Source organism: Burkholderia sp. APQ4-4ca (genome assembly GCF_057837105.1).
Genome location: NZ_JBYQCG010000125.1, coordinates 1 through 46,728, shown reverse-complemented (window position 1 = coordinate 46,728; position 46,728 = coordinate 1). Strand labels below are relative to the sequence as shown.

The following is a 46,728-nucleotide window of genomic DNA, read 5'->3' as shown; positions in this document are numbered from 1 at the left end:
TTCCTGTTCGCGCACGACGTCGCCGAGCAGGCGGCCGAGGAAGCGGATGTCCTCGAACAGCGGGCGATCCTTGTCGTCGCGCGTGCGGGTGCCGGCCTTCGGCGCGACGGCATTGCGGGCGGGGCTCGCGGCTTTCGTCGCGCGTTTTGTCTGACGTATCGGGTCTTTCGGTTTCGTTGCCGTGGATTTCGTTGCCGTTTTCGCACGGCCGTTCGCGGCGGTGGCGACGGTGTCCGTCGAGGCATCGGGGGAGGGCAAGGCAGCATTGCGGCGCGCCGTACGCGCCGATCCGGAAGACTTCACGATGGGTTTCCTTGGGAAAGCTCGAGTCAAAAGGAACTGCGGAAACTGCGGGAACTGCGGTCAAGCAACCAGCTACGTGCGGCACATCCGCACAACGGCGCCGCGACCCGCGCGGAAGCAGGCCGGGCGCAGGCTCCGGGCCCGGGCGGGCCGGGGCGTGCGTGCTACCATTGTTCGATCTTCAATCCCGTCCTTCGATGTTCCAGCAATGAATTCCGAGACCCCCGCGGCCGGGCCGCAGCAGGCACAGCCGCCCGCGACGTTGACGATTGCTTCGCGCGAGAGCCGCCTGGCGATGTGGCAAGCCGAACATGTGCGTGATGCGCTGCGCAAATTATATCCAGCTTGTGACGTGAAAATCCTCGGGATGACGACGCGCGGCGATCAGATTCTCGATCGCACGCTGTCGAAGGTCGGCGGCAAGGGCCTGTTCGTGAAGGAACTGGAGGCCGCGCTGGCCGATGGTCGCGCCGAACTCGCCGTGCATTCGCTGAAGGACGTGCCGATGGCGCTGCCCGACGGCTTCTCGCTCGCCGCGATCATGGAACGCGAAGACCCGCGCGATGCGTTCGTGTCGAACGACTACGCGTCGCTCGACGCGCTGCCGGCCGGCGCGGTCGTCGGCACGTCGAGCCTGCGCCGCGAGGCGATGCTGCGTTCGCGCTATCCGCACCTCGAGGTCCTGCCGCTGCGCGGCAACCTCGACACGCGCCTCGCGAAGCTCGACCGCGGCGACTACGCGGCGATCATCCTCGCGGCCGCCGGCCTGAAACGCCTCGGCCTCGAAACGCGGATCCGCGCGCTGCTCGACGTCGAAGCCAGCCCGCCGGCCGCCGGCCAGGGCGCGCTCGGCATCGAGATCGCCGCGCATCGCGACGACGTCGCCGCGTGGCTCGCGCCGCTGCACGACCCGCGCACCGCGCTGGCCGTCGAGGCGGAGCGGATGGTGTCGCGCGCGCTCGGCGGCAGTTGCGAGGTGCCGCTCGCCGCGCACGCGGTGTGGCGTGCGGGCGAGCTGTACCTGACCGGCCGCGTGTCGACCACCGACGGCAAGCGCGTGCTGACGGCCGAGGCGTGCGGCGCGGTCGTGACCGTCGCCGATGCGCTCGCGCTCGGCCGCGCGGTGTCCGACGAGCTCGAGGCGCAAGGCGCGCTCGACATCGTCCAGGCGCTGCTCGCCGGCTCGCAGGCCGCGGGCAAGGGCGACGCCTGATGACGGGCGGCGCGCGCGCGTTCACCGCTGTCCTGACGCGTCCGGACGGCCAGTCCGACGCGCTCGCGTCGCAACTGGCCGACGCCGGCTGCGACGTGCTCGAATTCCCGCTGATCGATATCGCGCCGGTCGACGATCCGGCGCCGCTCGACGCCGCGTTCGCGGCGCTGGCCGACTACGCGCTGGTGATTTTCGTGTCGCCGAACGCGATCGACCGCGCGCTCGCGCGGTACGGCGCGATCTGGCCGAACGCGCTGCCGGTCGGCGTGGTCGGGCCCGGCAGCGTCGCGGCGCTCGAGCGTCACGGCATCGCGGCGTCCGCGCATCGCGTGATCGCGCCGCAGGCGCCGGCCGACGGCGGCGTGCCCCATTACGATTCGGAAAGCCTGTTCGCGAGCATCGACGCGGCGTTCGGCGGCGCGCAGGCGCTGGCGGGCAAGCGCGTGCTGATCGTGCGCGGCGACGGCGGGCGCGAATGGCTCGCCGAGCGCCTGCGCGAGGCCGGTGCGGACGTCACGCTCGTCGCCGCGTACCGGCGCGTCGTGCCGGAGCCGCGCGTCGGCGCGTGGGAGCGCGTGCACGCGCTGCTCGACGGCCAGCCGCACGCGTGGCTCGTCACGAGTTCGGAAGGCGTGCGCAACCTGCACGAACTCGCGCGGGCTCATCTGAACGATGCCGAGATCGACGCGCTGAAGCATGCGCCGCTCGTCACTCCGCACCCGCGGATCGAGCAGACCGCGCGCGCATTGGGTTTTGATAGGATTACGCTGACCGGCGCGGGCGATGAGCGCATCGTCCGCGCGTTTCGAACGATGGCCGACGAGGCCGTCCAACCGGCGACAGCCGTACCGGTGACTAAACGCATGACAGATACCAACGATTCCAAAAGCGTCGCTTCCCAGCCGGCCGCTGCATCCGCACCGCCGTCCAGCCCCCCTTATCTCGCGTCCGAGCCGCGTGCGCGCCGCGGCGGCAGCGCGGTGCTGTGGTTCGTCGTCGTCGTGCTCGGCTGCGCGGCGGGTGTCGGCGGCTATGCGCTGAACCGCAAGATCGACCGGCTCGACGGCACGTTCGTCGCGCGCCAGAAGGCGCTCGACGCGCAAGCGGCCGAAACGCGGATGAAGACCGAGCAGGCGCTCGCCAGCACGCACCAGGTCGACACGCAGCTCGCGCAGCTCGACGGCAAGCTTGCCGATGCGCAGAGCGCGCAGCAGGCGCTGCAGCAGCAATACCAGGACCTGTCGCGCAACCGCGACGCGTGGATGCTCGAGGAAGTCGACCAGATGCTGTCGAGCGCGAGCCAGCAGCTTCAACTGACCGGCAACACGCAGCTCGCGCTGATCGCGCTGCAGAACGCCGACGCGCGTCTCGCGACGTCGCAGAGCGCGCAGGCCGTCACGGTGCGCAAGGCGCTCGCGCAGGACATCGAGAAGCTGAAGGCCGCGCCGGCGGCCGATCTCACCGGCCTCGCGATCAAGCTCGACGACGCGATCGCCAGGATCGACGCGCTGCCGCTGTCCGGCGAGGCGATCGTGCCGCACGCGGCGCCGAAGGCCGCGCCGGCCGAGCCGGCCTCGTCGGTCGCCGCCGGCGAGCCGCGCTGGAAGGTGTGGTGGCACGCGTTCTCGGCCGGCCTCGGCGAGCAATTGAAGGGCCTCGTGCAGGTGCGCCGGATCGACAACGCGGACGCGATGCTCGCGTCGCCCGACCAGGGCTACTTCGTGCGCGAGAACGTGAAGCTGCGCCTGCTCACCGCGCGGCTGTCGCTGCTGGCGCGCAACGACAGCGCGATGAAGGCCGACCTGCACGCGGCCCAGGCGTCGCTCGGCAAGTATTTCGATCAGGCATCGAAGGATACGCAGACCGTCGAGGATCTGCTCAAGCAGGTTGACGGCGCATCGCTGACGGTCGCGGTGCCGAACCTGAACACGAGCCTGAACGCCGTTCAGCAGTTCAAGAGCCGGGGGTAACGATGACGCTTCGAGGAATCGTCTGGCTCGCGGTCCTGTTCGCGATCGCCGCGGCGCTCGCCACCGTCGGCCGTTTCGACGCGGGGCAGGTGCTGCTCGTCTATCCGCCGTACCGGATCGACGTGTCGCTGAACCTGTTCGTGATCGCCATCGTCGTGCTGTTCATCGTCGTGTACGCGCTGCTGCGCATCGTGCGCAACATCTGGCGCATGCCGCAGCGGGTCGCCGCGTATCGGGCGCGTTCGCGCAACGAGAAGGCGCAGGCGTCGCTGCGCGACGCGATCGCGAACCTGTACGCGGGTCGTTTTTCGCGTGCCGAGAAGGCTGCGCGCGAAGCGATGTCGGTCGACGCGAACCTGGGCGCCGCGAGTCTCGTCGCGGCCACGGCCGCGCACCGGATGCACGAGTACACGCGCCGCGACGACTGGCTGTCGAAGGTCGACGCGCCCGAATGGCAGGATGCCCGGCTGCTCGCCGCGGCCGACATGCGCGCGGATGCACGCGACGCCGACGGCGCGCTCGCCGCGCTGGCCGACATGCAGGCCGGCGGCAAGCGCATTCACGCGCAGCAGGTCGCGCTGCGTGCGCAGCAGCAACTGAAGAACTGGGCCGAGGTGCTGAAGCTCGCGAAAGCGCTCGAAAAGCGCGAGGCGCTGCATCCGGCCGCGGCCGTGCGGCTGCGTCAGCAGGCCGCGGAAAACCTGCTGCGCGAACGCCGGCACGATCCGGATGCGCTGCTCGAGGTGTGGCAGTCGCTGTCGCCGGTCGAGCGCCAGTCGCCGCGCCTGGCCGATCTCGCGGCCGAGTTGCTGGTGCCGCTCGAGCGCCGCAACGAAGCGCGCCGCATCGTCGAGGACGCGCTCGCGCACAACTGGGATGCACGCCTGCTGCGCCGTTACCCGGACACGGCCGGCGCTGATGCGCTGCCGCTGATCCAGAAGGCCGAAGGCTGGAAGAAGGATCATCCGGACGATGCCGACCTGCTGTTCGCACTCGGCCGCCTCTGCCAGCAGCAGCAGTTGTGGGGCAAGGCGCAGTCGTTCCTCGAATCGGCGCTGAAGCTGGCCGACAACGAGGCGCTGAGGGTGCGCGCGCATCGTGCGCTCGCCCGCCTGTTCGAGCAGCTCGGCGAAACCGACAAGGCGGCGAAGCATTACCGCGAAAGCGCGCTCGCGATCACCGTGGTGTGACGCGGCGCTGCGCCGCGCGGCGCCGTATAAAAAGCCCCGAACGCCGATCGGCCTTCGGGGCTTTTTTTCGTCCGTCGCGAGGCAGCGGGGTGCGCGGCGCGCGGCGCGTTACGCGCCGAGCCTGCGCAGCAGGTCGTCCTCGCTTGCGACGAACCACACCGATTGCCCGCGATTGCACTCGCGAACGAGCGCGCGCAGCGCTTCACTATGCGCGAGCCAGCGGTCGATGTCGCCGACGACGCCGAGCCGGACGCCGTAGTTGGTCAGCTTTTGCAGCACGGCGCCGGCCAGCTTGCTGTCGAGCCGGAAGAAGTCGTCGTGCAGCGAGTCGACGGGAACGGCGATCCAGTCGGCTTCATGCTCGTGTGCGAGCGCGACGAGATCGAGCGCGTCGCTTTCCCGCTGCACGAGGTCGGAGAAAGGATCGCGGACCAGCACGCGGCTGCCCGCCACCTGAACGATTCGATGGCGCATGTCGAGTGCTTCCGTCGATGAGAGAAAAGTGCGCAAGGCGTCGCGCTGCCCGCGGATGAAGTGAGGCTGCTCGGGAAGAAACCGCACCTGCGCGTGCGGCACGAGGCGCGTCAGGCGATCCCGCGTGTCGCGGGAATCGAGCATCACGTCGCGGCCGCCGACGATCGCCAGCACGGGCATGGACAACGTGCGGAGCATGGCGTCGTCGAATCGCGGAATCGGCGCGATGCGCGGACGAAAGCCGCGATCGATCGCGCGCATCAGGGCGAGCGCGTCCCGTTCGGACGGCGTCGATGCCGGCGGCAGGCGACCCAGCACGCGCCGCCGCACGCATGCGCGCCCGGCATCGCCGAGCAGCAGCAGCGGCAGCGCCCACCACAGAAACGGCTTCTGCCTGCCGATGCCGGACGGGCAGAGCAGCGCGAGCCGGGTGACGCGCGTCGGCCGGCGCAACGCGAAGTCGAGCGCCGTGCGCGCGCCGAGCGAGATGCCGACGAACGCGGCGCGCGGCACCTGCAGACCGTCGAGCACGTCGTCGAGCCACTGCGCATAGGCGTCGCCCGCGAGCGGCGGCCGCGACGGCGCGCTCGGTCCCGCTTCGCCGATCACGTCGATTGCGTAGAGCCGGAAGTGCGTCGACCACGCGGCTGCGTAATGCTGCCAGCTTGCCGCCGTCGTCTGTGCGCCGTGGATCAGCACGACCGGCGGCGCGTGTTCGGGGCCACAGACGATCACGTGCGTCGCGCCAAGACGCGTTTGCACGGTGACGCGCCGATGTCCGGCCGGCCAGTGCGACAGCGCGGCCGCGTAAGCGGTGCGAATCGCGCGGGCATGGCGGGGTGACTTGAAGATTGCGCTCATGTCCCGCTTTGCTGGAGCAGCATGTCGAGCGACGACATCAGCGCGGCCGTGTCGGCCGGTGTCGCGGCCACGATGATCTTGACCACGCTCGACGCGGGATCGAACGTGACGTCGATTCGCACGGGGTCGACATACGAGGTGCGGCCGGACGCCATCGCGTGCAGCGATCGCGACAGGTACTGGTGCAGCGACTGCGACCCATCCGGAATGTCGACGATGCTGGTGACGCGCACCGCACGCGGCGCGGGGGCGGCCGGCTCCGTCCGGGCGAACGCGGCGAGGTCGACATCGAGGATGCGGTATGCGCGACCGACCCGCGTCGCGCGCAGTTTGCCGTCGCGAATGAACCGCAGGACGGTCTTCGGGTGGACGCGCAGGCGGGCGGCAGTGTCTTCGACGGTGTGGAACATGAGTTGTAGGTAATTCCCTGATTATCTTTATTGTTCCATATATGAAGGAGCATAAGGGAATATTTTGGTGATCCAGGGATTGTCGCCGGATGGGCGGGACATTCGACCGATCGGGGTTGTGCCTGTCCGGAATCGAAAACGCCCCGGCGACCGGCAATGCCGGACGTCGGGGCGTATCGGGGGAAACGAGCCGGAAATCGGCCGGCGTGTTCGAGAAATCCGGGTGCGCCTTTACGCGCCGCGCGTCGTCACTTGTCGACGAGCCGCTTCGGCACCGACAGCGCCAGCAGCCCGCCGAGCACGAGGAACCCGGCCAGCATGTACATGCCCGCATCGTTGGCGCCCGTCGCCTGCTTGAGCCAGCCCATCAGGTACGGGCTCAGGAAGCCCGCGAGGTTGCCGATCGAGTTGATCATCGCGATGCCGGCCGCGGCGGCCGTGCCGCCGAGGAATGCGGTCGGCAGGCTCCAGAACAGCGGCAGCGTCGTCAGGATGCCGATCGTCGCGAGCGTGAGGCCCAGCATCGCGAGCGCGGTCTGGTGCGCCCAGACCACCGACAGCACGAGGCCGAGCGCGCCGATCGCGGCCGGAATCGCGAGGTGCCAGCGGCGTTCGCGGCGCTTGTCCGCGCTGCGCGCGATCAGGATCATCGCGACCACCGCCGCCGCATACGGAATCGCCGACAGCAGGCCGATCATGAACGTGTCGGTCACGCCCGTCGCCTTGATGATCGTCGGCAGCCAGAAGCCGACGCCGTAGAGCCCCATCACGAACGAGAAATAGATCAGCGCCATCAGCCAGACGCGCGGGCTCGACATCACGGCGCCGAGCGGCGGGTCTTCCTTGGTGGCTTCTTCCGCGTCGACGTTGCGGGCGAGCAGCGCCTTTTCTTCGTCGGTCAGCCACGTCGCCTTCGCGATCCGCTCGTCGAGCGCGAAGAACACGAGCACGCCGGCGAGCACCGACGGAATGCCTTCGAGCAGGAACAGCCATTGCCAGCCGTGCCAACCGCTCACGCCGTCGAACGCCTTCAGGATGAAGCCCGAGATCGGCCCGCCGATCACGCCGGACAGCGCGACGGCCGTCATGAAGAACGTCGTCATCCGGCCGCGCCGGTGCGCGGGATACCAGTAGGTGAGGTAGAGGATCACGCCGGGGAAGAAGCCTGCTTCGGCGACGCCGAGCAGGAAGCGCATCACGTAGAACATCGCGGGCGTCGTGACGAACATCGTCAGGATCGAGATCACGCCCCACGTCGCCATGATGCGGGCGATCCACACGCGGGCGCCCACCTTGTGCAGGATGATGTTGCTCGGCACCTCGAACAGGAAATAGCCGAAGAAGAAGATCCCCGCGCCGAGCCCGTACACCGTGTCGCTCAGGTTCAGGTCGCTCGCCATCTGCAGCTTCGCGAACCCGACGTTTACGCGGTCGAGATACGCGACCACGTAGCACAGCAGCAGGAGCGGCAGGAGCCGCCACGACACCTTGCGGTAGGTTGCTTCCTCGAATGCGCCGGACGAGCCCGGCAGCGACTGCGTCGATGTTGCCATGTTGTCTCCTGTCGATCGAGGTTGGCGCTTTGGCGGTTGCCTGGATCCCATGTACCGCTGTCGTTGTAGTTGGCCGGCGCAGACGCAGCGGCGCGTCCGATCCGGTTTCGTGCAAAGCAAGACGGGCGATCGTGCGGCCCGGTACGACTAGATGCAGCGTCCGCCGTCGACTTCGAGGCACACGCCGGTGATGAATTCGGCTTCGTCGGACGCCAGGTACAGCGCGGCGTTCGCGATGTCCTGCGGCGTCGAGAAGCGGCCGAGCGGGATCGTCGCGAGGAAGCGGCGGCGATTGTCCGGCGTGTCCTCGCAGCCCATGAACTCGGTCATCAGCGCGGTTTCGCCGAGCACCGGGTTGATGCAGTTCACGCGGATGCGATCGGCGCCGAGCTCGGCCGCGAGCGACTTGCTCGCGGTGATCATCGCGCCCTTCGTGCTGTTGTACCAGACGAGGCCCGGGCGCGGCCGCACGCCGGCCGTCGACGCGACGTTCACGAACACGCCACCGCCCTGTGCGCGGAAATACGGCACGAAGGTCTGCACGCACCAGAACAGGCTCTTCATGTTGACCGCGTACACGCGGTCGAATTCGGTTTCCGTCACGTCGAGCACGGGCTTGTTGCGGTGCGTGGTGCCCGCGTTGTTCACGACGATCTGCACCGAATGGAAATCGTCGAGCGCGGCCTGCAGCAGCGCGCGCCAGTCGTCCTCCTTCGACACGTCGCCGGCCACCGCGATCGCCTTGCCGCCCGCGAGCGCGATCTCGCTCGCGACGCGCTCGGCCGCCGCGCCGTTCAGATCGTTGACGACGACGTTCGCGCCTTCGCGCGCATACGTCTTCGCGATGCCTTCGCCGAACCCCGAACCGCCGCCCGTGACGATGGCCGTCTTGCCGCTCAACCGCATGGTGTGTCTCCTGTGCTTGTATCGAGTCGTTGCGCGCCGCGCGTTCAGCCGTGCCGGATCGCGATCGTCTTCAGCGCGGTGAAGCCGTACAGCGCCTCGAAGCCTTTCTCGCGGCCATGGCCCGAATGGCCGACGCCGCCGAACGGCAACTCGACGCCGCCGCCCGCGCCATAGTTGTTGATGAACACCTGGCCCGCGCGCAGGCGCCGCGCGAGCCGCATCTGGCGCGCACCGTCGCGTGTCCAGATGCCCGCGACGAGGCCATACGGCGTGCCGTTCGCGAGCGCGACGGCTTCGTCCTCGTCGACGAAGCGCATCGCCGCGAGCACGGGGCCGAACACTTCCTCCTGCGCGAGCCGGTGCGACGCCGGCACGTCGCGCAACAGCGCGGGCGCCTGGTAGAAGCCGGTTTCGGGCGCGTCGGCGACGACCTGCCCGTGGCCGGCCATCGGAATGCCGTCGTGCTGCGCGTCGGACAGGAAATCCCACACGCGCTGCTGCTGCTTCGCGTTGATCAGCGGGCCGCAATCGAGATCGGCGCGGCTCGGGCCGACGCGCAGCCCGTTGAATGCGGTGGCGAGGCGCTCGACGAGCGGCTCGTACACCGCGCGCTCGATCAGCACGCGGCTGCCGGCCGAGCAGGTCTGCCCGCCGTTCTGCACGATCGCGGACACGAGCACGGGCAGCGCCGCGTCGAGATCGGCATCGGCGAACACGATTTGCGGCGACTTGCCGCCGAGTTCGAGCGTGACGGGCACGTGGTTCTCGGCCGCCATCTGCGTGACCAGCTTGCCGGTGGCCGGCGAACCCGTAAACGAGATGTGATCGATGCCCGGATGGCGGGCGAGCGCGGCGCCCGCTTCGTGGCCGTAGCCGGTGACGACGTTGAGCGCGCCGGCCGGCAGCCCGGCTTCGGCGGCGAGCTCGGCGACGCGCAGCACGGAAAGGCATGCGTCCTCGGCCGGCTTGACCACGCATGCGTTGCCGGCGGCCAGCGCCGCGCCGACGCTGCGCCCGAAGATCTGCATCGGGTAGTTCCACGGCACGATATGGCCCGTGACGCCGTGCGGCTCGCGCACCGTCAGCACCGTGTAGCCGGCCTGGTAGGGGAGGGTTTCGCCGTGCAGCTTGTCGGCGGCGCCCGCGTAGAACTCGAAGTAGCGCACGAGCGCGGCTGCGTCGGCGCGCGCCTGCTTCAGCGGCTTGCCGGTGTCGCGTGCCTCGATCGCGGCGAGTTCTTCGATCGAATCGGCCACGCGCGCCGACAGCCGCATCAGCACGCGGCCGCGTTCGGCGGCGCTCGCGGCGCCCCACGGGCCCGCGAACGCGTCGCGGGCCGCGGCGACCGCACGCTCGACGTCGGGCGCGGTGCCGCGTGCGATCGTCGCGAACGGCTGTCCGTCGGACGGATCGACGACCGCGATGGTTTCCAGTTGCGCGGGCAACGTCCATTCGCCCGCGATGAAGTGCTTCGCCTCTTCCATGTCTCCTCCTGTCGACCCAAGTTAGCGCTTTAGCGCTTACTTGGGTCCCATGCAAAGCGGTCGACCCAATTTAGCGCTTCAGCGCTCGCTCGGATCCCATGCAAAGCGGTCGACTCAAGTTAGCGCTTCAGCGCTCGCTCGGATCCCATGCATCGCGGTCGACCCCGGTCAGCACTTTGGCACCGACTCGTGCCCATGCTTTGCGATCGACGTGCCGCGCCGCCGCCGGTTCGACGCCCGGACATCCGGAACGATTATCGCGCCGATCGTCATCCGGACGCCACCGGTCGATTGGCTATAATGGCGCATTCCTTTTGGGGAATGCCCGTGGCCGTGCATCGGCCGCGGCGCCCTGTCCCGAATTCCCATCGACCTACAGAGAGTGCTCATGAGCTTCAATCATGTTCCGGCCGGCAAGGACCTGCCGCAAGATTTCAACGTGATCATCGAGATTCCCGCGCAAAGCGATCCGGTGAAATACGAGGCGGACAAGGAACTGGGCCTCCTCGTCGTCGACCGCTTCATCGGCACGGGCATGCGCTACCCGGTGAACTACGGCTACATCCCGCAGACGCTGTCGGGCGACGGCGATCCGGTCGACGTGCTGGTGATCACGCCGTTCCCGCTGCTGGCCGGCTCGATCGTGCGTTCGCGCGTGCTCGGCATGCTGCAGATGACCGACGAGTCGGGCGTCGACGCGAAGCTGGTCGCGGTGCCGCACGACAAGATCTGCCCGATGACGGCGAACCTGAAGACGATCGACGACGTGCCCGAGTACCTGAAGGACCAGATCAAGCACTTCTTCGAGCAATACAAGGCGCTCGAGAAGGGCAAGTGGGTGAAGGTCGAAGGCTGGGCCGGCATCGAAGCCGCGCACAAGGAAATCACCGACGGCGCCGCGAACTACAAGAAGTAAGCGGCGTGCCGGCCGGCGGCCGGCTCGTACGGAACGCGAACCGCGCGTGTCTCCTCAGGAGGCCGCGCGGTTTTGTTTTGCGCGCGCGGTTTTCCGGCGGGCGGACGCGGAGACGGGCGGGAGCGGGGTGGCCGGTGCTTTCCTCGCGCGTTTCGCGCGGGGCGCGGCAACGGACGGAGCGGCGGCTTCGGCGGCTTGCGTGGCCGCTGGACGGCGGCGGGCCGGTGCGGAAGCGGCGTCTTCGCGTACGTTCGCGGCGGCTGGTTTGCCAGCGGCGGCCGGCGCCTTCGTTTTTGACGACGCGGATGCGGGCGGCAGGCCGGGTTTCTTTACCGGTGTGCCATGCGACGCGGTCGTTTTTGCGGCTGCATCGCCGTCGGGCTTGGCACGTTTGGCGCCCGGCACGGCTTGATTTGCCTTCGTCGACTTCGCGGCTTGTTTGCCCTTCGCCGTTTTCGCCTTCTTCGCGGCCGTTGCAGCCCCGCCGACTTTCCCGGCCTTCACCTTTTTCCCGGCCACCTGTTCCGTTGCAGCCGTCTCCGCCGCATCGCCGACATTTTCCGCCTTCCCTTTCTTCCGCCCGCGCGCCGTCGCCTTCGTCCGGGCCGTGTCTCCGCTCTCGTCGCGTGACGTGACGACCACCGGCAACACCGATTCCAGCGTCCGCAACCCGGCCGCCAGCTCGCGCTTTTTCGCGGGCGTGAGCCGCTTCACCCAGTATTCGGCGCGCGACGCGCTCGACCGGTCGGGCAGCGCAAACGCCGCGAGCACCGCGCGCGGCTTGCGCGAGCGCGTGTAGCGCGCGCCCTTGCCGGATGCGTGTTCGTCGAAGCGCGCGGCGACGTCGGTCGTGATGCCCGTGTAGACGCTGTCGTCGGCGCATTCGATCAGATACAGAAACCAGGACATGGCAGGGCGGCGGGATGCGAAGCCGCCAGTGTCTCAGAAAAAACGGGCGTCAACGCCATCGGTCGACGTGCCCGTCGCGAAAGCGGCTCGGCGCCGCGCCGAGTTCGCGCGTGAAGAAGCGCGTGAACGCGCTCGTCGATCGGAAGCCGACGCGCACGCCGATCTCGCCGATCGGCAACTGCGTGTTGAGCAGCAGGTCGCGCGCCTCGCCGAGCCGCGCCTGCGCGACGAGCGCGTGGAAACCGACCGCTTCGCGATGCAGGCGTCGGCGCAACGTCCAGCGCGACATCGCGAAGCGCGTGCAGACGTGCTGCATCAGCGTATCGGTCGGCACGTCGGCGTCGTCGGACGTGCGCAGCCAGTCGCGCACGCATTGCTCGACCGACGCGCCGAACGTCGAACGAGCGCGTACGCGCTCGCGTGCGGCGTCGGCCGCATGCCGCTGGATGCCGGCAAGCGGCGCGTTGTAGCGCTCGAACGGCGTGTCGAAGTGCGCGGAGCGCAGCACGAGGCGGTTGTGCGCGGCATCGAACGACACCGGCGCCCCGAGCATGTCGCGCAGCGCGGCAACGGGCGCGAACGCGCGGCCGGCGAATTCGGCGTCGTGAATGCGCGCGCGCGGATCGTACAGGCGCGCGAGCGCCGCGAGGATCGCGAGGTTGGCGAACGCGCTGCCCGCGTGTCGGCCGTCGCCTTCGTTCACGTATTCGAGTGCGATCGCGTCGCCGTCCTCATGCGCGAAGACCCAGTCGACGTTGCCGATCAGCTCGCGATAGCGCAGGTAGCCGTGCAGCGCGTCGCGCAGCGTCGCCGCGTTGCACGTGACGCCCGCGAGTTCGGGAAACGGCACGAGCCACGGCTCGACCTGCGGCGGCGGGCGGTGCCACGACAGCGGCCAGTCGTTCGTCAGTTGCATCGCGGCCACGTGCCGGTCGCCCGCGATGCGGCGCGTGTCGTCGGCGAGCTCGGCCGGCCCGATGCCGAGCGTCTCGTAAAGCGGTGCGGGATCGATGCCGTTCAGGCGCGCGTCTTCGCACAGCCAGCGGTAGATCCGGACGGATACCGATTTCTGTTGCAGCTCCATGTCTGTCTCCCTGTCGTCATGCCGTTCGGGTTTGTCCCCGCTGCGAGAGGTCAACGCATGCTCCCGCCGGTCAAGCGTGGTGACCGGTCGATTTTTAGACTTGGACGCTGGAGTGAGGCGACAAGTACAACAGAACGATTCTGGAGGATCAATGAAAACTTCGCTGTTCCCGTGTTCGGCGATTGCGTCCGCGTGCGCGCTCACGGTGCTGCTCGCATCGTGCGGCGGCGACGACATTCACGCCCCGACCGGCCCCGATGCGGCAGCCGACCAGCGCGCGGCCGCGCTCGTCGCGCAACTGACGACCGACGAGAAGCTGCAGCTCATGCATGGCACGGGCATGCCCGCGCTCGGCCTGGGCGGCCCGTTTCCGGCCGGCGCGCTGAACGGCGCGAGCTACATCCCGGGCGTGCCGCGGCTCGGCATTCCGGCGGTCAGCAGCGCCGATTCGGCGGGCGGCGTGAACGTCAAGAATGCGCGCGTGACCGCGCTGCCCGCGCCGGTCGCGCTCGCGGCGACGTGGGACCCGGCGCTTGCGGGCACCTACGGCACGCGCATCGCGCTCGAACTGCGCGCGCTCGGTTTCGCGGAAGGGCTCGGCGGCGGCGTGAACCTCGCGCGCGAGCCGCGCAACGGCCGCACCTTCGAATACATGGGCGAGGACCCGGTGCTCGCGGGCACGCTGAGCGCCGCGCGCACGCAGGCCACGCAGGCGCGGAAGGTGATCGCGACGATCAAGCATTTCGCGTTCAACGATCAGGAAACCAACCGGATGACGGTCGATTCGGTCGTCGACGAGCGAACCATGCGCGAGGCCGAACTGCTCGCGTTCGAGATCGGCGTGAAGGACGGCCAACCGGGCAACGTGATGTGCTCGTACAACAAGCTGAACGGCGTGTATGCGTGCGAGAACCCGTATTTGCTGACGACGGTGCTGAAGAACGAATGGGGTTTCAAGGGCGTCGTGCAGTCCGACTGGGGCGCGACGCATTCGACGGTCGCGGCCGTGCAGGCCGGCCTCGACGAGGAACAGCCCGGCGCGGCCGACGACGGCAACGCGCCGCTCGGCTCGTACTTCAATTCGAAGCTGCGCGCGGCGCTGCAGGCCGGCAGCGTATCGGCCGCACGGCTGAACGACATGGTGCAGCGCAAGCTGCGCACGCTGATTCGCATCGGCGTGATGGACGCGCCGCCGAAGCCGGGCGGCGCGATCGACGAAGCCGCCGGCAACGCCGATGCGCTCGCGATCGCCCGGCAGGCGGCGGTGCTGCTGAAGAACGCGGCCGCGCCGGGCGACGCGCAGCCGGTGCTGCCGCTCGCCGCCGGTACGCTCAAGTCGGTCGTCGTGATCGGCGGACATGCGGACGCGGGCGTGCTGTCGGGCGGCGGCTCGGGTGCGGTGCCCGCGATCGACGGCAACGCGGTGACGTCGTGCCAGCAACCGGCCGACATGCTGTTCGGCGGGTGCGCGACCTGGTACAAGTCCGCGCCGCTCGCGGCGATTCGCGCGAAGGCGCCGAACGCGTCGGTCAGCTATCTCGACGGGACCGACGCGAATGCCGCGGCGAGCGCGGCCGCGCAGGCCGATGTCGCGATCGTGTTCGCCACGCAGTGGCAGACGGAAGGGCTTGACCTCGCGAGCCTGTCGCTGCCCGATGCGAAGGCGGACCCGTACAACCAGCAATACGACCAGAACGCGCTGATCGCCGCGGTCGCCGCGAAGGCGAAGCGCGTGATCATCGTGCTCGAGAACGGCAGCCCGGTGTTGATGCCGTGGCTCGCGAACGTGCATGGCGTGCTGGACGTGTGGTATCCGGGCGCGCAAGGCGGCCAGGCGATCGCCGACCTGCTGTTCGGCGACGCCAACCCGTCGGGCCGGCTGCCGCTCACGTTCCCGAAGCAGGAGGCCGACCTGCCGCAGCCGACGATCGATCCGTCGAACCTGCAGAACGTCTATGCGGAAGGGCTCGCGTACGGCTATCGCTGGTTCGACGCGAAGGCGATCGAGCCGCTGTTCCCGTTCGGCTACGGGCTGTCTTACACGACCTATGCGTTGTCGGCGATGTCCGCGCAGGCGGATGCCGCGGGCAACGTGACGGTCGGCGTGACGGTGACGAATACCGGTGCGCGCGCCGGGACGCACACGGTGCAGATCTACGCGGCGCTGCCCGCGTCGCTCGGCGAGCCGCCGAAGCGGCTCGTCGGCTGGACCCAGGTCGCGCTGCAGCCGGGCGAGGCGCGCACGGTCAGCGTCGCGGTGCCGGCGCAGCGCTTCGCGGTGTGGGATGCGAGCGCGCACGCATGGCGGATCGGCGCGGGCAGCTACGGGCTGTCGGCGGCCGCGTCGTCGCGCGATCCGCAGGCGCTGTCGCAGACGGTGACGCTCGCCGCGCACTGAACCGGCTGAGGCGGACGACAGGCGGCGAGGCCCCAGCGTGGCTTCGCCGCCTGCGCGGCGCGCCGGATGACGCTAGCCGGTGTTGCGCCGGAACGGATCGTGTTCGCGCAGTTCGTCGACGTACGCGTGGATATGTTCGGTCTCGCGTTCGAGAAAGCGCGCGACCGCATCGGAAAACGCCGGATGCGCGAGCCAGTGCGCGGAGTGCGTGACGGTCGGCAGGAAACCGCGCGCGAGCTTGTGCTCGCCCTGCGCGCCGCCTTCGAACGTATCGAGCCCGGCCTCGATGCAGAATTCGAGCAGCTGGTAGTAGGCGGTTTCGAAATGCAGGCAGGGCACGTGCTCGATCGCGCCCCAGTAGCGGCCGTACAGCGTGCCGCCGCCGTGCTCGCCGCGCCGGTACACGGCGAGCGCGCTCGCGATCGGCTTCCCGTCGGCTTCCGCGATCACGAGCAGCAGGTTCTCGGGCATCGTCGTGCCGATCGTGCGGAAGAAGTCGAGGTTCAGGTACGGGCTCGAATAATGTTCGCGGTACGTCTGCCGATAGCAGCGCGAGAAGAAACGCCAGTCGGCGTCGGTGATCTGGTCGCCGGTGAGCCGCCGGAAGGTCACGCCCGCGTCGTGCACCTTGCGCCGCTCCGCACGGATGTTCTTGCGTTTCTTCTGCTCGAGCGTGGCGAGGAAATCGTCGAAGTGACGGTAGCCGTCGTTGAGCCAGTGGAACTGCACGCCTTCGCGCAGCATCATCCCCATCGATTCGAGCAGCCGCGCTTCGTCGCCGGTCGGGAACAGCACGTGCAGCGACGACACGTCGCTCTGCTCGGCGAACGCCAGCAGCGTGGCCGCGAGCCGGCGGCGCGCGTCGTCGTCGGCCGCGAGCAGCCGCGTGCCCTGCACCGGCGTGAACGGCACCGCGCACAGCAGCTTCGGGTAATAGGGCAGGTCGTTGCGCTGGTATGCGTCGGCCCACGCCCAGTCGAACACGTATTCGCCGTACGAATGCTGCTTCGCGTAGACAGGCGCCGCGGCCGCGAGCCGGCCGGTGCGCGCGTCGGTCAGCGTGACGAAGTGCGGCGACCAGCCGGTGTCGTCCACCGCGCAGCGTGCGACGTGCAGCGCGTCGAGGAATTCGTGGCGCAGGAACGGCGTGGGCTGCGCGTCGCCCGCGAGCAGCGCGTTCCATTCGTCGGCCGGCACCTCGGCGGGGGACGACAGGATGCCCGTGCGATAATCGATGCGTTCGTGTTTCAAGCGTGAATCCGTACCGTTGGATGTTGCCGGATGCGGGCCGCCGTGGCCCGCGTCCGGATCGATTTCGTCAGCCGTTCAAGGCGCGCCGCCGGGTTGCGCCGATCCCGCCATGAAGACCCGACTCGCTCTCGCCCAGATCAACGTCACCGTCGGCGATTTCGCCGGCAACGTCGCGCGCATCGTCGCGGCCGCGCGCGCCGCGCACAACGATGGTGCGCAACTGATGGTCGCCCCCGAACTCGCGCTATCCGGCTATCCGCCCGAAGACCTGCTGCTGCGCCCCGCGTTCTACGCGGCGGCGGCGGCCGCGCTCGATGCGCTAGCCGACGCGCTGAAGGCGTTCGACGGGCTCGCGGTGCTGGTCGGCCATCCGTTGCGCGGTGCGGGCAGGGGGGCGGGCAGCGCATCAGCCGTCGATGGTAATGCAAACCGCCCGATCGAGCGCGGCGTGCCGCCCACCGATACCTTCAACGCGGTATCGCTGATCGTCGGCGGCGAGATCGTCGGCACCTACCGCAAGCAGGATCTGCCGAATGCCGAGGTGTTCGACGAGAAGCGCTATTTCGCGACCGACACCGAGCCGCTCGTATTCGAGCTGAACGGCGTGAAATACGGCGTGATCATCTGCGAGGACGCGTGGCACGCGTCGGCCGCGCAGATCGCGAAGGCGGCCGGCGCGCAGGTGCTGCTGATCCCGAACGGTTCGCCGTATCACATGAACAAGGAGGCGGTGCGCATCGACATCCTGCGCGCGCGGATTCGCGAGACCGGCCTGCCGATGGTGTACGTGAACCTCGTCGGCGGCCAGGACGAGCTCGTGTTCGACGGCGGTTCGTTCGTGCTCGACGGCGAGGGTGCGCTCGTCGCGAAGATGCCGCAGTTCGACGAAGGGCACGCGATCGTCGAATTCGACGGCGCGCGGCCGCTGCCCGGCGCGATCGCGCCCGAGCTGTCGACGCACGCGCAGGCGTACCGCGCGCTCGTGACCGGCGTGCGCGACTACATCGGCAAGAACGGCTTTCCCGGCGTGCTGATCGGGCTGTCGGGCGGCGTCGATTCGGCGCTGGTGCTGGCCGTCGCATGCGATGCGCTCGGGCCCGAGCGCGTGCGCGCGGTGATGATGCCGTCGCGCTTCACGGCCGACATCTCGACCACCGATGCGGCGGAGATGGCGCGGCGCGTCGGCGTGCGCTACGACGAGATCGCGATCGCGCCGATGTTCGATGCATTCCGCGCCGCGCTCGCGAGCGAATTCGCGGGCCGCGCGGAAGACGCGACGGAGGAGAACATCCAGGCGCGCATCCGCGGCACGCTGCTGATGGCGCTGTCGAACAAGTTCGGCTCGATCGTGCTGACGACCGGCAACAAGAGCGAGATGGCGGTCGGCTACTGCACGCTGTACGGCGACATGGCCGGCGGGTTCGCGGTGATCAAGGACATCGCGAAGACCCTCGTGTACCAACTCTGCCGCTACCGCAACGAAACGACCGATTACGCGCTGCGCGACGTGATTCCCGAGCGGATCCTGACGCGCGCGCCGTCGGCCGAGCTGCGCGAGAACCAGACCGACCAGGACAGCCTGCCGCCGTACGACGTACTCGACGCGATCATGCGGATGTACATGGAAGAAGACCGGCCGCTCGCCGAGATCGTCGCGGCCGGCTACGCGCAGGCCGACGTCGAGCGCGTGACGCGGCTCATCAAGATCAACGAATACAAGCGCCGGCAGGCGCCGATCGGCATCCGCGTCACGCATCGCGCGTTCGGGCGCGACTGGCGCTACCCGATCACGTCGCGCTTCACCGAACGGCTCGATTGACCGGTGCTGGGCCGGATGCGGCCCGCCGGCTTACAATCGGGAACGCGATTTTTTCATCCAAACGAGCATTGAGGGACACCCATCATGAAACGCATCACCGCCATCATCAAGCCGTTCAAGCTGGACGAAGTCCGCGAAGCGCTCGCCGAAGTGGGTCTCACGGGCCTGACCGTGACGGAAGTGAAGGGCTTCGGCCGCCAGAAGGGCCATACCGAGCTGTATCGCGGCGCCGAATACGTGGTCGACTTCCTGCCGAAGATGAAGATCGAGGTGGTCGTCGCGGAAGCGCAGGTCGATCAGGTGATCGACGCGGTGATCGGTGCGGCGCGCACCGGCAAGATCGGCGACGGCAAGATCTTCGTGTCGGACGTCGAGCGCGTGATCCGCATCCGTACCGGCGAAGAGAACGAAGCGGCCGTCTGAGCGCCGCGTCCGCTCGATTCGGTCAAGCGCGGCCGAATCGACCGATCGGGCAACGGGTCGCACGAATCCGGGCCGCCAAGAAAAAACGGTGCGGATACCCGTTTGGGTACCGCACCGATACGCGCCTCTCGCAGCAGCGTGGAAAGTGTTGTCGATTCGTTCTTTGACGGCGCCTGATCAGAACAGGTGCTGGATACCGGCGTAGACGCCGGTCTGGCTGCCGCCCGGATGCGGGTTGCCGGTCGACACGGCGGTGCCTGCACCGTTCGCGTTCAGGCCGAAGTTCGCCGACGAGCTGTTGCGCACCGTCGCGGCCTGCAGGTCGAACAGCGTGCGCTTCGAGATGTTGTACGAACCGCCGATCGTGTAGATGTTCGCGTTGCCGCCGCCGTGGTTCGCGTTCACGTGATACACGGCCGCGATCAGCGCCGCTGCCGGCGTGGCCTGCCACGTCACACCGCCCCACACCTGTTGCGTACCCGTCACGCCGGCGTTCACTGCCGGGCCGCCGCTGCCGTCGGCGCGCGATGCCTGATAGGCCGCCTGCAACTTGAACTGGCCGAGGAACACGTTCACGCCCGCGAAGTATTCACGCGAGTAGTTGAACACGTCCGAGAAGCGGCCGTTGCTGTCGCGCGTTTCGTCGTAGATGCCGCGCAACTGGAACAGCGAGTTCGTGTAGGTGACCTGACCGCCCATTGCACGGCCCGGTTGGCCGGCCGTCGTGTTGCCGTTGAAGCTGGTCGAGTTCGAGAACGAGAACTGGCCGTAGAAGTCGAGGCCGTAGAGCGACGGCGACTGGTACGACACGTTGTTGCTGGTCTTGTTCCAGTTGCGGCCGCGCACCAGCGAGGCCGTCGACCAGGCCGACTGGCCGAACGGGTCGAAGTCCCACACGCCGTTGGCGATCGCGAGCTCGCGACCCAACAGCAGCGTACCGTAGCGTTCGTTCGAGATACCGACGGTCGCGAAACGATCCCAGATCGAGCCGCTCGTGCCCAGGCCGCCGTTCATCGTGTTGAACGCGCCTTCGAGGTGGAACAGGACCTTGTTGCCGCCGCCGATATCCTCGCTACCCTTCAAGCCCCACAGGCTCGTGCCCCAGTCGCCGCTTTCCGCGCGCACTTGGTGGCCGTTTTGCAGGCCGTTCAGGTATTCGATGCCTGCATCCAGGCGGCCATACAGCGTGACGCTGCTCTGCGCGTGCGCCGTCACCACCCCAGCAGCCATCAGCGCGGCCGCGACCAAAGCTTTCTTCATCATCTCCTCCATACCCTGTCAAAAAGTCAACCCAGACTGCACGAGATGCCCGGAGCGCGAGCGCCGGGCAAAAGCGGGATAACCAGGGAGACCTCGTGCAGGGCTGGTAAGCGCGGCACGCGGGCAAGCAGACGGAAAACCGTTGAGCGGTCCCGCGCAGCCGGGTCGGCCTGCGGGGTCTCCTTGTTGTGTCGTGAAGCTAAACTACATTTCACGAACTTCGTTTTGCTACTTTGGTTACTAATTTAGCAAAAATACAATTTTGTGGCGATGGAAATCGTTGTTTGACTAACCGCTGTCGCCAAATTGCCATGCAACACGGTGCGCAAGCGGGGAGCCAAGGGTGCTCGATTTCCGGAAAACCCTTGTGCCATAAGGGAGACATGGATTCCACGGACGTGGGTCAAGGATTGCCACTATTGACGTTGCAAAGGCGCCGGCGTAAGCGCGAAAGTCGCGAAACAGGTAAGTATTTCGTAATGATTCGGGCGATTGCCGCCATTGCTGGCGGGCGCCGGAAACGCCCGGCCGGCAACGCTCCGCGGCTAGTCCGGCTTCGGCCGTGCGACGAGCAACTGCGCGCGAATCCAGCGATGCGCATCGGTGCGCGCATGCTTCGCATGCGAGTAGACCTTCACCGTGTAGCGCGGGATCTCGAACGGCGCCGGGAAGATGCGGATCGGCGCCGCGTGCCGCAGCGCCTGCGCGGCGCGATTCGGTACGGTCATCAGGAGTGCCGACTCCGCGATCACGAACGGCGCGGCCAGCACGGTCGGCAACTGTACGGCCACGTGCCGCGCGAGGCCGAGCCGGTCGAGCACGTAGTCGACGACGCCGCGCGATTCGTTCCACGGCGTGACGACCACGTGGCGGGCCGCCAGATACTGGTCGAGCGTCAGCCGCCGGCGGATGTCCGGATGCGTGGCGCTCGCGATCACGACGTAGTCGTCGGAGAACCAGTCGAAATCCTCGATGCCCGGCGCGTCGGCCGCCGATTCCTCGTGGTAGCCGAGCGCGAAGTCGATGCGGCCGGCCGCGAGCTCGTCGACGGAAATCTTGCGGTCCGAATGGACGACGCGGATCCGCAGGTGCGGCGCCACGTGCTGGATGCGGGCGAGGAACGCCGGCAGCACCGCGAACGCGGTGTAGTCGGTCGCGGCGAACACGAACGTACGGTCGCTTTGCGTCGGGTCGAAGCGGCGCGCGCGGGCGAGCCCCTTCGACATCGCGTCGAGCGCGTCGCCGGCCCACGTGGCGATGTCGTCGGCGCGCACGGTCGGCTGCATTTCGTTGCCGAGGCGCACGAACAGCGCATCGCCGATCGCGTCGCGCAGCCGGGCGAGCGCATGGCTCAACGCCGACGGACTCAACGCGAGCTCGTGCGCGGCCGCCGCGACCGACCGGTGGCGATATAGCGCATCGAACACGAGCAGCAGGTTCAGGTCGAGACGGCGGAGATCGGGATGCATCATGTTCAGGTCCGGATGAAGAAACTGCACTTCCTGCAGGCGCCACGTGAACGTAGCATGACGGTTTGAGCGGCGCCAGCGCGGGGGCGCGGCGCCGCCTTTCCGTTTCACATCCGGGCCGGAGGAGGGCTCAACCCGTGCAAATCGATATCCGTTCCGCCACCGTCGCCGACGTGCCGCTGATCCTGCGCTTCATCACCGAGCTGGCCGTCTACGAGAAGGCGGAGCACGAAGTCGTCGCGACGCCCGAATCGCTCGAACGCAGCCTGTTCGGCGAAGGCTCGCCGGCGCGTGCGCTGATGTGCGAGGTCGACGGCGAGCCGGCCGGCTTCGCCGTGTATTTCTTCTCGTATTCGACGTGGCTCGCGCGGCAGGGGCTGTATCTGGAGGATCTGTACGTATCGCCGCGTTTTCGCGGCGCCGGCGCGGGGCTGCGGCTGCTGAAGGCGCTCGCGCGGATCGCGGTCGAATCGGGCTGCGGGCGTTTCGAATGGAGCGTGCTCGACTGGAACGAGCCGGCGATCCGCTTCTACGAGAGCGTCGGCGCGGCGCCGCAGAGCGAATGGGTGCGTTACCGGCTGGCGGGCGACGAACTGCGCGCGTTCGCCGACGGCATGCCGGTGAGCGCCGCGTAAACGCAAAACGGGCGCCGCGCGGCGGACCGCGGGGCGCCCGTTCGGGCGGGGTGCGCGCGGGCGTTACTTGAGGCTGCCCGACAGGAACGCGCGCAGGCGCTCGCTCTTCGGGTTCGCGAGCACCTCGGCCGGCACGCCTTCTTCCTCGACGCGCCCCTGGTGCAGGAACATCACGTGATTCGACACGTTGCGCGCGAAGCCCATTTCGTGCGTGACGACGATCATCGTGCGCCCTTCCTCGGCCAGCTTCTGCATGACCTTCAGCACTTCGCCCACCAGTTCCGGGTCGAGCGCCGAGGTCGGCTCGTCGAACAGCATCACGTCAGGATGCATCGCGAGCGCCCGCGCGATCGCCACGCGCTGCTGCTGGCCGCCCGACAGATGCGACGGATACTGCTTCTCGACGCGCGGCGCGAGGCCGACCTTCTCGAGATACTCGCGCGCACGGTCCTCGGCTTCCTTCTTCGGGATGCCGAGCACGTTCACCGGCGCTTCCATCACGTTCTCGATCACGTTCATGTGCGACCAGAGGTTGAAGTGCTGGAACACCATCGACAGCTTGGTGCGCACGCGCTGCAGCTGTTTCGTATCGGCCGCGCGCAATGCGCCCGTCTTGTCGAGCGCGGTGCGCACTTCCTCGCCGTCGACGAAGATGCGGCCCGCGTTCGGCTGCTCGAGGAAATTGATACAGCGCAGCATCGTGCTCTTGCCGGAGCCGGACGAGCCGATCACGCTGATCACGTCGCCCGAGTTCGCCCTCAGCGACACGCCTTTGAGCACCTCGTTATCGCCGTACCGCTTGTGGAGATCGTCGACGAAAAGCTTTTGAGTCTGGGAATTCATCAATATTCCTGCGGAAACTTACTTGCCTTGCGGGCGCAGATACGCGAGCCAGCGGCGCTCGGCCTGGCGGAACAGCCACACGAGCGTGAACGAGATCACGAGGTAGAGCAGGGCGGCGATGCCGAACGCGTGGAACGACATGTAGGTCGCCGAGTTCACGTCGCGCGCGATCTTCAGGATGTCCGGCACGGTCGCGGTGAACGCCACGGTGGTCGCGTGCAGCATCAGGATCACTTCGTTGCTGTACAGCGGCAGCGCGCGGCGCAGCGCCGACGGCAGGATCACGCGGCGATACATCGTGAACGGGGACATCCCGTACGCGCGCGCGGCTTCGATCTCGCCGTACGACGTCGCCTTGATCGCGCCCGCGAAGATTTCGGTGGTGTACGCGCAGGTGTTCAGCGTGAACGCGAGCAGCGTGCAGTGCATTCCATCGCGGAAGAACGCATCGAGCATCGGCGTGCCGCGCACGGCCTGCAGGCTGTACAGGCCCGTGTAGCAGAGCAGCAGCTGCACGTAGAGCGGCGTGCCGCGGAACACGTACGTGTACAGCCACACGGCGCCCGACAGCCACTTCTTCTTCGACACGCGCGCGACGGCGAGCGGCACCGACAGGCAGAAGCCGAGGCCGATCGACACGACCAGCAGCCACAGCGTGATCGCGACACCGGTGATGCGATAGCCGTCGGTGTAGAGATAGTTGCGCCAGTATTCTTGGATGAGTTCGATCATAGGTCAGCCTTGCGGACACCGGTCGAGTAGCGCTTTTCGAGCCACATCAGCACGAAGTTCGAGATCGTCGTGATGGCCAGGTAGACCGCGCCCGCGATCAGCGTGAAGAAGAAGAACCGCAGCGTGCCCTTGCCGGCGTCCTGCGACGCCTTCACGACGTCGGCCAGGCCGATGATCGACACGAGCGCGGTCGACTTCACGAGCACCTGCCAGTTGTTGCCGATGCCCGGCAGCGCGAAGCGCATCATCTGCGGGAACATGATCCGCGTGAACACCTGCCAGTTCGTCATCCCGTATGCGCTGCCGGCTTCGAGCTGGCCGCGCGGCACCGACAGGAACGCCCCGCGGAACGTCTCCGTGAAGTACGCGCCGTAGATGAAGCCGAGCACGAGCACGCCGGCGAGGAACGGGTCGATGTCGATCTGGTCCCAGCCGAGCGCGTCGGTCGCCATGTTCAGCCAGATCTGCAGGCTGTAGAACAGCAGCAGCATCAGCACGAGATCGGGCACGCCGCGGATCAGCGTCGTATAGACGGTGCCGATGCCGCTCGTCACCCGGTTGCGCGACAGCTTCGCGCCGGCGCCGAGCAGCCCCAGCAGGAACGACAGCGCAAGCGAAAGCACCGCCAGTTTGACGGTTTGCCAGGTGCCGGCGAGGATCAGCGGGCCGTAGCCTTGTAGAAACATATGGGGTCCCTGGTGTGGTCCCTGAGGGCGCACGCGGTGCGCCGCGAAAGACGCGTCCGCCTAGCTGCGCGGAACGCCCCGTGCGTATCATGACCGTCCGCCCCGGCAACGGTGCCGGGCCCGCCCGTCGCGCGAGCGGCGGGCAAGGGAGCGGGCGGCGCGTGGTTGACTGCCTGTACTGCCCGGACGCGGGGCCGCCCCGCATCCGCTGCTTCTGCCTAGGCCGCGGTCAGCGGGCCGGCGCCGAATAGACGCTGAACGAGAAATACTTGTGCGACAGTCGGTCGTACGTGCCGTCCTTGTGCATGTCCGCCAGCGCCCGGTTGATCTTGAGCTTCAGGTCGGTATCTTCCTTGCGCAGGCCGATCGCGGTGCCGTCGCCGATCGTCTTCGGATCCTTCACTTCCGGCCCGGCGAACGCGAAGCCCTTGCCGCGCGGCGTGCGCAGGAAGCCGTAGTCGGCCTGCAGCTCGTCCTGCAGCGTCGCGTCGAGGCGGCCCGAGCCGAGATCGGTATAGACCTGGTCCTGGTTCTGGTAAGGAACGATCGTCACGCCCTGCGGTTCCCAATACGCCTTCGCGTAGGTTTCCTGCGTCGAGCCCTGCTCGACGCCGACGCGCTTGCCCTTCAGCGACGCGACCGTCGGCAGCAGCGGCGAGCCGGTCTTCGCGATCATCCGCGCGGGCGCGTCGTACACCTTGTCGGAGAAGTCGATCTGTTGACGACGCTTGTCCGTGACGGTCAGCGACGACACGATGACGTCGTACTTCTTCGCTTTCAGCGCCGGGATGATCCCGTCGAGATCCTGCGGCACCCACACACACTTCACGTTGATCCGCTTGCAGATTTCCTTGGTGAGATCGACGTCGAAACCGACGATCTCGCCGCTCGGCGCGGTCGACTCGAACGGCGGGTAGCTGGCGTCGACGCCGATCCGCACGGTCTTCCACTCCTTCGCGAAGGCGCTGCCCGCCACGAGGGCGAGGGCGGCGCACAGGGCGGCCTTCTTCATTTCCATCCTTCTGTTGCTGACTTTCCGGGGGCGCTCGCGGCCGGTCGAACCGGGCGCCGCGGCGTATTCTAGACGGCCAAAAATCGCCGATCGGCGCTCTGACGTTGGCGGCCGCCCGAACGGCGAACGCCAAAAGGGCGGTATTTTACCCGAACGCGATACCCGGAAAACGGCAATCCGGCACGGTCGACCGATTCCTCGATTCGGCTGTTGCGACAATCGTGGTATTCGCAACGAATATTTCTGCAATTGGTTGCGCGAGTGCAACGATGCGGTGCGCGGGCGGCGGATTGTGGCGCTGTCGGCCTCCCCCTGCAGTGGAGGTAAACCCGAACAGAACATCCGCGCCGCCGAGCGTCCCCCAATGTTCCAGATCCTGCGCGCCGAAGACCGCTGGCGCACGCGTCACGGCTGGCTCGAATCGAGTTACAGTTTTTCGTCCGCCTGCCGCACCGCGCATGCGCCGGTGCGTCGGCCCGTCGGCGCGTTGTGCGTGCTGAGCGAGGATCTGATCGCGCAGACGCGCGGTTTCGGAATGCAGCCGCGCCGCGACGTGGAGATCGTCACTTACGTGCTGGATGGCGTGCTCGCGCACCGCGACAGCCTCGGCTGCGGCGCGATCGTCCGGACTGGCGGCATCCAGCGGATGAGCGCCGGCACGGGGCTCATGCACAGCGAAACCAACGCGTCGCGCGACCGGCCGCTGCATCTGCTGCGGATCGGGCTGCAGCCGGCCGAGCGGGGCGGGCGGCCCGGCTACGAGGAGCGGCGTTTCGCCGACGACGAGAAGCGCGGGCGGCTCAGGCTCGTCGCGGCGCCCGACGGTGGCGACGGCGCACTGTCGATGCGGGCGGACGCTCGCATCTTCGCGGGGCTGATCGACGGCAACGAGACGACGGCGTTCGACGTGCCGGCCGGGCGCAGCGTCTACGTGCACGTGGCGCGCGGCGAGGTCGCGGTCGACGGCCGCGCGCTGGCTGCCGGCGACGGCGCGCGGAGCGGCGGGGTGGCCGCGGTGGCGTTCGCGCGCGGCCGCGCGGCCGAGGTGCTGCTGTTCGACGTCGCCTGAAACGAAAAAGGGGACGCAGGGCAGTGCCTGCGTCCCCTTCGATGCCGCTGCGGAAGCGGCCCGCCAGCTTACTGCGCCGGCGTCGACGCGCCCTTGGCGGCCGCGCGATGCTGCTCCCAGCGCTCCTTCATCTTCTCGTGGCGCTGTTCCATCTTCGCGAACTGCTGCTTGAGCGCGGTGCTGACCATGGTCTTCTGCTGGTCGTTCAGCCCGTTGTAGAACGTGAGCCATGCGGCGGACGTCTGCTCGCGCAGTTGCGCGTTCTGCGCCTCCGCCTGCTGGCGTGCCGAATGCATCGCGCTCAGGTCGAGGATCGGCTGGTTCTGCTGCGCCTTGAACTGCTCGCGCATCTGCTCGTGGCTCTTGCGCATCGCGTCACGATTCTGCTTCATCGTGTTGACGGCCGCTTGCCATTGCTGTTCCTGCGACGCGTTGAGCTTCAACTGGTCGTGCAGTCTCATGACCGCGCCGAACGGGCCGCCTTCGTGCCCGTCGTGCATCCAGTGCATGCCGGGGCCGCCCGGCGGCGGCATGTCGGTGGGTTGCGCGGCATGCGCGGTGCCGAATGCGAGAGCGAGCACGGTGGCGGCCGCGATGGCCACGCGGGAAGTCTTCTTATACATTTCAGAAACTCCTTGTATCCAAAGGGTCCGGCGATGCGGTGCCGGGAAAGCCGGTGCCGCATCCGGTAAGACGCAGGTTAGCGATGCAGGCGCCGGCGGGTGTTACGCGGGGTGGCTGCCCGGTTACCGGGCATTACAGTTCCCTTGCGCGGTAACCCGCAGTAACCCTTTCGCCCCTTTGTTTCGTTCTTCCACTCCTCCCTCGCGCGGTAAACTTCGAGCCATGACTACCCAGATCCTCATCGTCGACGACGACCAAGAACTCCGAGACCTGCTGCGCGACTATCTCGTGCGCCAGGGGATGGAAGTGTCCGTGCTGCATGACGCGGCGACGCTCGAGAAGCGCCTCGAGCGCGAGCGGCCCGACCTGATCGTGCTGGACCTGATGATGCCGGGCGTGGACGGCCTGACCGCGCTGCGCCAGCTGCGCGCGGCCGGCGACGACATCCCCGTGATCATGCTGACCGCGCGGGCGGACGACGTCGACCGCATCGTCGGGCTCGAGCTCGGCGCGGACGACTACCTCGGCAAGCCGTTCAACCCGCGCGAGCTGCTCGCGCGCGTGCAGGCCGTGCTGCGCCGCCGCCGCGCGACGCCGTCGGCGGCCGCGCCCGAGCAGCGCGAGCCGTTCGCGTTCGGCCGCTTCCTGCTCGACTTCCAGGCGCGCACGCTGTCGGTCGACGGCAAGCCGGCCACGCTGTCGAGCAGCGAATTCGCGCTGCTGAAGATCTTCGTGAACCACGCGCTGCGCACGCTCACGCGCGAGCGGCTGCTCGAGCTGCTGCACGGGCCCGAGTACGACGGCACCGACCGCGGCATCGACGTCCAGGTGTGGCGCCTGCGCCGCATCCTCGAAACGGATCCGTCGACGCCGCGCTTCATCCAGACGGTCCGCGGGCGCGGCTACGTGTTCGTGCCCGACGGCGAGGCCCATGCGCAAACCCATTGATTCGCTGTTCGGGCGGCTGGCGCTGCTCGTCGTCGGCGTCCTGCTTCTGTCGCACTTCGCGTGGTTCTTCGCGATACGGCTCGAGCGCAACCAGATGCAGACGCGTTATGCGGTCGAGGAGGCCGCGTTCCTGGTCGACGCGGTGCGCCAGCACGTCGCGCGCACGCCCGACCAGCCGCTGCCGTCGCGCGTGCGGCTCGTGTCGCCGGATAGCGCCGACGTGCCGAAGGGCGGCGATGCGGGGCTGCCGCCGCCGCTGAAGCGGTTCCGCGACGACGTGAGCGACCGCATGCCGCCCGGCACGCAGGTCGAGATCGGGACGCCCGGCCATCCGCCGGTGCTGTGGGTGAAGGAGCCGGCCGACCGCAACTGGATCGTGGTGCCCGTGCAGCCGTTGCGGCCGCCGCGCTCGCTCGACCGGATGCTGTTGTGGCTCGGCACGATCTTCTCGGCCGGCGTGATCGCCGCGCTGTTCGCGGCCTGGCAGTTGCAGCAGCCGCTGCGTTCGCTGGCGCGCGCGGTCGCGCGTTTCGGCCGCGGGCAGCCGGTGCCGCCGCTGCGCGAACGCGGGCCGCGCGAGCTGCGCCAGCTCACGCATGGCTTCAACCAGATGGTCGAGCAGGTGTCGCAGGCCGAGAGCGATCGCGCGGTGATGCTGGCCGGCGTCGCGCACGACCTGCGCACGCCGCTCGCCCGGATGCGCCTGCGGGCGGAAATGATGGACGACGCGCGGCTGCGCGACGGCGTGGTGCGCGACGTCGACTCGATGTCGCACATCGTCGACCAGTTCCTGGTGTTTGCGCATGGCGGGGCCGACCGCAGCGAGCCGGTGCCGGTCGATCAGGCGTGCGAGCGGGTCGCGCGCAGCTATCGCGCGGTCGCGCCGAACGCGCCCGCGGTCCAGACGCGGCTGGAGGCCGGTCCCGGCTTCCGGCTGCCGACGGCGACGCTCGACCGGCTCCTGTCGAACCTGCTGGACAATGCGCATGCGTACGGCGCGCCGCCCGTGCTCGTCGAGACGGCGCGCACGCCGGCCGGCTACGTGTTGTCGGTCGGCGACAGCGGCGGCGGCATCGCGCCGCGCGACCTCGCGGCCGCCACGCGGCCGTTCGTGCGGCTCGATCCCGCGCGCGGCGGGAACGGCCACAGCGGGCTCGGCCTTGCGATCGTCGAGCGGCTCGTGCTCAGGCTGGGCGGCGCGTGCGACATCGGCAATCGTCCCGAAGGCGGCCTGCGCGTGTCGATGACGTTCCCGTTCGACGTCGTGCCGAAAGACGACGAATCCCACGCACAGGCCGTATGAGCGGTGGCGGCGCCGGCCCGGCCGGGCTGGCGCCGCACGGCGTCATTCGCCGAACAGCGTGCCGAGCGTCTCGGCCGCGTTGCTGTCGATCGTGTTGTAGGTCACCGTGGTGGCCTCGAAGATATAGACGGTCGTATACCGGCCGAGGCGCTCCAGGATTTCCTCCTGCAGCGATTCCGGCACGACGTTCATGTTCAGGTACCACGCCGTGGACGACAGCCGGGTCTGGAACGACCCGTACTCCTGCATGAGTTCATAGAACGCGTCGGCATCCTGATCGCGACAGACGATCACCAAGTTTCCTGCCATTCCCTTCCTCCCGCTCGTCGGTCGATCCCCGGGGCCGGTTGACACGGCGCGCGTGTGCCTTGAGGCGACACGGCCGCAACGGACCCCGGGGGCTAGCCCCGATCATACCTGCTTCGCCGTATCCGGCTGCTGATCCGGGACACGGTTTGTGCCCGTGTGCGGGGGGCGGGTTCACGGCCGGGCCGGATCACGGCATAATTCGGGCCTGCGTGCCGGCCGCAGGACTGCGGCCAGGCTGTTCCGTACCGCGCGCCCGCCATCCGTCCACGCGCCGGGCACGATCCATGCGTTGCCTGCGCCGTCCCCGGACGGTTGTACCTGAAATACAGGTTGGTGTAGTGTCGTGCCGTCGCGGCCCGGCTCGACCGGCTGCGGCGACGCATGCACGCACGGCGCGCCGCGTGCGCGAGATCGCCAGTCAATCGAATTACCGCGCCCGTGCGCTTTGCCATGAATCAACATCGACTGCCGGCTTCGATCGGCCTTACCGGGGAGGGCGCCTGATGAACGTCGGATTCTTCAATCCGAACCGGACCGCCAACGCATCCGCGTGGCGCGTGTTGCCGAACCGGTGGGACTTCATCGCCTTTCCGCTGATCATCTGCCTGATCGCGATGGCGGTGGTCGGTTTTCATGAAACGATGGCGCCGATCGGCGTGCTGCAGACGCAGAAAATCTCGCTAGATCCGTCGAACCTGCCCGAATACGCGCTGCGCACCACGCTGCGGATGCTCGCCGCGATGGTCGCGTCGCTGGCGTTCACGCTCGTCTACGGCACGCTCGCGGCCAAGAGCCGCCGCGCGGGCATGGTGCTGATCCCGATTCTCGACATCCTGCAGTCGGTGCCGGTGCTCGGCTTCATCTCGTTTACGGTCACGTTCTTCCTCGCGCTGTTCCCGAGCCGCGTGCTCGGTGCCGAACTGGCCGCGATCTTCGCGATCTTCACGAGCCAGGCGTGGAACATGACGTTCAGCTTCTATCAGTCGCTGCGCACGGTGCCGCGCGACCTGGACGAAGTGTCGCGCGGCTTTCACCTGACGTCCTGGCAGCGCTTCTGGAAGCTCGAAGTGCCGTTCTCGATGCCGGGCCTGATCTGGAACATGATGATGTCGATGTCGGGCGGCTGGTTCTTCGTCGTCGCGTCGGAGGCGATCACCGTCGGCAACCAGACGATCACGCTGCCGGGCATCGGCGCGTATCTCGCGCAGGCGATCTCGGACAAGAACTTCGGCGCGATCGGCTGGGTGATCCTGACGATGACGGTCGTGATCCTCGCGTACGACCAGCTCCTGTTCCGCCCGCTCATCGCGTGGGCCGACAAGTTCCGGATGGAGAACACCGCGTCGGGCGACGCGCCGCAATCGTGGCTGCTCGACCTCGTGCGCCGCACGCGGCTGATTCATCAGTTGCTCGTGCCGGCCGGCTGGTTGTTCGCGAAGGCCGCGCGGATCCCGCTGCGCCTGCCGCTGTCGGGCGCGATGCGCTTCTCGCTGCCGAAAGTCGAGAAGAAGGCGTCGCGCACGGTCGACATTGCCTGGGCGGGGCTCGTGCTGCTCGGCACGGCCTATATCGTATGGCGCGTCGTCAGCTTCGTGGCGACCGGCGTGACGATGGCCGAAGTCGGCCACGTGCTCGTGCTCGGGCTCATCACGCTGCTGCGCGTGGTCGTGCTGATCTCGATCGCGTCGGTGATCTGGGTGCCGATCGGCGTATGGGTCGGGCTGCGTCCGAAGCTGGCCGAGAAGCTGCAGCCGCTCGCGCAGTTCCTCGCCGCGTTCCCGGCGAACCTGCTGTTCCCGGTGTTCGTGATCGTGATCGCGCGCTTCCACCTGAACGCGGACATCTGGTTGTCGCCGCTGATCGTGCTCGGCACGCAGTGGTATATCCTGTTCAACGTGATCGCCGGCGCAACGTCTTACCCGAACGACTATCGCGAAGCGGCGACCAACTTCCGCATCCGCGGCTGGCAGTGGTGGCGTCAGGCGATCCTGCCCGGCATCTTCCCGTACTACGTGACGGGCGCGATCACCGCCTCGGGCGGCGCGTGGAACGCGAGCATCGTGTCGGAAGCCGTGCAGTGGGGCAGCACGCGCATCGAGGCGCATGGTCTCGGTGCCTACATCGCGCGGACCACCGCCGCCGGCGATTTTCCGAAGATCATCCTGGGCATCGCCGTGATGTCCCTGTTCGTCACCCTGTTCAACCGCCTGCTGTGGCGCCCGCTGTATGCCTTCGCCGAGGCGAAGCTGCGGCTCGACTGAGACCGATTGAGAGCGAAACGCGATGCACAATCCGAATGCTGTAAACGCCCCCGTCCAGACGTCCCAGCCGCCGCGCCTCGGTGAAGAAATCCTGCGCGTCGATCACGTCTGCCGCGGCTTCAACAAGACGCAGGGCGAGTTGCTCGTGCTCGACGACGCGAACCTGTCGCTGCGCGAAGGCGAGATCGTCGGTCTGCTCGGCCGCTCGGGCTCGGGCAAGTCGACGCTGCTGCGCATCATCGCCGGGCTGATCGAGCCGACCGGCGGCGAGGTGACCTATCTCGGCAAGCCGCTGCGCGGCCCGGCCGAGGGCGTCGCGATGGTGTTCCAGACCTTCGCGCTGTTCCCGTGGCTCACCGTGCTGCAGAACGTGGAAGCCGGGCTGGAGGCACTCGGCGTCGGCGCGCGCGAGCGGCGCGAGCGTGCGTTGGCCGCGATCGACCTGATCGGTCTCGACGGTTTCGAGAACGCGTACCCGCGCGAGCTGTCGGGCGGGATGCGCCAGCGCGTCGGTTTCGCGCGCGCCCTCGTCGTCGATCCGACCATTCTGCTGATGGACGAGCCGTTCTCCGCACTCGACGTGCTGACGGCCGAGACGCTGCGTACCGACCTGCTCGATCTGTGGACGCAGGGCCGCATGCCGATCAAGTCGGTGCTGATCGTCACGCACAACATCGAGGAAGCGGTGTTCATGTGCGACCGGATCCTCGTGCTCTCGTCGAACCCGGGTCGCGTGATCGCCGAGATCAAGGTGCCGTTCAAGCACCCGCGCAATCGTCTCGACCCGGCGTTCCGCAAGCTCGTCGACGACATCTACGCGAAGATGACCGCGCGTCAGACCGGCGAGGCGACGAAGAAGGGGCTGGAACTCGGCAGCTGGCTGCCGCAGGTGTCGACCAACCTGATGGCCGGCCTGATCGAGACGCTCGCGATGGCGCCGTACCACGGCCGCGCGGACATGCCGGAAATCGCGCGCACGCTGCACCTCGAGGTCGACGACCTGTTCCCGATCGCGGAAGTGCTGCAGTACCTCGGCTTCGCGGACGTGCGCGAAGGCGACGTGTTCCTGACGCCGCCGGGGCGCGTGTTCGCGGAATTCGGCACGCAGGAGCGCAAGCTGATGTTCGCGGATCACCTGCTGAAGCACGTGCCGCTCGCCGCGCGGATCAAGAAGGTGCTGAACGAGCGCCCGGGCCATCGCGCGCCGCGCGTGCGCTTCGAGCAGGAGCTCGAGGATTTCCTGTCGGACGGCGCGGCCGAGGAAACGCTCGACGCGGTGATCGACTGGGGCCGTTATGGCGAGATCTTCTCGTACAACGACCAGACGGAGATCTTCAGTCTCGAGGACGTCGAGTCGTGATGTTGGCGGGGCGCTCGGCATAGCTGCACCTCGCAGAACGCCAAGGGCGCCGCGCGCGACGCGCGGCGCATCGCCCCGTTACTGCAAATTCCCCCACCGATCGACGGCCGGTTCCGCCGACGCCCACTTCCAGTGCGTGCCCTGCTGGCACGCATTCGCGAAATACCAGTCGGCCTTGTCGCCGTCCTTCACCGAGAACGCGAATTCCTTGCACAGCGCGAGCGCCGACGAATACGCGCGCGTGACGCGCACTTCGCCTTCGCCGTTTTCGAGCGGCAGCGTGTTCTTCACCTTCCACGGCTTCACTTCGCCGACGGCGAGACTGCCGGCCGTCTTCGCGATCGCGTCCTGCTGATTCTGATGGAGCTGCTTCATCGTGCGGTTGACGGCTTCGTCGGTCGCGGCCTGCACGGCGATCCCGACGCCGACGCCGACCGCCGGGTTCGCGGTGACGAGGCCCGTCGCCGCGCCGGCCAGCGCGCCGCTCGCGGCGCCGACCGACCCGCAGCCCGACAGTGCGACCGTCGCCGCGTACAGCGCGCCGATCGCCGCGATACGGATCGCGACGCTCATTGCAGCGCGCCCCACCGTTCGGTCGCCGGTTCGGCCGACGCCCATTTCCACACGGGCCCGTCGCGGCAGATGGTGGCGACGTAGAACGCCGATTGCGCGGCCTTGTCGGCCTTCGCCGGCGTATCGACCGCGAACACGATTTCCTTGCAGTCGAGCGGACCGACGCTGATCATCCGGCTGACCGTCACGCGGCCCTGCTCGTCGTCCTCGATCGGGAACGAATGGTGCGTCGACCACGGCGCGACGCCGCCGACGTCGAGCGGGCCGGCCGCCTTCGCGATCTGCTCCTGCGTGTAGCGGTGCGCGACGCGCTGCGAGTACTGGACGCCGGCCCGCGCGCCGGCGACGGCGCCGAGGCCGATGCCCGTCGCGACGGCGGCGTTGTTGGTGACCTTGGAGGCGATCGCGGCGCCCGCGATACCGGCGCTGGCGGTCGCCCCTTCGCTGTACAGCGAATTGCAGCCGGACAGCAGTGCGGCCGTGGCGATCACGGCCAGCACGACGCGCGCCGGCGTGGCCCGGCGCGGCGATTCGAAACGAATGTTCATCCCTGAGTGCAAGTCCTGTCTGGGTGAGCGGCGACGCGTGCACGCCCCTGATGCCGCGTCATTGTTTCGCAATTGTCATGGGAAAACTGCAAAGCTTTGACAAATCGCCGTGCGGCGGGCCGCGTGCGCGCGGGCGGCGTTATTGTCGGATAGATGATCGGCGAGGGGTCGAAACGTTACAAATTGAAGGTAATTGTTACCTTCGGATGCGATCAAGCGACCTAGACTGTTTTGTTATGGAATGTTTCTACGACGGCCTCGAGCCGCGCCGCTTATGAGACACCCAGCCATGCGCCGTTCGAAACGGTTGTCACGCCGGCCGCCTGTCGCGGCGGCCGACCATCCGGAAGCGCCGCCGCGTCCGCGGATCGACGCGCCTTCGGCCCCGCCTGCGGGTGCGCCGGACGAGACACCGTCGGACGGCGATCACAACCAGGGCGGGGCTCGCCCGGAAGGGCTCGACTATCAACGCGACCTCGGGCAGGAGCAGGACGCCTGATGCGGTCGTCGCCGCATTCCATCGCCGTATTTCATTGCAATTCTCGGAACTGAGTCGCCGCGCGGCCGCCTTCGGGCCGCCGCGCCCGCGTGGGCGTGCGTCGCGCGCCAGCCAATCGAATCGAGGAGGGGAAGTCGCATGAGCAGATTGATCGTGGTATCGAATCGTGTCGCCGCCGGCGAGGACACGCGCCCGAGCGCGGGCGGCCTGGCCGTCGGCGTGATGGACGCGCTGAAGGAAACGGGCGGCGTCTGGTTCGGGTGGAACGGCGAGATCGTCGGTGCGCCGGATGCCGAGCCCGCGATCCAGCGGGACGGCAACGTGACGTATGCGACGGTCGGGCTGACCCGGCGCGACTACGACCAGTACTACCGCGGCTTCTCGAACGCGACGCTGTGGCCGGTGTTCCATTACCGCGGCGATCTCGCGCGCTTCGACCGGCAGGAGTACGCCGGTTATCTGCGCGTGAACGCGATGCTCGCGAAGCAGCTCGCCGCGCTGCTGCGTCCGGACGACCTGATCTGGGTGCACGACTACCACCTGCTGCCGTTCGCGCACTGCCTGCGCGAGCTCGGCGTGAAGAACCCGATCGGCTTCTTCCTGCATATCCCGTTTCCGTCGCCCGACATGTTGCGCCTCGTGCCGCCGCACGAGGAACTCGTGAAGTTCATGTGCGCGTACGACGTCGCGGGCTTCCAGACCGACGCCGACAAGCAGGCGTTCACCGACTACATCGAGCGGCGCGGCATCGGCGCGGCGAGCGACGACGGGATGCTGCACGCGCATGGCCGCGTCGTGAAGGTCGCCGCCTATCCGATCGGCGTGCATCCTGACGCGATCGCGCAGGCGGCCGTCCAGTACGGCACGCGCAAGCCGGTCAAGATGCTGCGCGAGGCGCTGGGCGATCGGAAGCTGGTGATGAGCGTCGACCGCCTCGATTACTCGAAGGGGCTCGTCGAGCGCTTCCAGTCGTTCGAGCGGATGCTCGCGAATGCGCCGGGCTGGCAGGGGCGCGTGTCGCTGCTGCAGATCGCGCCGCCGACGCGTTCCGACGTGCAGACCTATCAGCACATCCGCGAAACGCTGGAAGGCGAGGCCGGCCGCATCAACGGCCGCTTCTCGCAGCTCGACTGGACGCCGATCCAGTACCTGAACCGCAAGTACGAGCGCAACCTGCTGATGGCGTTCTTCCGGATGTCGCAGGTCGGCTACGTGACGCCGCTGCGCGACGGGATGAATCTCGTCGCGAAGGAATACGTCGCGTCGCAGGATCCGGCCGATCCGGGCGTGCTCGTGCTGTCGGAGTTCGCGGGCGCGGCGGTCGAGCTGACCGGCGCGCTGCTCGTCAATCCGTACGACCTGTCGCAGATGGCCGAGGCGCTCGAACGCGCGCTGTCGATGCCGCTCGCGGAGCGGCAGGCGCGTCACGAGCAGAACCTCGCGCGGCTGCGCGAGAACGACCTGTCGGTCTGGCGCGATACGTTCGTCGCCGACCTGCGCAGTGTCGCGGCGGCGGCGTCGGTCACCCAGCGCGCGGGCCGGCGGGTCGCGCATGCGTGAGTGCGCGCCGGGCGCCGGCAGCGACGACGAAACGGCGGGCGATACGGCCGGCCGGTTCTTCGTCGTGACGGGCGGCCCGGGCTCGGGCAAGAGCACCTTGCTCGATGCGCTGGAGCGCGCTGGCTTTGCTCGCTCGCAGGAGGCCGGGCGCGGCGTGATCCGCGACCAGGTGGCGGTCGACGGCCCTGCGCTGCCGTGGCGCGACCCGGCGGCGTTCGCCGAGCTGATGCTGGGCTGGGAGATGCGCTCCTACCATCTCGCGCGGCAGGCGCGCGGGCCGGTGTTCTTCGACCGCGGCGTGCCGGACGTGATCGGTTATCTGCGGCTGACCGGATTGGCGGTACCCGCGCACGCGGAAGCCGCGGCGCGGCGTTTCCGCTATCACCGGCGCGTGTTCGTCGCGCCGCCTTGGCCCGACATCTATGTGCAGGACACCGAGCGCCGGCAGGATTTTGCCGAAGCGGTGCGGACCCATGACGCGATGGTCGATTGCTATACGTCGTACGGCTATCGGCTGATCGAATTGCCACGCGTGAGCGTGAAGGCGCGCGTGCGCTTCGTGATGGATACGCTCGACGCCGCATGATGGCCGCCGCGAGCGCGGTAAGACGGTGTCAGGCCGCCGTGTCCGGCCGCGGCGACGCGATGCGCAGCAGGCTGACGAGCGCGGCCACCGCCGCGAACACCGCGGCGACATACAACGCGATCGTCGGCCCGCGGTCGGGCACGAGCCCGAAAATCAGCGCGACGAGCGCGGCGCCGAGCGTCTGGCCCGTCAGGCGCGCGGTGGTCAGCATGCCGCCGGCGCCGCCGCTGCGCTCGCGCGGCGCCGACGACAGCATCGCGCGGTTGTTCGGCGACTGGAACAGCCCGAAGCCCGCGCCGCACAGCGCCATTCGCCACACGATGTCGACCGTGCCCGGGTGTGCGCCGATCGTCGCGAGCGACAGCAGCCCGGCCGCGAACAGCGCGAGCCCGATTCCGCCGAGAATGCCGGCCGAATAGCGGTCCGACAGCACGCCCGCGAGCGGCGCGGCGAACACGATCACGAGCGGCCACGGCGTCATGTAGAGGCCCGTCTCGACCTGCGAGAAACCGAGCGAATTCTGCAGCCAGAACGGCAGCGCGACGAACGCGAGCATCTGCGACGTGAACGACGCCATCGACGTGTAGATCGAAAGCGCGAACATCGGGATGCGCATCAGGTCGACCGGCAGCAGCGGCGCCGGCTGCGACAACTGACGCTTCACGAAGAAGTAGCCGACCACGCATGCGACGGCCAGTTCGGTCGCGACGTACGCATGACCTTCGCCGTGACCGAGCCCGTCGACGGCCGTGATCAGCAGGCCGAACACGCAGGCGTTCATCAGCGCGCTCGGGAAGTCGTACGGCGCGTCGTGCAGCGGGTTGGCCGGCAGCGCGCGCACGCTGCCGAGCACGGCCGCGATGCCGATCGGCACGTTGACCGCGAAGAGCCACGGCCACGACGCGAACGACAGGATCGCGGACGCGACCGTCGGCCCGATCGCCGACGACAGCGCGACCACCATCGCGTTGATCGACAGCCCGCGCCCGAGCATCGACGACGGGTAGATCATCCGCACGAGCGCCGCGTTGACGCTCATGATGCCGGCCGCGCCGAACCCCTGGATCACGCGCATCACGGCCAGCATCGGCAGCGAGCCGGCGAGCGCGCAGCCGAGCGACGCCGCGGTGAAGAGGGCGAGCCCGGCGATGTAGATGCGGCGATAGCCGATGCGTTCGCCGAGCGACGCGAGCGGCAGCAGCGTGATCGTGACCGCGAGCTGGTACGCGTTGACGATCCAGATCGACGCCGCGTCGGACGCGTGCAGGTCGCGCGCGATGGTCGGCAATGCGACGTTCGCGATGGCGCCGTCGAGCACGGCGAGCGTGATGCCCAGGGCGACGCAGACGATCGCCCAGTAACGTTGCGGAAGCGGCAGGCCGGTATCGGCGTTCATGACGGGAGCGAGAGCGTGGTTGTCCGCGCGCCCGCTTGCCGGTTGCGTGCGCAACCATGTGCAGGGGCGGCGGCGATGAACGGCCCGGCCGGCGCGGGCGCGCCGGCACGGGGCCGATCGAGTGTATCACCGCGCCGGATCGTGTGACGCCAAGCCGCGCGGGGGCCGGCGGGCACGCGCATTCAACCTTCGAAGTCGAGGCCGCCGAGCCGCACGAGCGGCTCGGCCTGCGTGCGCGACGCGAGATCGATGTCGCGGGCGCTTTGCCAGGCACCCAGCTTTTTCGGCAACGCGGCGAGATAGTGCTCGAAGCGCCGCGGGCCGTCCGGTTCCATCAGCCTCTCGATTTCGTCGATGTCCCAGGTCAGTTCGAGATTCAGCGGATACACGAAGCCGCTCACGTGCTCGTGTGGCGCGCTGCGGATCTGCACGCGCGTCGGGTGCCCGTGCCCGCCATAGGGGACGACGTCGGTCTGAACGTGATCGGCAAAGAATGCGGCGATCGCCTGCGCGATGCGCGGCGCGAATTCGGTATCGAAACGGCGGGCGGTTTCAGGCTGCATGAAGGCGTCTCCTGTCTGCCGAAAATCGTAGCACGGCGACGACGCGTTTCGACGCGGGCGATACGGTAATCGCGCGTTACCACTTGCTGCATCTATTACGGCCGCGTCCCGCCACAATGCATCGCATCCAGTACCACTTCGCGTGGGAGTCCATCATGAAAAAGATTGCCGCAGTGTGTGTCCTTGCCGGTTCGCTCGCGGTCGCGGGCCCGGCGTCCGCGCATGGCCGCGACGGCGGCGCCGTCATCGGCGCATTGATCGGCGGCGCGGTGCTGGGCGCGATCGTGACGTCCGCGATGAATCCGCCCGTCGCGTATCAGGCGCCCGCGTACCAGGCGCCGGCCTATCAACCGCCGACGTACTACCAGGCGCCCGCGTACCAGCAGCCTGCCTACCCGACGTATCAACAGGCGCAGTATCAGGACGACGGCCCGAACTATTGCTACGACCGCTACCAGCGTGCGTACGTGTGCGGGGCGCCGGTGCGGGGCGGCTACGCGCAGCCGGCCGGCTGGTAAGCGCGGGCGGGTTTCGGGCCGGTTGACCCGTACCCGTCGATGTTCACTTCGCCGGGCCGGACGACGAAAGGCCCTCGCTCGATGCGAGGGCCTTTGTCTTTTTGTGCGGCCGATTCGTTGGGGGGCGTAATGCGCCGCCGGCCTTCGGCGGGCCGTGCGCGGATACAAACGGTTGCAATTGCGCGTCAGTGGCGATGACCGCCGCCACCGCCGCCTCCGTTCCAGTCGCCGCGGTGTCCGCCGCCGCGCCCCCAGCCGTTGCCGCGGTTGCCGCGATCGCCGTCCCAGCGATGGTAGTCGCGCCGGCCGCGATCCCAGTCGCGTCCGCCGCCACCGCCCCAGATGTTGACCGTGCCGTACACGGGGGACGGCGCGTACGCATAGCCGGGATCGGAATAGTAAGGCTGCCCGTAGCCGTATCCGGCGTCCGGGGCGACGACGCAGCCGGCCAGCAGGGTAGCGACGCCGGCGGCGGCAATGAGCTTCAGCATGATGTTCTCCGTTGGTTCCGGTATAAGTACCGCGCCCGGGGATTGCCGGCTGTTTGCAATTGTGTCGCCAAATTACAGCCTCGTAAGGTCTTGCGACGAAAGTGTTAGCATCCGGGGCTCATTTGTTTTTCAGGAGCACATCGATGAAATTCGCGATCCGGGCCGCGCTGGCCGCCTTCTGCGTGACGACCGCCGCCGCATGCGTGGCCGCGCCGGCCTCCGCGCCCGCCGTGTCGGCCGAGTCGATCAAGATGTTTCCGCAGGCGGCGAGCGGCCAGCAGCGCGTCGTGATCGCGCTGCCCGCGCTCGAGAACGAGGGCGATGCGCGCGTCGAGCTGATGATCGGCAAGACGCTGCAGACCGACTGCAACCAGCAGTGGTTCGGCGGCGAGCTGACTGCCGAGGACGTGAAGGGCTGGGGCTATACGTACTACCGGCTCACCGACGTGAAGGGGCCGGCATCGACGCTGATGGCGTGCCCGGGCCAGGCGCCGCAGCAACGGTTCGTGCAGGTGCGCAGTGACGGTCAACTGCTGCGCTACAACAGCCGCCTGCCGCTGGTCGTCTATGTACCCGACGGCTTCGACGTGCGCTATCGCGTATGGCATGCGTCGAAGGACGTTCAGCAAGCCGAGAAGCAGTAATCGCTGCGCGGCGTCCTGCCGCTACCCACCGGCCGCGCTGCTCGTGCCGACGAGCGCCGGCCACGCGGCCAGCGCGGCTTGCGCGATGGCCTCCAGATCGCGGCGGCTCGCGCCGTCGCGCGCCTGGATCGACATGCCCTGCTGAACCGTCACGTAGTAGCGCGCGATTGCGTCGAGATTCGCGTGCGCCGATATTTCACCGGTCGCGATGCCTTGTGCGAGGCGTTCCCACAACGCGTCGACCGTGCCCTCGCGCATCTCGATCAGCGTTTGCCGGACCATGGCGATTCAGCAGTACGGCAAGGCCGATGACGTGGCCGCGCTCGTGGCGTTCGTCGTCGGGCCGGACGGGCGGTCGATCAATGGGACCGGGTTGACGATCGACGGCGGCGCGAACGCGTAAAGACCGATGCCCGGTGCGAGTGAGCCGGGTCACGGTGCGTTCGTCGTTGGTCGTAATTCGTTATTGGCAGCCGACGCGCAGGTGCTCGGCTTCCAGGTCGGCCCGTTTGTCATAGGCATGCCGTTCGTTGCGCGGTTTGCCGTCCGGGCCTATCCCGCGCACGACTCGGTGGCCGCGATCGGGCGAGTGCGTGAGTGCATCGATGCCGGCGGCCAGTTCCCGGCACCGCGTGTCGGGGGACGTGCTTTCCGGGCGTGGGGCTACCGCGCCCGCGCCAGTGACGTTGGCGATGCCCGGGCTGACGTAGCGTTGCTTGGCAGGCGCCATGCCGGTGTCGGCGGCGTTGGCCGTGGCGGTCATCGCTGAAAGCGCGGCGAGCGCCGCGATCGTTCGAATCATTCGAGAAATCCGTGTGCTGAACCGAAGAAGGTTCGGAATTCTACGCAATGTTCGCTGCATGACCGCGGAGAATGGACGAGGTGCGATCGCGTGTCGCACGTCGCGGCGAACGGTCGATTACCCCATCTTCGCGTGCTGCGCCGCATGCGCGGCGACATCCCCGGACAGCAAAAAGCCCGCTTGCTTTCGCAAAGCGGGCTTCGGTATTTGGTTGCGGGGGTAGGATTTGAACCTACGACCTTCGGGTTATGAGCCCGACGAGCTGCCAGACTGCTCCACCCCGCGGCGCGAAGTGTACTTCGGGTTGATGCCGTGAGTCAATCGATTCGTGTCGCGCTAGTCCCCATGCCATATCGGGCCTGTTCCTTGAAACCCCTGCAACGCAGTGAAGGTAACGCGTACAGCCGCAAATTTTTCACATTCGCCACAATATTCGCGCGCCTGAAACGTCTTCAGACGCATGGAACCGCCACCCACTTCGCAAACGATGACCGACCCGGACCGCGACATCACTGCGACGGTGATGCGTGAACGAACGAGGCTAGGGAACTTCATTCGGCGCCGGATCCGCGACCCGGACGATGCCGAGGACGTTCTGCAGGATGTGCTTCACGAATTCGTGCAGGCTTATCGGCTTCCCGCGCCAATCGAACAGGCGAGTGCGTGGCTGTTCCGTACGGCGCGCAACCGCATCATCGATCGTTTTCGCAAGAAGAAGGAGCAGCCGCTGGCCGATCTGCTCGATACCGACGACGAAGCGGACAGCGAGTATCGCCTCGATCTCGCGCTACCGTCGCACGATGCCGGCCCTGAAGCGCTCTACGCTCGCACGTTGTTGCTCAAGGCGTTGCAGGATGCGCTCGACGAATTGCCGGCGAATCAGCGCGAGGTTTTTATCGCGCACGAACTGGACGGGCAGTCCTTCAAGGAGATGGCCGCGCAAAGCGGCGTCACGCTCAATACGCTGCTCGCGCGCAAACGCTATGCGGTCCTGCATCTGCGTGCGCGACTGCAACCCATTTATGACGAACTGGATATCTAGAGGAGTCGACGGATGAATTTTCGAATCAGATGTGCGGGCAAAGCGCTGCTCGTGGTGGTCGCCATCGGCGTGCTCGGGTGGGTCGTCATGATGCTGTGGAATTGGGTGATGCCGGGGTTATTCGTCGGCGCCCGGACGATCGACTTCGCCCATGCGCTGGGGCTGCTCGTATTGAGCCGCATCCTGTTCGGCGGATTCCGCGGACACCGCGGCTGGCACGGCCGGCGCCACTGGCGCAAGTGGGAATCCATGACGCCCGAAGAACGCGAGCAATTTCGGGCCGCATGGCGATCGCGCGGTAAGCGGCCTACCGAGGAGTGAACATGCACGAGAAATCAACAGCCGACTGCAAGCAGAAGGCGGGCGTGATTGCGCCGGTCGTCAATATGAAACGTTGCGAAGGGAAGGGGGATTGCGTGACCGCTTGCCCTGAAAACGTGTTCGAGGTTCGGCGCATCGATCAGGCCGATTACCTCGATCTTGGTTTGATGCATCGGTTGAAGCTGCGCGTGCATGGAATGAAGGTCGCGTATACGCCCAATGCGGACGCGTGCAGATCGTGCGGGCTTTGCGTGACGGCGTGTCCTGAGCGCGCAATCACGCTTGCGCGACGGGCATAGCATCGTCTGTTCGCGCCGATGATGGTGGAACGGCAGATCGTGGAGCCTGACGGCGGATTGGCGATTGCTGGATACGCGGTCCACGTGATCAACCTCATCAGGGAACGCACTTGACTTCAACTACTCATGTTCTTCTGCAACGGCTTCATGAAGAAAGCCGGAGCGAAATCGTCGCCCGCGCCCGTGCGCAGTTCCAAGGGCCGAATGAGGCGTTTCCAACGCTCGTCGACGAATACGAAGCACTCGCCCCTCGGCTAAGAGGGCGTTTTCTGGAAACGTTCGGCTTGTTCACTGAAGATTTCGGGTCGTCGGCTGGCAGTGCTTTATCGTTAGCCGTGTCAGCGGAAACAGGAAGGTTTCTGCGCAACATGGTGCTCGCGCAACGGCCGGCCAGAATCCTTGAACTCGGCAGTTCCTGCGGCGTGTCGACTTTGTATTTCGCCGACGCGCTGCGTACGTTGGGACGTGGCGTGGTCATCGCGACCGAAGGCGATGCGCTCAAGTGTGCGCGGTTGCGGGCTCACGTCGAAGCAGCCGGCCTGGACGCCTATGTCGAGTTGCGGGAGGGCGACGTATTCGACACGGTTGCCGAACTGGACGGTACCGTCGACATGGTATTTATCGACGTATGGGCAGACGCCTATCTGAAGCTGTTCAAGCAGGTCGAGCGCCTGCTACGGCCGGGGGCGGTTGTACTCGCCGACAACATGTACACGGCCGAGGACGCCGTTCGACCGTACAAGCTCTACCTCGACGAGGATCCACGGTTTTCGACCACGACGCTGGATTTTGAGTCGGGGGTTGAGTTTACGGTTGTTGTGGCGTGAGAGGGGAGTTTCTTGTGAATCTCGGGGAGGGTTTCGGGCTTGACTGGCCCGACAGAATTCATACGTCAATGCCAGTAAGACGGTTCTGGAATGGTGAGGGATTTTATGCCCCCACTGATGCCCCTAAAAAATGAGTTCTACGGATGCGATTCCGTGCACTGAAAGTCGGAAGATCTAGCACGCTTTGACTCACATCAAACGGCAGGGTTGGTTGTTGTCGCTGTTCTACGGTAAGTTCACATGCACTGTATATCGTGGCTTTCGACGATTTTGGCACACTGTCGAGGCGAGAAGCGATATCGATGGTCTGCATTTGACTAAGTAATATCGCGTTGTTGTGAGTCGATAGAAGAATATTTTCGTAAATGCGGAAATGGGAAAAGACTCATCCCGGAATGAGTCGCAGCGAGAGAGACCGATGGCCGATTTTGATAATTATGAATATTTTCCTGCGCTCATGTCGCGCGTTGCCGAGATTCAGGGTTTACGTCAGTTGAGCGATGAGCGAAAAGAAAGAGTTATCCCATTATTCACGCTTGGACGTTGGCATAATGCGGTTGAGTTTGATCGCGCGATTCAGAATTGCTCAACTGCAATCGGCGATGGTCGTCCATACTTCGCGGATTTGACGCGTGAGGCGCGACACGCGCCCGATGCCGTTGGGCAGTTGCTGTCTCCTGACAACAATTTCGGAGCGTGGAGAACCTACATCGAGCAGTTTGAGAATGCTATTCCTATCGTCCAAATCGTGCCTGATGCGACTAGGCGGCAAGTCTATCGACAAGCGCAGCTGATTGAGCGCACCCGAGAGCAACTTGCGTTTCGCGTCCGAAATCCGGGGCAGGAGCTTCCATTGGTTATCAATGCACTGAGCTCTCTAGATGAGCCGGATAATGCAATGATATTTATTGATTTGAAGTATGTGCGTGGAATTGAGAGAGAGGCTACAGCGGTTGCGGCTGATGCGATTGATCGCATCAGGGATGAGGTCGCTAGCGCACGAATCGTTATCCTTTCATCAAGTTTTCCTTCATACCTCGGAAGATTTGCTGAGGATGAGGGGGAGACGCGAGGTTCAATAGAAATCCTAGAACGCCAACTCCATGCTGAATTGATCGGCGACGGCCGAGAGTGTCTCTATGGTGACTATGCTTCCATCCATCCGATTATCCGTGGTGGAGGCGGAACATTCATTCCTCGCATCGACGCCGCTCATACTTTCACGTGGAATTTCGAGCGACGGCCACAACTAAGTGAACAACGTCGTGAGGGCTACCAAGAATGTGCGACTGCGCTACTTGAGCGCTATCCCGAACTTGTTGACAACGACTGCTGGGGTGCTGCGATGATACGTCAGGCCGCTGCAGGCGATCCTCATGGATTGGCGCCAGTGTCGTGGATTGCAGCACGAGTGAATATGCATTTGTCGCGCCAAATCGATTACTCAGATGAAGCTAATGTCGACGAGGATTGGGAGGACCTGCTGTGATCAGCAGGCGGCGATGCCTCGAGATTTAAGGTAAGACCGAAGCATTGCTGCATGTTCTGCGAACGGATCATTGTTCGTGTTCGCGATTCTTTCTTGTTCTAGGGCGCGTCGTTGCTTGAGCTTGTGCGTTTTTAGATAGCACAGAACCTCAGATCGGGCCTGTTCTGTAGTCATGTGCATACGAGCAACCTCGACCACGGCGTGCCTATTCACCCTTGGGCATTGAATCCCTCGGCGTGAGAGCGCATCACGGATAGCTGTAATCGGAAGGTGGGAGAGCCAAGTATCGGTATCGGCTAGCTGTCGAGTTACAGGAGTCCGATATTCCTCGATCCCATCATTCGACGCGCAGAGAACCCCAACTGAAGAATCTGTTTGTTGCAAAACAGCTGCTAGATGCCGACGAGTGCATACCACGGTAACGGATTCAAAATAACGAGAGTAGGCCTCGACCTGGCCGGTTAGACGCGTCAAGTGGTCGACGTCGCTCTTAATCTCGTAGGCGCGGAGCGCTCCATTTACTGCAACTAAATCGGCTCGCCGAGAGGCATTCTCCACGAAATATTCCGAGATGAGCGCATCGGAACGCTTCCAGTCTCCATGCTTGATATGGCGAGTTAGAAGACGCTTGATTCGGTGTTCGTTGAGAGTTTGGGACATGCGGCGCAGTCTACAGACGCTCGGCGCGATAGACAACATCGATGATATTGCTTGTCTGTATGCGGTCTTTTAACGACGCCCATCAGAGGTTGGGAGTGGCAGGCATGCTCCATGGCATGAGGGCGGCATAGTCGTCGGCGGTTGCGGCGAGCGGCAACCTGGTGAACAGCCAGACCAGATAGCGATACGGCTCGACGCCGTTCGCCTTGCACGTCTCGACGAGGGAGTACAGGTT

47 protein-coding genes, 1 tRNA gene and 3 pseudogenes are annotated in these 46,728 nt (G+C 67.0%); 24 read left to right on the top strand and 27 right to left on the bottom strand.

Annotated elements, in window-relative coordinates; genetic code table 11:
- Positions 1-303 (bottom strand): annotated as a pseudogene (locus tag AC3IFE_RS16085) (phosphoenolpyruvate carboxylase); the annotation flags it as partial.
- 208 nt (positions 304-511) lie between these two features.
- Between AC3IFE_RS16085 and hemC the strand changes: the two are divergent.
- From hemC to AC3IFE_RS16070, 3 genes are read left to right on the top strand one after another with little or no spacing between them, the layout of a single operon-like run.
- The gene (hemC, locus tag AC3IFE_RS16080; protein WP_489191110.1) at positions 512-1,516 is read left to right on the top strand and encodes a hydroxymethylbilane synthase; all 1,005 of its coding nucleotides are present in this window, start codon (positions 512-514) and stop codon (positions 1,514-1,516) included.
- Entirely contained in the window at positions 1,516-3,486 is a 1,971-nt protein-coding gene (hemDX, locus tag AC3IFE_RS16075; RefSeq protein ID WP_489191108.1) for a fused uroporphyrinogen-III synthase HemD/membrane protein HemX, read from the top strand. The genes hemC and hemDX overlap by 1 nt, the downstream gene beginning before the upstream one ends.
- Before the next feature lie 2 nt (positions 3,487-3,488).
- Complete coding sequence (locus AC3IFE_RS16070) at positions 3,489-4,676, top strand: heme biosynthesis protein HemY (protein WP_089468172.1); 1,188 nt, start codon at positions 3,489-3,491, stop codon at positions 4,674-4,676.
- A 108-nt stretch (positions 4,677-4,784) separates the two neighbouring features.
- Here AC3IFE_RS16070 and AC3IFE_RS16065 read toward each other — a convergent pair whose 3' ends face one another.
- The 5 genes from AC3IFE_RS16065 to AC3IFE_RS16045 all read right to left on the bottom strand — a co-directional run bounded on the left by AC3IFE_RS16065 (position 4,785) and on the right by AC3IFE_RS16045 (position 10,364).
- Positions 4,785-6,011, bottom strand: a complete 1,227-nt coding sequence (locus AC3IFE_RS16065) for an alpha/beta fold hydrolase (RefSeq protein ID WP_489191106.1) — start codon at positions 6,009-6,011, stop codon at positions 4,785-4,787.
- Entirely contained in the window at positions 6,008-6,421 is a 414-nt protein-coding gene (locus AC3IFE_RS16060; protein WP_089468170.1) for a helix-turn-helix domain-containing protein, read from the bottom strand. Before AC3IFE_RS16060 ends, AC3IFE_RS16065 begins: the two co-directional genes overlap by 4 nt.
- A 248-nt stretch (positions 6,422-6,669) precedes the next feature.
- The gene (locus AC3IFE_RS16055) at positions 6,670-7,974 is read right to left on the bottom strand and encodes an MFS transporter (RefSeq protein ID WP_089468169.1); all 1,305 of its coding nucleotides are present in this window, start codon (positions 7,972-7,974) and stop codon (positions 6,670-6,672) included.
- A 147-nt stretch (positions 7,975-8,121) separates the two neighbouring features.
- Positions 8,122-8,880, bottom strand: coding sequence for an SDR family oxidoreductase (locus AC3IFE_RS16050; RefSeq protein ID WP_489191105.1), 759 nt, complete (start codon positions 8,878-8,880; stop codon positions 8,122-8,124).
- A gap of 44 nt (positions 8,881-8,924) precedes the next feature.
- A complete protein-coding gene (locus tag AC3IFE_RS16045; RefSeq protein ID WP_489191104.1) occupies positions 8,925-10,364 on the bottom strand; it encodes an aldehyde dehydrogenase family protein in 1,440 nt (479 codons plus the stop codon).
- A gap of 388 nt (positions 10,365-10,752) precedes the next feature.
- Here AC3IFE_RS16045 and ppa point away from each other — a divergent pair, with 388 nt between their 5' ends.
- Complete coding sequence (gene ppa / locus AC3IFE_RS16040; protein ID WP_006489643.1) at positions 10,753-11,280, top strand: inorganic diphosphatase; 528 nt, start codon at positions 10,753-10,755, stop codon at positions 11,278-11,280.
- Positions 11,281-11,334: 54 nt separating this feature from the next.
- On the opposite strand, the gene AC3IFE_RS16035 is transcribed toward ppa, so the two are convergent.
- Positions 11,335-12,189 carry a GIY-YIG nuclease family protein gene (locus AC3IFE_RS16035; protein ID WP_489191103.1) on the bottom strand — a complete coding sequence of 285 codons (855 nt, stop codon included), beginning with the start codon at positions 12,187-12,189 and terminating at the stop codon, positions 11,335-11,337.
- 49 nt (positions 12,190-12,238) lie between these two features.
- The gene (locus AC3IFE_RS16030; RefSeq protein ID WP_489191101.1) at positions 12,239-13,273 is read right to left on the bottom strand and encodes a helix-turn-helix transcriptional regulator; all 1,035 of its coding nucleotides are present in this window, start codon (positions 13,271-13,273) and stop codon (positions 12,239-12,241) included.
- Between the two features lie 151 nt (positions 13,274-13,424).
- Here AC3IFE_RS16030 and AC3IFE_RS16025 point away from each other — a divergent pair, with 151 nt between their 5' ends.
- A complete protein-coding gene (locus tag AC3IFE_RS16025; protein WP_489191100.1) occupies positions 13,425-15,671 on the top strand; it encodes a glycoside hydrolase family 3 C-terminal domain-containing protein in 2,247 nt (748 codons plus the stop codon).
- 72 nt (positions 15,672-15,743) lie between these two features.
- On the opposite strand, the gene AC3IFE_RS16020 is transcribed toward AC3IFE_RS16025, so the two are convergent.
- Positions 15,744-16,922 (bottom strand): GNAT family N-acetyltransferase, encoded by a 1,179-nt coding sequence (locus tag AC3IFE_RS16020; protein WP_489191099.1) that lies wholly within the window; start codon positions 16,920-16,922, stop codon positions 15,744-15,746.
- Positions 16,923-17,031: 109 nt separating this feature from the next.
- Between AC3IFE_RS16020 and AC3IFE_RS16015 the strand changes: the two genes are divergently transcribed.
- Both AC3IFE_RS16015 and AC3IFE_RS16010 read left to right on the top strand, forming a co-directional pair.
- Positions 17,032-18,741, top strand: coding sequence for an NAD+ synthase (locus tag AC3IFE_RS16015; protein ID WP_489191097.1), 1,710 nt, complete (start codon positions 17,032-17,034; stop codon positions 18,739-18,741).
- 84 nt (positions 18,742-18,825) lie between these two features.
- Positions 18,826-19,164, top strand: a complete 339-nt coding sequence (locus AC3IFE_RS16010) for a P-II family nitrogen regulator (protein ID WP_006398637.1) — start codon at positions 18,826-18,828, stop codon at positions 19,162-19,164.
- Between the two features lie 177 nt (positions 19,165-19,341).
- On the opposite strand, the gene AC3IFE_RS16005 is transcribed toward AC3IFE_RS16010, so the two are convergent.
- Together AC3IFE_RS16005 and AC3IFE_RS16000 are read right to left on the bottom strand one after the other, a co-directional pair.
- Complete coding sequence (locus AC3IFE_RS16005; RefSeq protein ID WP_089468269.1) at positions 19,342-20,427, bottom strand: porin; 1,086 nt, start codon at positions 20,425-20,427, stop codon at positions 19,342-19,344.
- Between the two features lie 542 nt (positions 20,428-20,969).
- Positions 20,970-21,896 (bottom strand): LysR family transcriptional regulator, encoded by a 927-nt coding sequence (locus AC3IFE_RS16000; RefSeq protein ID WP_489191094.1) that lies wholly within the window; start codon positions 21,894-21,896, stop codon positions 20,970-20,972.
- Positions 21,897-22,030: 134 nt separating this feature from the next.
- Here AC3IFE_RS16000 and AC3IFE_RS15995 point away from each other — a divergent pair, with 134 nt between their 5' ends.
- A complete protein-coding gene (locus tag AC3IFE_RS15995; protein WP_089468161.1) occupies positions 22,031-22,528 on the top strand; it encodes a GNAT family N-acetyltransferase in 498 nt (165 codons plus the stop codon).
- Between the two features lie 63 nt (positions 22,529-22,591).
- On the opposite strand, the gene AC3IFE_RS15990 is transcribed toward AC3IFE_RS15995, so the two are convergent.
- From AC3IFE_RS15990 to AC3IFE_RS15975, 4 genes are all read right to left on the bottom strand, one after another.
- Positions 22,592-23,371 carry an ABC transporter ATP-binding protein gene (locus AC3IFE_RS15990; RefSeq protein ID WP_089468160.1) on the bottom strand — a complete coding sequence of 260 codons (780 nt, stop codon included), beginning with the start codon at positions 23,369-23,371 and terminating at the stop codon, positions 22,592-22,594.
- A gap of 18 nt (positions 23,372-23,389) precedes the next feature.
- Positions 23,390-24,103, bottom strand: coding sequence for an ABC transporter permease (locus AC3IFE_RS15985; RefSeq protein WP_059576621.1), 714 nt, complete (start codon positions 24,101-24,103; stop codon positions 23,390-23,392).
- Entirely contained in the window at positions 24,100-24,789 is a 690-nt protein-coding gene (locus AC3IFE_RS15980; RefSeq protein WP_089468159.1) for an ABC transporter permease, read from the bottom strand. Before AC3IFE_RS15980 ends, AC3IFE_RS15985 begins: the two co-directional genes overlap by 4 nt.
- 229 nt (positions 24,790-25,018) lie before the next feature.
- Positions 25,019-25,801 (bottom strand): ABC transporter substrate-binding protein, encoded by a 783-nt coding sequence (locus AC3IFE_RS15975; RefSeq protein ID WP_489191093.1) that lies wholly within the window; start codon positions 25,799-25,801, stop codon positions 25,019-25,021.
- 364 nt (positions 25,802-26,165) lie between these two features.
- Between AC3IFE_RS15975 and AC3IFE_RS15970 the strand changes: the two genes are divergently transcribed.
- Positions 26,166-26,870, top strand: a complete 705-nt coding sequence (locus AC3IFE_RS15970) for a pirin family protein (protein WP_489191112.1) — start codon at positions 26,166-26,168, stop codon at positions 26,868-26,870.
- 68 nt (positions 26,871-26,938) lie between these two features.
- Here the strand turns inward: AC3IFE_RS15970 and AC3IFE_RS15965 are convergent, their stop codons facing one another.
- The gene (locus tag AC3IFE_RS15965) at positions 26,939-27,493 is read right to left on the bottom strand and encodes a Spy/CpxP family protein refolding chaperone (RefSeq protein WP_489191091.1); all 555 of its coding nucleotides are present in this window, start codon (positions 27,491-27,493) and stop codon (positions 26,939-26,941) included.
- Positions 27,494-27,716: 223 nt separating this feature from the next.
- Between AC3IFE_RS15965 and AC3IFE_RS15960 the strand changes: the two genes are divergently transcribed.
- A complete protein-coding gene (locus AC3IFE_RS15960; protein ID WP_006493394.1) occupies positions 27,717-28,442 on the top strand; it encodes a response regulator in 726 nt (241 codons plus the stop codon).
- Positions 28,426-29,745, top strand: coding sequence for an ATP-binding protein (locus tag AC3IFE_RS15955; protein ID WP_489191089.1), 1,320 nt, complete (start codon positions 28,426-28,428; stop codon positions 29,743-29,745). The genes AC3IFE_RS15960 and AC3IFE_RS15955 overlap by 17 nt, the downstream gene beginning before the upstream one ends.
- Positions 29,746-29,787: 42 nt before the next feature.
- Here the strand turns inward: AC3IFE_RS15955 and AC3IFE_RS15950 are convergent, their stop codons facing one another.
- Entirely contained in the window at positions 29,788-30,054 is a 267-nt protein-coding gene (locus AC3IFE_RS15950; protein WP_011545926.1) for a double-stranded DNA-specific endonuclease, read from the bottom strand.
- A 503-nt stretch (positions 30,055-30,557) separates the two neighbouring features.
- Here AC3IFE_RS15950 and AC3IFE_RS15945 point away from each other — a divergent pair.
- Together AC3IFE_RS15945 and AC3IFE_RS15940 are read left to right on the top strand one after the other, a co-directional pair.
- A complete protein-coding gene (locus tag AC3IFE_RS15945) occupies positions 30,558-32,315 on the top strand; it encodes an ABC transporter permease (RefSeq protein WP_489191087.1) in 1,758 nt (585 codons plus the stop codon).
- 22 nt (positions 32,316-32,337) lie between these two features.
- Complete coding sequence (locus AC3IFE_RS15940; protein ID WP_006755837.1) at positions 32,338-33,675, top strand: ABC transporter ATP-binding protein; 1,338 nt, start codon at positions 32,338-32,340, stop codon at positions 33,673-33,675.
- A 78-nt stretch (positions 33,676-33,753) separates the two neighbouring features.
- On the opposite strand, the gene AC3IFE_RS15935 is transcribed toward AC3IFE_RS15940, so the two are convergent.
- Positions 33,754-34,248, bottom strand: coding sequence for a hypothetical protein (locus tag AC3IFE_RS15935; protein ID WP_489191086.1), 495 nt, complete (start codon positions 34,246-34,248; stop codon positions 33,754-33,756).
- Positions 34,245-34,796 (bottom strand): hypothetical protein, encoded by a 552-nt coding sequence (locus AC3IFE_RS15930; RefSeq protein ID WP_489191084.1) that lies wholly within the window; start codon positions 34,794-34,796, stop codon positions 34,245-34,247. The genes AC3IFE_RS15935 and AC3IFE_RS15930 overlap by 4 nt, the downstream gene beginning before the upstream one ends.
- Before the next feature lie 289 nt (positions 34,797-35,085).
- Between AC3IFE_RS15930 and AC3IFE_RS15925 the strand changes: the two genes are divergently transcribed.
- The 3 genes from AC3IFE_RS15925 to AC3IFE_RS15915 all read left to right on the top strand — a co-directional run bounded on the left by AC3IFE_RS15925 (position 35,086) and on the right by AC3IFE_RS15915 (position 37,441).
- A complete protein-coding gene (locus tag AC3IFE_RS15925) occupies positions 35,086-35,295 on the top strand; it encodes a hypothetical protein (protein ID WP_489191083.1) in 210 nt (69 codons plus the stop codon).
- A 138-nt stretch (positions 35,296-35,433) separates the two neighbouring features.
- On the top strand, positions 35,434-36,855 hold the full coding sequence (gene otsA, locus AC3IFE_RS15920; protein WP_489191082.1) for an alpha,alpha-trehalose-phosphate synthase (UDP-forming): 1,422 nt from the start codon (positions 35,434-35,436) through the stop codon (positions 36,853-36,855).
- Positions 36,848-37,441 carry an AAA family ATPase gene (locus AC3IFE_RS15915; protein ID WP_489191081.1) on the top strand — a complete coding sequence of 198 codons (594 nt, stop codon included), beginning with the start codon at positions 36,848-36,850 and terminating at the stop codon, positions 37,439-37,441. Before otsA ends, AC3IFE_RS15915 begins: the two co-directional genes overlap by 8 nt.
- A 28-nt stretch (positions 37,442-37,469) precedes the next feature.
- Here the strand turns inward: AC3IFE_RS15915 and AC3IFE_RS15910 are convergent, their stop codons facing one another.
- Positions 37,470-38,837, bottom strand: a complete 1,368-nt coding sequence (locus tag AC3IFE_RS15910; protein ID WP_489191080.1) for an MFS transporter — start codon at positions 38,835-38,837, stop codon at positions 37,470-37,472.
- Between the two features lie 182 nt (positions 38,838-39,019).
- A complete protein-coding gene (locus AC3IFE_RS15905) occupies positions 39,020-39,400 on the bottom strand; it encodes a DUF5594 family protein (RefSeq protein WP_301740282.1) in 381 nt (126 codons plus the stop codon).
- Positions 39,401-39,516: 116 nt separating this feature from the next.
- Between AC3IFE_RS15905 and AC3IFE_RS15900 the strand changes: the two genes are divergently transcribed.
- Entirely contained in the window at positions 39,517-39,918 is a 402-nt protein-coding gene (locus tag AC3IFE_RS15900; protein ID WP_489191079.1) for a hypothetical protein, read from the top strand.
- Between the two features lie 185 nt (positions 39,919-40,103).
- Here AC3IFE_RS15900 and AC3IFE_RS15895 read toward each other — a convergent pair whose 3' ends face one another.
- The gene (locus tag AC3IFE_RS15895) at positions 40,104-40,409 is read right to left on the bottom strand and encodes a hypothetical protein (RefSeq protein ID WP_069618066.1); all 306 of its coding nucleotides are present in this window, start codon (positions 40,407-40,409) and stop codon (positions 40,104-40,106) included.
- Between the two features lie 143 nt (positions 40,410-40,552).
- Between AC3IFE_RS15895 and eco the strand changes: the two genes are divergently transcribed.
- Entirely contained in the window at positions 40,553-41,053 is a 501-nt protein-coding gene (eco, locus tag AC3IFE_RS15890; RefSeq protein WP_089468146.1) for a serine protease inhibitor ecotin, read from the top strand.
- A gap of 21 nt (positions 41,054-41,074) precedes the next feature.
- On the opposite strand, the pseudogene AC3IFE_RS15885 reads toward eco, so the two are convergent.
- Positions 41,075-41,332: pseudogene (locus tag AC3IFE_RS15885) on the bottom strand (TetR/AcrR family transcriptional regulator); the annotation flags it as partial.
- A gap of 1 nt (position 41,333) precedes the next feature.
- On the opposite strand from AC3IFE_RS15885, the pseudogene AC3IFE_RS15880 reads away from it, so the two are divergent.
- Positions 41,334-41,456: pseudogene (locus AC3IFE_RS15880) on the top strand (oxidoreductase); the annotation flags it as partial.
- Between the two features lie 60 nt (positions 41,457-41,516).
- On the opposite strand, the gene AC3IFE_RS15875 reads toward AC3IFE_RS15880, so the two are convergent.
- Both AC3IFE_RS15875 and AC3IFE_RS15870 read right to left on the bottom strand, forming a co-directional pair.
- On the bottom strand, positions 41,517-41,855 hold the full coding sequence (locus AC3IFE_RS15875; protein WP_489191078.1) for a hypothetical protein: 339 nt from the start codon (positions 41,853-41,855) through the stop codon (positions 41,517-41,519).
- 208 nt (positions 41,856-42,063) lie between these two features.
- Positions 42,064-42,140, bottom strand: a tRNA-Met gene (locus AC3IFE_RS15870).
- Positions 42,141-42,315: 175 nt separating this feature from the next.
- On the opposite strand from AC3IFE_RS15870, the gene AC3IFE_RS15865 reads away from it, so the two are divergent.
- From AC3IFE_RS15865 to AC3IFE_RS15845, 5 genes are all read left to right on the top strand, one after another.
- On the top strand, positions 42,316-42,897 hold the full coding sequence (locus tag AC3IFE_RS15865; RefSeq protein WP_489191076.1) for a sigma-70 family RNA polymerase sigma factor: 582 nt from the start codon (positions 42,316-42,318) through the stop codon (positions 42,895-42,897).
- Between the two features lie 12 nt (positions 42,898-42,909).
- On the top strand, positions 42,910-43,218 hold the full coding sequence (locus AC3IFE_RS15860) for a hypothetical protein (protein ID WP_489191075.1): 309 nt from the start codon (positions 42,910-42,912) through the stop codon (positions 43,216-43,218).
- A 2-nt stretch (positions 43,219-43,220) separates the two neighbouring features.
- Positions 43,221-43,517, top strand: coding sequence for a 4Fe-4S dicluster domain-containing protein (locus AC3IFE_RS15855; protein ID WP_489191074.1), 297 nt, complete (start codon positions 43,221-43,223; stop codon positions 43,515-43,517).
- Between the two features lie 110 nt (positions 43,518-43,627).
- Positions 43,628-44,344 (top strand): O-methyltransferase, encoded by a 717-nt coding sequence (locus tag AC3IFE_RS15850; protein ID WP_489191073.1) that lies wholly within the window; start codon positions 43,628-43,630, stop codon positions 44,342-44,344.
- 418 nt (positions 44,345-44,762) lie between these two features.
- Positions 44,763-45,833, top strand: coding sequence for a beta family protein (locus tag AC3IFE_RS15845; protein ID WP_489191072.1), 1,071 nt, complete (start codon positions 44,763-44,765; stop codon positions 45,831-45,833).
- Here the strand turns inward: AC3IFE_RS15845 and AC3IFE_RS15840 are convergent, their stop codons facing one another.
- Together AC3IFE_RS15840 and AC3IFE_RS15835 are read right to left on the bottom strand one after the other, a co-directional pair.
- On the bottom strand, positions 45,834-46,493 hold the full coding sequence (locus tag AC3IFE_RS15840; RefSeq protein ID WP_489191070.1) for a sce7726 family protein: 660 nt from the start codon (positions 46,491-46,493) through the stop codon (positions 45,834-45,836).
- Between the two features lie 82 nt (positions 46,494-46,575).
- Positions 46,576-46,728: transposase domain-containing protein (locus AC3IFE_RS15835; RefSeq protein ID WP_489191111.1), on the bottom strand; the 153-nt coding region annotated here is incomplete at its 5' end.

Coding starts and splice junctions, on each gene's coding strand:
- AC3IFE_RS15990 (WP_089468160.1), bottom strand. CDS start 23,371: ATGAATTCCCAGACTCAAAAGCTTTTCGTCGACGATCTCCACAAGCGG.
- AC3IFE_RS16015 (WP_489191097.1), top strand. CDS start 17,032: ATGAAGACCCGACTCGCTCTCGCCCAGATCAACGTCACCGTCGGCGAT.
- AC3IFE_RS15915 (WP_489191081.1), top strand. CDS start 36,848: ATGCGTGAGTGCGCGCCGGGCGCCGGCAGCGACGACGAAACGGCGGGC.
- AC3IFE_RS15935 (WP_489191086.1), bottom strand. CDS start 34,248: ATGAGCGTCGCGATCCGTATCGCGGCGATCGGCGCGCTGTACGCGGCG.
- AC3IFE_RS15985 (WP_059576621.1), bottom strand. CDS start 24,103: ATGATCGAACTCATCCAAGAATACTGGCGCAACTATCTCTACACCGAC.
- AC3IFE_RS15940 (WP_006755837.1), top strand. CDS start 32,338: ATGCACAATCCGAATGCTGTAAACGCCCCCGTCCAGACGTCCCAGCCG.
- AC3IFE_RS16050 (WP_489191105.1), bottom strand. CDS start 8,880: ATGCGGTTGAGCGGCAAGACGGCCATCGTCACGGGCGGCGGTTCGGGG.
- AC3IFE_RS15865 (WP_489191076.1), top strand. CDS start 42,316: ATGGAACCGCCACCCACTTCGCAAACGATGACCGACCCGGACCGCGAC.
- ppa (WP_006489643.1), top strand. CDS start 10,753: ATGAGCTTCAATCATGTTCCGGCCGGCAAGGACCTGCCGCAAGATTTC.
- AC3IFE_RS16055 (WP_089468169.1), bottom strand. CDS start 7,974: ATGGCAACATCGACGCAGTCGCTGCCGGGCTCGTCCGGCGCATTCGAG.
- AC3IFE_RS15960 (WP_006493394.1), top strand. CDS start 27,717: ATGACTACCCAGATCCTCATCGTCGACGACGACCAAGAACTCCGAGAC.
- AC3IFE_RS15855 (WP_489191074.1), top strand. CDS start 43,221: ATGCACGAGAAATCAACAGCCGACTGCAAGCAGAAGGCGGGCGTGATT.
- otsA (WP_489191082.1), top strand. CDS start 35,434: ATGAGCAGATTGATCGTGGTATCGAATCGTGTCGCCGCCGGCGAGGAC.
- AC3IFE_RS15965 (WP_489191091.1), bottom strand. CDS start 27,493: ATGTATAAGAAGACTTCCCGCGTGGCCATCGCGGCCGCCACCGTGCTC.
- AC3IFE_RS15905 (WP_301740282.1), bottom strand. CDS start 39,400: ATGCAGCCTGAAACCGCCCGCCGTTTCGATACCGAATTCGCGCCGCGC.
- AC3IFE_RS15900 (WP_489191079.1), top strand. CDS start 39,517: ATGCATCGCATCCAGTACCACTTCGCGTGGGAGTCCATCATGAAAAAG.
- AC3IFE_RS16035 (WP_489191103.1), bottom strand. CDS start 12,189: ATGTCCTGGTTTCTGTATCTGATCGAATGCGCCGACGACAGCGTCTAC.
- AC3IFE_RS15980 (WP_089468159.1), bottom strand. CDS start 24,789: ATGTTTCTACAAGGCTACGGCCCGCTGATCCTCGCCGGCACCTGGCAA.
- AC3IFE_RS15955 (WP_489191089.1), top strand. CDS start 28,426: ATGCGCAAACCCATTGATTCGCTGTTCGGGCGGCTGGCGCTGCTCGTC.
- AC3IFE_RS15910 (WP_489191080.1), bottom strand. CDS start 38,837: ATGAACGCCGATACCGGCCTGCCGCTTCCGCAACGTTACTGGGCGATC.
- AC3IFE_RS15845 (WP_489191072.1), top strand. CDS start 44,763: ATGGCCGATTTTGATAATTATGAATATTTTCCTGCGCTCATGTCGCGC.
- AC3IFE_RS16045 (WP_489191104.1), bottom strand. CDS start 10,364: ATGGAAGAGGCGAAGCACTTCATCGCGGGCGAATGGACGTTGCCCGCG.
- AC3IFE_RS15925 (WP_489191083.1), top strand. CDS start 35,086: ATGCGCCGTTCGAAACGGTTGTCACGCCGGCCGCCTGTCGCGGCGGCC.
- AC3IFE_RS15975 (WP_489191093.1), bottom strand. CDS start 25,801: ATGAAGAAGGCCGCCCTGTGCGCCGCCCTCGCCCTCGTGGCGGGCAGC.
- hemDX (WP_489191108.1), top strand. CDS start 1,516: ATGACGGGCGGCGCGCGCGCGTTCACCGCTGTCCTGACGCGTCCGGAC.
- AC3IFE_RS15840 (WP_489191070.1), bottom strand. CDS start 46,493: ATGTCCCAAACTCTCAACGAACACCGAATCAAGCGTCTTCTAACTCGC.
- AC3IFE_RS16070 (WP_089468172.1), top strand. CDS start 3,489: ATGACGCTTCGAGGAATCGTCTGGCTCGCGGTCCTGTTCGCGATCGCC.
- eco (WP_089468146.1), top strand. CDS start 40,553: ATGAAATTCGCGATCCGGGCCGCGCTGGCCGCCTTCTGCGTGACGACC.
- AC3IFE_RS16010 (WP_006398637.1), top strand. CDS start 18,826: ATGAAACGCATCACCGCCATCATCAAGCCGTTCAAGCTGGACGAAGTC.
- AC3IFE_RS15945 (WP_489191087.1), top strand. CDS start 30,558: ATGAACGTCGGATTCTTCAATCCGAACCGGACCGCCAACGCATCCGCG.
- AC3IFE_RS15895 (WP_069618066.1), bottom strand. CDS start 40,409: ATGCTGAAGCTCATTGCCGCCGCCGGCGTCGCTACCCTGCTGGCCGGC.
- hemC (WP_489191110.1), top strand. CDS start 512: ATGAATTCCGAGACCCCCGCGGCCGGGCCGCAGCAGGCACAGCCGCCC.
- AC3IFE_RS16065 (WP_489191106.1), bottom strand. CDS start 6,011: ATGAGCGCAATCTTCAAGTCACCCCGCCATGCCCGCGCGATTCGCACC.
- AC3IFE_RS16005 (WP_089468269.1), bottom strand. CDS start 20,427: ATGATGAAGAAAGCTTTGGTCGCGGCCGCGCTGATGGCTGCTGGGGTG.
- AC3IFE_RS16025 (WP_489191100.1), top strand. CDS start 13,425: ATGAAAACTTCGCTGTTCCCGTGTTCGGCGATTGCGTCCGCGTGCGCG.
- AC3IFE_RS15970 (WP_489191112.1), top strand. CDS start 26,166: ATGTTCCAGATCCTGCGCGCCGAAGACCGCTGGCGCACGCGTCACGGC.
- AC3IFE_RS15930 (WP_489191084.1), bottom strand. CDS start 34,796: ATGAACATTCGTTTCGAATCGCCGCGCCGGGCCACGCCGGCGCGCGTC.
- AC3IFE_RS15875 (WP_489191078.1), bottom strand. CDS start 41,855: ATGATTCGAACGATCGCGGCGCTCGCCGCGCTTTCAGCGATGACCGCC.
- AC3IFE_RS15860 (WP_489191075.1), top strand. CDS start 42,910: ATGAATTTTCGAATCAGATGTGCGGGCAAAGCGCTGCTCGTGGTGGTC.
- AC3IFE_RS16060 (WP_089468170.1), bottom strand. CDS start 6,421: ATGTTCCACACCGTCGAAGACACTGCCGCCCGCCTGCGCGTCCACCCG.
- AC3IFE_RS16030 (WP_489191101.1), bottom strand. CDS start 13,273: ATGGAGCTGCAACAGAAATCGGTATCCGTCCGGATCTACCGCTGGCTG.
- AC3IFE_RS16000 (WP_489191094.1), bottom strand. CDS start 21,896: ATGATGCATCCCGATCTCCGCCGTCTCGACCTGAACCTGCTGCTCGTG.
- AC3IFE_RS15950 (WP_011545926.1), bottom strand. CDS start 30,054: ATGGCAGGAAACTTGGTGATCGTCTGTCGCGATCAGGATGCCGACGCG.